The sequence below is a fragment of the Pseudovibrio sp. Tun.PSC04-5.I4 genome, assembly GCF_900104145.1.
In the GTDB taxonomy this organism is placed as follows: Bacteria; Pseudomonadota; Alphaproteobacteria; order Rhizobiales; family Stappiaceae; genus Pseudovibrio.
On record NZ_FNLB01000006.1, the window covers coordinates 3,069,216 to 3,126,575 of the forward strand.

Genomic DNA, 57,360 nt, shown 5'->3' on the forward strand with positions numbered 1-57,360 from the left:
TATTGGAAGAGAGAAAGACCTATTGAACTTCGTCCTGTTGATCTGACGCAGTTTTTTGCGCGGAAAAAGCTGGAACCTGTCCAGCATGTTTGGGTTCGCGCTGCTTCGAAGTTGCCGGATGATCCGCGCATTCACCAATGTGTTCTGGCCTATGCCTCAGACATGACTTTGCTGGATACGGCGCTGTTCCCGCATGGCATTAACGTGTTCATGCCAAAACTGCAGGTCGCGAGTTTGGATCACGCCATGTGGTTCCACAGTGATTTCCGGTTTGATGAGTGGCTGCTTTATACGCAGGATAGTCCGCGCTCAGCTGGTGGTCGCGGCTTTAGCCGTGGCAGTTTGTATACGCGAGACGGCGTGCTCATCGCTTCTGCTGTGCAGGAAGGTCTGATGAGAATGAGAGAGCGTCCGGTTCCGGGTAAAGGCTAGAGTAAATCGCGCCAGCTCTTTGCGATCTTAGAGCGCTTCGCATTAAACGCGATGCGCTCTAATCTTTGTTCATCAGGTCAGATTACTTTTGTTTCTGTCCAGCCAGCGCTGCATTTATGAGCGTCAGAGCCTCTGAAGAGGCCCAGTCAGCTGGGCCAAACATTGTTCCAATCTCACAGCCATCTTCGCCAATCATGATTGTGCTTGGCAGGCCGGGTGCTTTGCCTTTGGAGCGCAGATTGTTGAATGTATCCATGGTGTGGTCTGAATAGTATGCCAAGTCCGTTACGCCGATCTCCTTCAGGAAATTAAGCGGTTTTGGATTGTTTTCACCACGATCCATATTCACAGCAACAACATTGAAATCTTCGCTGCCAGCTTCACGCTGCAACCTATCAAGGTCAGGCATCTCTTTTCGGCATGGAGCGCACCATGTAGCCCAGAGGTTGAGAAGCTTGGTGCCTTTCAGGTCTGCCATACTAACTGAATTGCCTTCAGCATCATCGAATTTTAGCTCTGTCAGCTTCAAAGGCTTCTCTGCAGGCAGAAACGAGGCCATTTCGCCTGTGGTCAAACCCTTGAGATTTTTTGCTGTATTCATTGAAGAAGAGCAGGCGAGGGCTTGAGGAGCCTCACTTTTTTGAGAATTCAACGCCCAAACCGTTCCGGTTACAACCACAATTCCTGCGAATGCAGCAATAAGCCCTTTTCCGAGGCTAAACTTTCTTGTAACTGTCAACTTCTTCATTTTAAACCCAAATCATAATGAGGCTAGACATGAGCAACCGCATGTGGGGGGGCCGTTTTGCGGAAGGGCCAGACGCAATCATGGAAGAGATCAACGCTTCCATTGATTTTGATCGCAAGCTCTACCGACAAGACATAGCCGGATCCAAGGCTCATGTTAGCATGTTGGCTGCACAGGGCATCGTTAGCGGAGAAGATGCCGAAAAGATAGCTCAGGGTCTAGACACAATTCTGTCAGAGATCGAAGGGGGGACGTTCACCTTCTCTCGTGCGCTAGAAGATATTCATATGAATATCGAATCGCGGCTTGCAGAATTGATCGGTCCGACCGCTGGTCGTCTTCATACAGCTCGGTCCCGTAACGATCAGGTTGCCACAGATTTCCGCCTTTGGGTACGCGACTCTTTGGACGATCTTGAAGGGCAGGTCACAGATCTGATGCTGGCGCTTGCAGAGAAAGCTGAGGAACATGCTGCGGTTGTGATGCCCGGCTTTACACATTTGCAAACGGCTCAGCCGGTGACATTTGGTCATCACCTGATGGCATATGTTGAAATGTTCTCTCGTGACCGCTCTCGTTTGAATGACGCACGCGTGCGTATGAATGAGAGCCCGCTTGGCTGTGCTGCGCTTGCTGGCACGTCTTTCCCGATTGACCGTGAGATGACAGCTGCTGCGCTTGGCTTTGACCGCCCGACCGCGAACTCTCTGGATGGTGTTGCGGATCGTGATTTTGCCATTGAGGCGCTGGCTGATGCATCCATCTGCGCGATGCACTTATCTCGCCTTGCCGAAGAAATCGTGATCTGGTGCTCCTCTCAGTTTGATTTCATCAAGCTTTCCGACAAATTTTCGACCGGCTCTTCCATCATGCCGCAGAAAAAGAACCCGGATGCTGCCGAGCTTGTTCGTGCGAAGACAGGTCGTATCTACGGTGCTCTAACCTCTCTTCTCGTGATGATGAAGGGCTTGCCGCTGACCTATTCCAAGGACATGCAGGAAGATAAAGAGCAGGCGTTTGATGCGCTGGCGAACCTTTCCCTCGCGCTTGCTGCGATGACCGGCATGATGCGCGATCTTGAGCCAAACGTGAAAGTGCTGAAGAAAGCTGCTGGTTCTGGTTACTCCACAGCGACGGATCTGGCTGACTGGTGTGTGCGTGCTGTTGGTATGCCTTTCCGTGATGCGCACCATGTGACTGGCGCACTTGTTAAGATGGCTGTCGACAAGGGTGTTGATCTTCACCGCCTGACGCTTGCTGAGATGCAAAGCGTTGAGCCGAACATCACAGATGATGTCTATAGCGTTCTTTCCGTTGATAAATCCGTCCGTAGTCGCGTTTCTTACGGCGGTACCAGCCCTGTGAATGTGCGCAAACAGGCGCGTCGTTGGCTGAAACAGCTGGAACGTGAACAGAAGACGGAAAAGTAAGTCTGTTCCTCGGATGATCTTGCAGTCACTGGTGTTCCAGTGCAGAAATGATGCAGAGAATCGGCCCAAGTGCGTCGTGCTTGGGCTGCATGGACCATAATACCTATGTTTGGTTAGATCATCCAATTCTGGAGCAGACAAGAATGAGCTTGCAAGGCATGACAGACATTACAAAAAGCCGTAGTTCCAAACTTCTGATTGGCCTCACCATTATCGCTCTTGGTTTGAGCGTTTCCGCGTGTGGGCGGAAAGGAAATTTGGATTCACCACGTCAAGCTCAGGCGGATGCTGATGGCACTCCAGCCCTTAACGATGCACCTGTTCCGCAAATTCCGGGTGACAAAGACGAGAGTTTGTTCCTGGATCCGTTGATCGGTGCGGACAGTGAAGATGACGACTTCAATTTTTAGACTGGTTTTTGCAGCCTGACCGGCTGAAACCGGCGCAGAGGACTTACATTGCATTACTTTGATTTTAAACAGGGCGTGCTTCACGCTGAAGATGTTGCGCTGCCTGAAATAGCAGCAGAAGTTGGTACTCCATTTTACTGTTATTCCCGCGCAACATTTGAACGCCACTTCAAGGTTTTTGATAGTGCGTTTGATGGGCTAGATCATCTGACTTGCTACGCAATGAAAGCGAATTCCAATATTGCCATTTTGATGGTGTTGGCAAAGCTCGGCGCTGGGGCTGATGTTGTTTCTGAAGGGGAACTTCGTCGTGCGTTGAAGGCGGGTATTCCTGCAAACAAGATTGTATTTTCTGGTGTTGGCAAAACGCGTCAGGAAATGAGGTTTGCGCTTGAAGCGGGTATAATGTGCTTCAACGTGGAATCCGAACCTGAGCTGAAGCGTTTGTCTCAGGTTGCTTCTGAAATGGGTAAGGTCGCGCCAATTTCTTTGCGCATCAACCCGGATGTTGATGCAAAAACTCACGCTAAAATTTCTACCGGTAAGGCCGAGAATAAGTTTGGTATTGCTTGGGATCGGGCGCGCGCTGTTTATAATGAAGCTGCGAAATTGCCAGGCCTCAAAATTGCCGGCATGGATATGCATATCGGGTCGCAGATCACGCATCTTGAGCCATTTGACAGCGCGATTACCCGCCTTGGTGAACTGATCTTGCTGCTGCGCGAAGATGGTATCGAAATTGAACATCTTGATGTTGGTGGTGGTTTGGGTATTCCTTACGGTAGCGGTATTGAAGCGCCTTTGCCAACGGAATACGCTGCAATTGTTTGCAAACATATTGAGCGTCTTGGGGTGAAGCTCATCACTGAACCGGGTCGTTTGATTGCAGGAAATGCGGGTATTCTCGTTACCGAAACGATTTACCGTAAAGAAGGTGAAGCCAAGAACTTCGTCATTGTTGATGCAGCGATGAACGATCTGATCCGTCCAACCCTTTATGAAGCGCACCATGATATTGGCGCTGTGAGCGAAGAGCGCCACAACGGTGAGACCATGATGGGAGATATTGTTGGCCCGGTTTGCGAGACTGGTGATTACCTTGCTCGTGACCGCGAAATTCCGCGGTTTGAGGAAGGGGATCTGCTGGCCATTTATTCCTGTGGTGCTTATGGCGCGACCCAATCTGGCACCTACAACACCCGTTTGTTGGTGCCCGAAGTTTTGGTTGATGGTGACAAGTTTGCGATCATCCGCCAGCGTCCAAGCTATGATGAGTTACTGAATCAAGACGTGGTGCCTAACTGGGTTGAAAAGGCTTAACCCTATATAGAAGCCCCTTAGGTTTGCCAGATTGTCGATATACGTTAATCGCCGTATGCTAAAAAGAAAAAGCAGGCGGCGATTAGCGAGGCTTTTGTGACGCATCAGAATGAGAATGGCGGCAATAAAAATCTAAAAGGTGTCGTAGCTTCACAAAGTGAGCTGCGAGAGCATAAAAAGAGTCATGGCGACCCCGCTGGTTTTTCGCTGGTTTGGCAGTCCCTGTTTTCTCAGAAATTACAGTACCGATTGAGACGCTTGGCTTTTAAGGCACGGCTGTTCCTGTATTGGGAGCAACTCTGGCCAGCCATCCAAATTCCCCTCATTGTTGCAACGTTCTATGTCGCAGTCAGCTTTTTGGGTCTTTGGCAGTTTTTCGGTTTTGGTGGCTCTGCTTTTGGATCCATCCTCTTCCTCGCGGTTTTTATATGGAGTTGCTACCCGCTCTTGTGGCTGAGGGTGCCAAGTGAGGCGGAAGGGCTTCACCGGGTTGAGGTTGCTAGCGGATTACCTCACAGGCCTTTGCTCTCCTATAAGGATGAGCAAGCGACGGGTATGGAGGACGAGCAGGCGCTTGCCTTGTGGTCTGCCTTTCAAAAGCGGTTGCGAGAGCGCTTAAAAAACCTTCGTGTTGGCAGTATTCAATCGCGTGCGTTTGTGAAAGACCCTTATGGTCTGCGCGTTCTTGCGGCGATGTTGCTTGTTGTTGGTTACTCCGTTTCGGATGCGAACCGATGGTCTAGTTTGCTTTCCCCTTTTCAGCTGCAGTCCAGCGGCGCAGCGTTGCCTGCGCGGATTGATGCCTGGGTAACCCCCCCAGCTTATACGGGCGAAGCGCCTGTTTTTCTAAGCGGGGATGCCAACCAGTTGCGTGATAGCCAGGATGCGTTGTCCATTGCAAACGGCAGTGAGGTGCTGGTTCGGGCGCAGGGAACAGGCAGTTTCTCGGTTGTTTATTTCTCCTCGCGTGGTCAGGTCGTTTTGGAACCGGAGCGGGTGCAATCTCGCGCGGGTGATATGGCAAAAGAGGCTCAAACAACTGAGTGGCGGTTTCCCTTAAAGGCCAGCGGGCGACTTCAAATCCTGCAAAATGATAATCCGAAGTATTCGTGGAAGATCGCGATTAAACCCGATTTACCACCGCGCATTCGCTTGTTTGATGATCCTGAGGAGCAGTTATCCGGCAGCTTAAAGCTGACGTATCTGGTTCAAGATGATTACCGCGTTGTTTCTGCCGAAGCTGTTATGGACAAGGTTCGCCGTGGGGACGGGAATGAGAAGAACGGTCGTTCATTGGTTGAGGCGCCTCGATTTAACCTGAGCCTCCCGCCCAAAGATGCGAAGATGGCTGTGGGGCAGACCTTTCAGGATTTGACGGCGCATCCATGGGCAGGTTCCGAAGTTGCTTTGGTCCTTGTTGCGAGAGATGAGGCCGAGCAGGAAGGGCGCTCCCAGCCGGTTTACATCAAACTCCCAGAACGGAAATTCAACAAACCACTGGCACGGGCCATTGTAGAGCAGCGTCGCAATTTGGCGATGAATGCGGAGCAACTGCCGCAAGTGATTGATGCGCTGGATATGCTGATGATCGTGCCCGAACGGTTTATCAACGATGCCGGCTCTTATTTGCCGCTGCGCATGGCTTACAACGAGCTGACCATTTCTAACTCCGATGAAGAACTGACGGCGATGCTTGATGTGCTTTGGAACGTGGCGCTGACCATTGAAGATGGTGGCCTCTCTGCTGCAGAGCGAGCTTTGAGAGAAGCGCAAGAGGCGTTGCGCCGCGCGTTGGAGGAAGGGGCGTCCGAACAGGAAATTGCAGCGCTGATGGGCGATTTGCGCAAGGCGTTGGATGAATATCTCAAATCTATGGCACAGCAGATGAGGGAAAATCCGCAACAACTTGGCCAGATGCCGATGGATGAGAACTCCCAGCGGATCACGCCTCGCGATTTGGATGACATGCTACGGCGTATGGAAGAGCTTGCAAAAACGGGTTCCTTGGAAGCTGCACGAGAGCTTTTGGCGCAAATGCAGCAGATGCTGGAGAATATGCAGCAAGCTCAGAAACAGCCTCCGCCAAGTGAGCAACAGCGCCAGATGATGCAGGCTTTGGAAGAACTTGGTGAGATGATCGAACAACAGCGGAATCTCATGGATGAGACGCACAAGTTTGATCCAAATGCTCAGCAGCAACGTCCTAACCGTAGGAATGGCGATCAGGATAAAAAGCAAAACGGTGGTGAAGGAAGCAAAGAGCAAGCTCAGCAGGCTTTCCGTCAATTGCAAAAAGAACAGCGTGACCTCTCCGATAAATTGCAGAAGCTTCTGGATGGCATGGCCAACAATGGGGCCAAGCAAAATAAGGATCTGGATAGTGCAGGCAACTCAATGGATGAAGCTGGAGACGCGCTGGGAGCCCGGCAAGCGGGTGAAGCGGTCACTGATCAAGGTCAGGCCGTGGAATCCATGCGCAAGGGTGCGCAAGCGCTGGCAGAGCAGCTCGCAGGGCAGGGTGGTGGCCGTGGTCAGGCGACAAACTCACCGCTGAACGAGGATCCACTTGGCCGTATGCGGCGTGTGGAAGGGCCGGAGTTTGGCAGTCAGGTGAAAGTGCCGGATGAGATCGAAGTCCAGCGAGCCCGCAAAATTATAGAGGAACTGCGCAGACGTCTTTCAGACCCGGACCGTCCGCAACTGGAGCTGGACTATCTGGAACGGCTGATGAAGCGGTATTAGGGGGTGTGGGCGATGAAGTGGGAATGTAGCAAGCTGCACTAGAGGAGGTCGTCGAACCACTCTTCAGCCGACTGCAGGATTAGCCCAACAGAGTTATACTTCTATTGAAAGTTCTTGCTTCAACCACGCAAGGTAATCTTGGATCACCACCTCGTCACGTTTGCAATAAGACCACTTTTGGTGTTTTTGAACTGAAATAAACCCTGCTCGCTTTAAGATATCCAAATGCCGACTTGCAGTGGGCTGGGCCACGCCCAATGCTTCTGCAATTAGAGACATGCACACCCCAAATTTCACCGGATCCGCAGACCACTGTTCTGCAAAGTGTTGTTCAGTTTCGGCCAGAAGTCTCAGAATACGCATTCGAGTTTCACTTGCCATCGCTTTGATTTGAGTTGACCGATCCATATTACCAATCATATTGTCATTTAGCTAACTATCAATGTGAGTCGTATCTATGCTGAAACTATCATCTGAGTCAATTATTGAGGGTAACATTGTTAAGTGGGGGACAATTGGGGTTGGCCCGCCTTTGGTTGCCATCCACGGTACACCGTTTTCTTCGCAAGTATGGCGCAGGATTGTCCCCCAGCTTGCGGACCGGCGAACTGTCTATTTCTTTGATCTGTTGGGTTATGGGCAATCTGAGATGCGAGAGGGTCAAGACGTTTCTCTGGGGATGCAGAACAAGGTTATGGTAGCCTTGTTTAAGGAATGGGGTTTTGATCGACCTGACGTTTTGGCACATGATTTCGGCGGAGCCACCGCCCTTCGAGCCTATTACCTCGACGGACTGCGTTACGCCTCCCTAACGATTTTCGATGCTGTTGCCTTAGTTCCTTGGGGGTCGCCTTTCGTACAGCACGTACGAAAGCACGAAGAAGGATTCTCTGGCATGCCCGACTACATGCACCGTGCGCTTTTGAAGGCCTATTTGCAGACAGCTGTGCATAATCCCTTGTCCGATGAAGCGATGGATCTCTATTGTGCTCCATGGCTTGGGCCTGTTGGTCAGCCAGCTTTCTATCGCCAGATTGCGCAAATGGACCAAAAGTTCACCGAGGAAATTCAGGCATCATATAGTACTTTGGATTGCCCGGTTACAGTACTATGGGGTGAAAATGACACATGGATCCCTTATGAGAAAGGGGAGAGCTTAGCTGCGTTGATTTCAGATCGCCCATGTGTTCCGGTTCCATGTTCCGGACATCTTGTTCAAGAGGATAGACCGGAAGCCATCATAGCAGCAGTTCTGAACCAAATTACGGAAGCTTGATGGCCGCTTGGTCTTTGTTGCCGTCATCTGAGATGTTGGACCCGACTGTTTTTGGAAAATGTCCTCCAAAAACACAAAACGCGATCGCTCGATAGGAGTGATCGCGTTCAAAATTCTTATGGATGTGCCAAAGACTTAAGCGACGGCAGTTTTCTCTGAGTTTTCGTCGGCAAGCGCAGCTGAGACTGCCTTGCGGATTTCAACCAGTGAAAACGGCTTGGTTAGAACGTCTTTTACGCATTTGCCGACTTCCTCAGACCGTTCACGCTGATCAGCGTACCCAGTCATGAGGAGAATTGGCAGGCCGGGGTAGCGTTGGCTGCTTTGCATCGCAAGCTCAATCCCGTCCATCTCTGGCATTTTGATGTCAGAGAGGAGAAGGTCGAACTTGCCTTGCTGTTGAAGCAAAACCAGAGCGGCTTCGGCGCCATCTTCCACGGCTGTTACTTTGTGCCCGTCCAGCTCCAATGCGCGTTTTACAAAGGCGCGGACTGCATCATCGTCTTCCGTTAGAAGTATGTGAGCCATCGTAGCTCCCCTTTTTACGCGTCACCTTCCTGCGGCACGTAGCCGATGAATGGCAACTGTCTCCATGCATGCCCCATGTCCATGCCATAGCCAACAACGAATTTGTCTGGGCATTCAAACCCAGTGTAGTCCGATTGAATGTCAGCCATCCGGTGGCCCGGTTTGTCCAGGAGTGCAGCTACCCGAACAGACTTCGCGCCACGCTTGGCAATCATATCGCTTGCAAACCTAAGAGTGCGCCCGGATTCAAGAATGTCATCTACCAAAATGACGTCTCTTCCGGTCACATCGCTTTCGATATCGCGGAGGACTTTTACCTCACCTGACGACACCGTCCCTCTTCCATAACTCGAAAGGTGTAAAAATTCCATTTCCGGAGCGGAACCTGCTCTGTGTAATGCACGGGCAAGGTCAGCTGCAAAAATGAAGCTTCCTTTCAGCACCGCAACAACTAGTAGGTCGTGTGGATTGTCCTGTGAGATCGCTTTTGCGATTGCGTCTACACGCACCGCAATTGCTTCTTCATCAAACAGCACGCGGATTTCCGGAATACCGGTCATCTAATGCTCGCTCTTTTTTTCTGGCGCTCTACGAAACGCAATTGAATGTCGGCGGCTCGCTCTGGCGGATTATTTAGCCGAGCTCTGAACCGGGTTCTATCACCTGGTGCAAGCCTGTCTTCTCGTGGCTCAACTACCCAGGCGTGTATTTCCTGTGTGTCCTGAGAGCGCAATGCCAGCTTTATGGCCGGAATCAACGTCTCATTCCCTGTAATGTTTTCTACAGTTCCTTCCACGACCAGAACGACAGACCCGTCGTCTACTTCTCGGAAGGTTCTTATGTCTTTAAATACAAGACCACGCAGGTTAACGGTCATACCAGCCAACTGGTAAAGACCAGCCAAATCGGGGAACATTCTTACCGCTTGTTCACGGTATTGTACTGCTGCAAAACAGAGGACAATGGACGCAGCAAGAAGGCTCGATCCCAGCAGGCCTTTCGCGCTTATAACACCTGATTTGCGGGATGACTTGGATTTTTTTCCGGATCGTCGTTCGCGCCTTTTTGAGGATGCATCAGAGCCTTTGTCCGCATCTTGGCTCTTCTTCTTATCTGAAGCGGGCTCTTCAGCGGATTTATAGGCATCGTGTGTGCTGGTTGATGACTTTTTTTCCGCGGAGTCACCATCGTAAATATCTGAATTATCTATATTTTTTGATGCGCGGGGCGCTAAATCGTCTTCAGAAAATGCTTCGTGCTTTGAAGCAGCTATACTGGGATCAGTCAGCTCTTTTTCGTCAAAGCTTTTAGAAAAATCAGGTTCTCTCTGCACGTTTTGGTAGGTTGAATTGCTGTGTACTTCTGGCTGCAGATCCGGATCTTCAGAAGATTTTTTCTCGTCTTCCTGAGTGACCTGCCAGATATTCTCACAGCTTGCGCACTTTACTTTTCGGCCTGTACTACCGATTTTGTCGGCTGGGATCTCGTAGGCTGTCTTACATTGCGGGCAAATAATTTTCATCGAGCGTGATCCTAGAGCCTCCAGATAAGCGTAAGGCGTTTTGGAGTATCCAATTTGTCTGATTCTGACTAGCTCATAACATGGAAGCTTCAAGTCAGTTTGAATGTCTAGACTTAAATCTCTAAGGGCAAGAGGACATCTATATACTTAATGAAGTGTTAATTTATTCAGGGGATATCCAGTGGGGTGAACTGCTTAAATTTATGAGAGTAAGTGCAGTAGAAATTTGAATGCGGGAAAGATATTTTTTAGAGTGATTTGCACGAGTTTAGCCTCAATGTTCTGATAGGTTAAAACTTAACATCTGGTAGGGGAATTTTCGGTGATACGCTTTGAGAATGTGGGACTTCGGTATGGAATGGGCCCCGAAGTGCTTCGGGATTTAACCTTTTCCATTGAGCCGCAGTCCTTTCAGTTTCTCACCGGCCCTTCCGGTGCTGGCAAGACGAGCTTACTGCGTTTGCTTTTCCTCTCCATGAGACCAACACGCGGACTTATTTCTGTCTTCGGCAAGGACACGACGAGGATTGCCAAAAATGAGTTGCCGTCTATGCGCCGTCGGATCGGTGTGGTTTTTCAAGACTTCCGCTTGCTGGATCACCTCACAACCTATGAGAATGTGGCGCTTCCGCACCGTGTTGCTGGTAAGTATGAGGCTGAATACCGCCCGGATGTGGAAGATCTGTTGAAATGGGTGGGGCTTGGTGAGCGGATGCATGTGCTTCCTCCTGTTCTTTCTGGTGGGGAGAAGCAGCGTGCTGCAATTGCCCGTGCGTTGATTACACGCCCTGAAGTTTTGCTGGCAGATGAGCCCACAGGTAATGTGGACCCTCCACTGGCGCGCCGTTTGCTGCGTTTGTTTATTGAGCTGAACCGGCTGGGGACATCTGTTGTGATCGCAACGCATGACTTTCATTTGCTGGAACAGGTTGAAGCTCGACATCTGGTTCTCAACGATGGGCGGTTGGCTGTACATGACTGATCATCAGCAAAGAACAGAACCGCCTATGACGGCGTCAGGTTCTCCGAGTGGCGGACAAACCAAGAGTGCAGGAGCAAAGAAGGCTCCGGTGCGCGGCAAGCCTTCTCGGCCCACTGGAAAGCCAAAGAATCCCAAAGCGGCAAGACCGAAAAAATCTCTAAAGTTAAGACGATTACGCAAATCAGCGCCGATTGTGCCGCCTCAGGCGATCTCTGGTCAGGCGCTGATGCTTGTTGTTGCCATTATGAGTTTTTTGGCCTGCCTTACGGTTGGCTTTGTTTCTATCGTCAATGATGCTGCCAATGACTGGACCAGTGAGCTTGTCAGGGAAGTGACTGTTCAGATCCGCCCGGTAGATGGCGTTAATATGCTGCAGGAGATTGACCGAACGCTGGCGCTGGTTCGTGAGTTTCCCGGAATAGGGGATGCGCGCGCACTTTCTGATGAAGAAACCAAGGAACTGCTTCAACCTTGGCTTGGCGCGGGTTTGGTGCTGGAAGACCTTCCTATCCCCCGTTTGGTACTGGTGCAGATCAGTGATCCGGAACTGTTGAACCTTGCTGAAATGAAAGCACAGATTGAGCAGGATATTCGTGCTGCCTCTGTTGATGACCACCGTGTGTGGAACCGTCAACTTTCTGCTATGGCCAATACTGCGGTTTTTGTCGGGTTTGGCATTTTGGTCCTTGTTCTGTTTTCCATGGTACTTTCGGTTATCTTTGCGACGCAGGCAGCCATGTCTGGAAACAAGGATGTGGTTGAGGTTTTGCACTTTGTTGGTGCGGAGGTCAGCTTTATTGCCTCCGAGTTTCAGCGGCACTTTCTGTTGCTCGGCCTCAAAGGAGGCGTAATTGGCGGTGCTATTGCCTCGATCAGTTTTCTACTTATCGGATTCTTCGGTGGTTCAGATGAGATTTCCGTAGGAGGAAATCAGGTTCAAGCGTTGTTTGGTTCGGTGAATGTAAGTGCTGTCGGATACCTGGGAATTATTGCCGTTGTGGGGCTGGTAGCTGTTTTGACAGCCTTGACCTCGCGCCTTGCCGTGCATAGACACCTTGCAAACATGGGTTAGAAAACTGATTTTTTCATTTTTCTGAAAATCTGGTATGTAAGTGGAAAGAACATACCTCGCCTTGTGGCGGTGATCCTATACGTCACAATATGGAGTTATTGTTGATTACTCGCGAAACAACAGCAAATGCTGAAGCTTCAAGAGAGCAAGAGGCGATGGTTGGTTGCATGAAAAAACGTGTGGGCATCAGGTTGTTTGTTGTGCGCAGCGCTCGAACTTTTTCGCTCCTGGTCTTGTTCGGATGTGTGGCCTTTGTGGCCGGCTTTCTTTGGTTTGTGGAAGTTCTGCAGCCCGCGGTTCAAACTGTGACGCCTAAACATGCTGATGGCATTGTCGTTCTCACCGGTGGCCGTGACCGAATTTCGCAAAGCTTGGACCTTCTTGAAGTTGGAAGCGCAAAGCGGCTTTTGATTTCTGGCGTTCATCCTGCGACCAGCGCAAAACAGATTGCGCGATTGAACTCAAAGCGCATGTGGTTGTTTGATTGCTGTGTCGATTTGGACCGAAAAGCTCTAAATACGATCGGCAATGCAGAGGAAACAGCCAATTGGGTGCGAGAAAATGATTTTAATTCTCTGCTTGTCGTAACCAGCGCCTACCACATGCCTAGAGCACTGGCAGAACTACAAGTTCGCCTGCCTAAAGTTGAGCTTTATCCTAACCCTGTCTACCATAAAGAGCTGGATTTGGAGCGGTGGTACGAAAGTTCTTCAACAACAACGCTTCTCCTGCGTGAATATGTGAAGTATATCGTCGTTCGGCTGCGGGTTGAGCTGGGTATCGGATTTCCTGTAAATCGGTCCTCTTGAATTCGTGAGATGAAATTTTATTTGCCTTGGCAGAGTGCCATGCGGAAATGGTTGTGAAGGTCCTATGCTCCTCCTGCGTTCTATCCTCTTTAATGTGCTTTTTTACACCAGCACTTTGTTCATCACGATCAGTTGCTCGTTCCTGTTCTTGCTTCCTGTTCGGTATTGTTGGTGGCTTCTGCCAATGTGGAGCCGTGTAGAAAAATTTCTTCTGCACTGGGTTGGCGGAGTCAAATCCGAAATTACTGGTTTGGAAAACCTGCCAAAATCTGGCTGCATTATCGTTTCCAAGCATCAGTCCGCTTGGGAAACCTTTGCGCTTTCCGAATATTATCGCCAGCCAACCTTTATTATGAAGCGTGAGCTTCGCTATGTTCCGTTTTTCGGCTGGTACCTGATGAAATTTCGTCAGATCCCGGTTGATCGTGGCAAAAAAGGTAAAGCACTCTCTGCGATGGGTAAGAGAGCGGCTCAGGCAATCGCTGAAGGCCGTAACATTATCATCTACCCAGAAGGGACGCGCCGTGCCGCTGGAGCTGAACCGCAATACAAATATGGTATCGTGCATCTCTACAAGACGCTGAATTGTCCTGTTGTTCCTATTGCGCTGAACTCAGGTGTTTACTGGCCTCGCCATCGATTTTTCCGTTTTCCGGGCACGATCAAAGCAGAGATCCTCAAGCCGATTGAGCCTGGATTGAAGCCTGAAGAGTTCTTCCGACTTTTGAAAGATCAAATCGAGACAGCTTCTGACCGTCTTCTTGATGAATCAGAAAAAGCGACACCGGATAACATCATCATCAAAGAAGCTCGTGGATTGCAGGCAGAATATAAGAAAAAATAAAGAATTTACGTGGAAATCAGGTGTTCCAAAGGAAGTAAGTCGCGTTTGCCTTAAAGGCGGCTTCTTTTTTTGGCAATGATTTGGCTCAGGTTGTAAGTTGTTCATAGTTTGTTCTATAAAGTAATATGGTAAATAGCAGGAGAAATCAGGAGAGTGCGTTGCAGTACTCATTGTTCGATGATCACTTGCCGAGTGGGAGGCCCCCCCGTGTCTCGGAGGAGCTGGGAGTTGGTAGCCAGTTTAAGTACTGGTCTGGCACATCTGGCCAAAGATACCTGTTTTCTCGGATTTTGCCTGAAGAGGTGAAAGACTATGCAGAAAATCTGGTTCTGATCATGGACACGCGAAGCGCAGTAGTTATTTGGCTCGGGTTTGTTGGAATACAAATCGAAAAGAACCCAATGCCTGCTGTTAAGTCTTCGCATGAGGCTTATGTGCACCTGCTTGCAGAAGACAGTGAAGAGCGGGATCGCGCTCAAAATGATCTGCGAACAGGCATATTCTCCTACATCAAGCCTGAGAGTGAATAGGCACAGGACTTTTAGTTTGAAAGTTCTTTTGCCAGCCATTCGACGCTCTGGTCTTTAATTCCCATCTCTTTCATGTGCGCATGAGTATTTAAAACATACTCTGGATTCGCACCGGACTGACCCACGGCCCCCTTTACAATCTCCAATTGTTGCGCAAGAGGTAGTGCACCTGCGTATTGCTCGTGAGTCCTATCAGCGACGAAGGTAACGGCTCTAACTTTTGTGCCTTCATCGTCCAGTAAGCGGAGACGTCTGTGCGTTTCTTTGTAAACCATTGTCTGCTGTTCGCGCTCACGAAGGTATTGCAGTGTTTTTTCTGCTTGTTCGGGCGCGATTTTAAATGCCATGCCAATACAAGCTCCGCCTTTATCCAGCCCAAATACGAGGCCAGGATTGTCCTGAGTTCCGCGGTGAACCCATGAATAAACGCAGAGAGATCTATGCACGCCATGCAAAATTGCCGGCACAGCTTGCTCAAAAGAAAACCCTGGCCGCCAAATTAGTGAGCCGTAGCCAAATATCCATAAATTTCGCATAACTATTTTCTCGTAGACTTTGTAGATATACCTCGCCTATCAGGCTCGTAATCAGCATGCAACTCACAAGCAGCATGAGAGCGTAACGGAGAACATATGACTGAAACAAAGGTAGCTCGACCCCCAAAGAAGTCGGCGTATTTCGTTTTGGCGACTTTGGTCGTCCTTATAATCGGTGGGTGGTCTGTATACTGGGCGGTGGGACGCGGTGTTGTTTCTGACGTCATTCGGAATGGAGTAAAGGTCGCTGAAGCCAAAGGCGGAAGCCTTGAGTGTGGTAATCAGGAGCTGGGGGGATACCCCTTCCGGTTTGAATTGACGTGTACGCCTTTCCGCATGGATAAAGATGGAGAGTGGTACTTTTTCAAAGAGTTACGCGGTGTTGCGCTTGCCTATAATCCTACACATGTGATTTTTGAGGCGGATGGCCCAGCTGAGGCGAACTTTGGTCAGCAAGGGCCTGCGTACTCTGCCAATTGGAAAACGGCTCAGGCCAGTGTTGTTGCTGAAAGCAATAAACCGGCGCAGATTGATGCCGTTTTCAAGGAACCAAAGCTGACTTACACCATTGGTGATCAGTCTGTTGAGATGACCGCGGATTTGACCGAAGCGCATTTGCGCCGGGTTGAAGGCGATGACAATGCTCTCGATTTTGCGGTGCTCGTGAATGGGCTTTCTGCGGGCCAGATATCTAGTGCTGTCCCAATCGATATCAGCCTTGTGATGCAATTGCCTGAGGGCGCACAGCTGCTAGATGGCAAAGTTCGCACTATTGCTGATTTGTTGGTTGATGAAGAGCTAAAGGTCAACGTCTCATCACTGCAGCTGAAAAGCGGCGAGTTTTCCATCAATACGGGTGGTGATTTGGTGTTTGACCGTCAGGGACGGTTGAGCGGTACATTGCCGTTGGTGATCACCGGCATTCATCAGCTGGAAGAAGCCTTGAAGCCGTTCTTCCCTCCGGGATCAAAGACGCTTCAGACATTACAGAAAACGGCTCTGAGTATTGGTCGTGGAAGTGCTGTGAATGGTGTGCCGACTTTGAAGATCCCTGTGACAATTGAAAATGGCCGGGCGCGTATTGCGTTCTTTGACCTTGGGCCAGTGCCAAAGTTGATCCTAAAAGAAAGCGGCTCCTAGGAACCGCTTTCAGAAATTGCTTTAAACGAGTGCCAGGCGGTCAATCAGGACAATGAAACTGTCTTTATCGCCTGGTTCAGCCAAATTCTCGAACAAGCTGTTGTCGACTTTGTTCTTGTTTGGAACCAACCAACGCACGTGAACCCAATCACGTTCCTTGCCGATTTTTGAGACCTCTTCCACCAGTGTGCGGCCAATGCCTTTGTGGCGGTGTTCCTGTATGACGTAGATATCGTCCAGCTGGCCAATTCTCAGGCCGGAGATCAGGTCTGGAATGTCGAAGAACGCTGCAAATCCTACAAGCTCTTCTCCTTCCAAAGCACCAATAATTTCAATGGATTTATCATCCAGCAGGCGCTCTGCAAAAATTTCGTCAGGACGGCGTGGTGCACCCCGTTTGAGGGCCTGCGCATTCTCTGCAATGAGAGGGGCCAAATTCGGTGCATCAGCGGGTTTTAAGGCTCTAAAAGAAAGACTAGTCATTACACCTCTTCCCCTTCCTTGGTTAGATTTTGGGTTACAGAGTGACCCCAAAATCTCCTTAAAATCAAGGTGTGAAAGTCTTATGATGCTTTGAATTTTGTGGGAGGTTTTATCGGCAGAGTTCTGTATTGCGAAATTACTTGCGAGTTCCTTCGCTTATTTTCGCTCCAAGGTGTGATACCAAATATTGAGGAAACCGGGCCTATCTGTTGAGGATTCGTACTTAAACTAAATTATGGCCCTGTAGTGCCTCAATGCCTTTCCGTGTAAGCGTCGATTTCTAACGCAACAGATGGGCATAAAATGAGAGCTCCTAATCGTTCAACTGCTACCATTATTGGCTTTACCGCTGTTTTGATGTGGGCCCTCCTTGGTCCATTGGGAGCGTTGTCTGGCGACGTGCCGCCGTTTTTGCTCAATGCGTTATGTTTTGGCATCTCAGCCACATTGGCGATGGGGCGTATTGCGACCACTTCCAAAGGGTTTGCCGTACTCCGTCAGCCGATTAGGGTCTGGGTGTTTGGTACCGCTGGTGTCTTTGGCTATCACGCATTCTATTTTATCGGGCTGCGTAACGCGCCTCCGGTAGAAGCTAACCTGCTGAATTATCTTTGGCCGGTGCTGATTGTTTTGTTCTCAGCTTTGTTGCCGGGAGAAAAGCTGAAGTGGAACCATCTGGTTGGTGTTGGATTGGGTCTGTTCGGGGCTGGTTTGCTGGTTGCGGGCGGTGGAGGTCTTTCTTTTGGCGGTGGCAACACCATTGGCTATCTCTCAGCGCTTGCTGCTGCTCTCACATGGTCCAGTTACTCTGTGTTGTCTCGCCGCTTAGGCAATGTGCCGACTGAGGCTGTGGCTGGGTTTTGTTTGGTGACGGCAATTCTGTCAGTTGTGTTCCATCTGGTTTTCGAGGAAACAATCTGGCCGCAAAATACCGTGCAGTGGTCTGCAATCGTTGGAATGGGATTGCTGCCGCTCGGGCTCTCCTTCTTCACTTGGGACATCGGCATGAAGTTTGGTGATATTCAGGTGCTGGGTGCCTCTGCCTATGCAGCACCGTTGCTTTCCACCGGCCTGCTTATTCTGTTCGGGTTTGGTACTCTGACAACGACCGTTATGCTGGCCTGTGCTCTGATCTTCATAGGGGCTGTTATTGCAGCCAAAGACCTACTGTTTGGCCGTTTAAAACCGGCAATTAGCACGAATGGTGAGTAGTTAAGAGGGAAGTGGCGTTCTAAACTCCTCCTGTTTTGCAACGCAACAGGAATTGCCATGTCTATGCCAGAACAAGTTCAGACCATCAGACCTCGCCGAAGTGCGCTTTATATGCCCGGTTCAAATGCACGTGCATTGGAGAAGGCCAAGGGGTTGGATGTGGATGTTTTGCTTCTGGATTTAGAAGACGCTGTTGCGCCAGATGCGAAAGAGATGGCACGGGGTCAAGTTTGTGAGGCTGTTGCCGCTGGTGGTTATGGGCATCGTGAGCTTGTTATTCGCATCAATGGGTTAAAGACCCCGTGGGGCGATGAGGATTTGAAGGCTGCCCTTGCCGCTCAACCTGCCGCTGTGCTTTTGCCCAAGGTGGAATGCTTTGCAGATATCAAGCCTGTTGCGGATTACATGGCAAAGCAAGGTGTGCCGGAGAACCTCCGTATCTGGGCGATGCTGGAAACACCACGGGCAATTTTGAATGCCTCCGAAATCGCAGAGGCGGCGAAAGATCCGCACAATCGTCTGGATGTGTTTATCATCGGCACGAACGACTTGAGCAAGGAAAGCGGTGCGAAGATCTTACCAGGTCGTGCTGTGTTGATGCCGTGGCTGATGACCTTCCTCGCGACAGCCCGTGTGGGCGGTGCTGATATTCTGGATGGCGTTTACAACAACTTCTCTGATCTGGAAGGCTTTGCGGCTGAGTGTGAGCAGGGGGCTGAGATGGGCCTGAATGGCAAGACGCTTATTCACCCGAAACAGTTGGAAGCTTGCAATACAGCGTTTGCGCCAAGTACCGAAGATGTTGTGTGGGCAAAGAAGATGATTGCTGCGTTTGAGCGGCCTGAAAACAGTGACAAAGGTGCTGTGCAGGTGGATGGCAAGATGGTGGAACGTTTGCACGCTGAAATTGGCAAACGCACTGTTGCCATTGCCGAGGCGATTGCAGACGCGCAGATTTGATTGAGGCGGCCTATCTGGCCTCTGGTATCTGTGTTAATTGGCAGGTAGTTTCCGCCAACTCATCAAAATTGCTAGGAAGAAAAAATGCGTCTTTACCGCCTCATCACTGAACCGGATTCCTCCAAGTTTTGTCACCGCGTGACCGAAGCTTTGAACAAAGGTTGGGAACTGCAGGGCTCACCAACCATGACTTATGATGCTACTCAGGGTCTCACTATTTGTGGTCAGGCTGTCGTCAAGCATGTTGATGGTGAAAAATACACACCAGAGACAAAACTCGGCGCTTGGTAATCTGAAATTTATGAGGCCCGCGAGACTTTAAGTCCTCGCGGGTTTTCTGTTTCCATCATACGGTAAAGTACGACCTCGAAATACCACTGCAAGTCCTGTAGGGCTAAAATAAAAATTCGAGGTTTCTCAGGTGCTTTCCATCTTTGGCAATGCGGTGCTGCCTGTTTTTGCAGTGGTGGTGATGGGCTATGCCTTTGGCTGGCTTAAACTCTTCGGTAAATCCGAAGCGAGTACTATAAACAAAACCGTCTTTTATGTTTTCCTGCCAGCCCTCTTGTTTAAGCTCGTGGCTCAAGCCTCCTTTGATAAATTTGAACCTCTCTACGTCCTTGGGTATTTGGGCGCTGAGTTGGTTGTCTATTTGCTCACGATCTGGCTTTCATATGGCATATTCAAACGCTGTATGAGGGAGAGCTTGCTGTTGGGGATGGCAGCTGCTTATTGCAACCACACTTTCTTCATTCTTCCGATTGCTGAGGTTTTGTACGGTCAGGACGCCTTGTTGCCAGTGACCGCTGTCATCGTCATTGATAACCTTCTCATTCTCGGTGGAACTGTTCTGGCCCTGGAGTTGATGGGGAAGAATGGGACAGGTTCAACCTTTCAAAACTTTTGTGCCACGTTTTACACCAACCCAAACATGATCGCGCTTGCTCTTGGTTTGGTAGTGAGCTTGAGCGGGTTCTCAATTGATAATGGCATCGGCTTTTATGCGGGCTTTGTTGGTTCTGCGGCAGCGCCAGCTTCGTTGTTCGCGCTGGGACTAGTGCTAAACGGACAGCCGTTTAAGCTGGCTGAGCCGCTTGTTGTGAGCGTGACAGCGCTCAAGCTGCTGGTCGTGCCGGCAATTGGCTGGGTTTTGTTTGAGATGGTTTTTGCTTTGCCTGATTATTGGGTAGGTCCGGGTATGCTTGTAGCCGCCGGACCAAGTGGTGTACTGGCGTTTGTTATTGGTGTGCAATACGGTGTGCCAGAAAAATTGCTGTCTCAGGTGATTTTGGTGACAACCTTCTTTAGCGTTGTGACAGTGACAGCAGTCGCCGCACTGACTGCTTAAGTTGAGAGCATTGCTTCCAGAACACCGCGATAAATGGCACGTACACGGTCGTAATGATCTGGTGAAGCCTGCCAGAAATTCGTCAGGCCCGGTCCTGCATTGAGTTCCAGTACATTCGCATCTCCGCCGTCCTGAGAAATGTCTTCGCACAGGATATCTACGCCCGCATACCTCAAGCCACAGGCCTTAGCGGCTTTGATGGCGAGGCTTTTGTAGTGCGGTGAGGCACTATCCGTCACATCAACTGCTTCTCCTCCGGTTGAGAGGTTTGCGTTGGACAGAAGAGGCAGGGTGGCATTCTCTGGCAACACAGAGTTGTGGCTGTAACCTGCCTCCTGAATGGCCTTGAGGATGCGAGGATCGTCCTGTTCTATCTTATAACCCCCACTGCGTGTTGTGAGTGTTTTGACCTTCCTGTCCAGCAGCTTTGAGAGTGTATCAGAGCCATTGCCGATGATAGACAGGGGGCGCCGTTCTATGGCCACCAGCACTTTGTCATTCAGTACAATCACTCTGTAATCTCGACCTGCAACAGCTTGTTGGATGAGCATTCGGTCATGGTGCTCAAGAGCTTTGGCGAGGTTTTGTTGTAGCTCTGTTGGGCCGCTGATCTTTTGAACGCCAATACCTTGTGTGCCTTCATTAGGTTTGATGAAGAGCGGATAGCCGAACTGCTCCGCCAAAGTTTTAGCGTTGATTTGTGAATTCAATTTATCCGCAACATGAGGGCTGGCTGTGCTGAGCTGTTTTATCGCTTTGTCTGAATGGATGAGTTTGAATTGCGGCGTTGGCAGGCCTGCATCCAGCAATAAGCACCCGCAGAATTCTTTGTCTCGCGCGGCTTCTCCTGCTGAATAGCTGTTTAATGCAAACGCACCACCTTTGATTGGAAAGCGGGTTCCGTGGGCAGTTTCAATGTAACCAAAATAGAAGAACTCACTATCCAAGGACAGCTTAACATTCTTCTCTTGGCACATTTGAGCGAGGAGGCGAGGGGCCAACGGTAAGTTGGGTTGGTCTGCAGAGACCGGTGTAAACAGCATTCAAACGACCCTTTGCCGCACATAAAGAAGAGGAGCGCCTAAGCACTCCTCTCACATACAGCATATTCTGGAAACTGGCTTTAGTTGTTGTTTCGGTTCTGGCGAGAATTCGCGATGTAATCGATCTTGAAAAGATCAGGGTTTGTCTTGCCATTTTCTGTCACGTCGTAGATGGCAACGGATGTGTCGTAGCCTTGCGCATCACGAACAGTCCATTGCTTTAGCTTGTAATTTCTCGCATCGAAAATCAGCGTCAAACGGCCTGATGTGAAGCGTGTTTTGTCGTCGATGGTGATCGTAATGAGATCCGGTTCGACCAAAACTTCGCTTACATTGGCGTCCTTCTTCAGGTCTATCTGGTCAGCAAGGAGGAAGCGCAGCGGGGTTTGGGAAAGCGGCCAGATATCCTGCGTTTGCAGCTTACGGTCTTTCACGGAAACCATGTTGCCGTCGGCGATGATATCCAGAGTTGATGGCTTATTGTAATAGAAGCGCACTTTACCGGGGCGGCTGATGAAGAACTGACCTTCAACGCGTCCACCGGTTGGTCCGAACTGTACGAACTTACCGTGCATGTTACGGACAGTGTTGAAGTACTTGCTTACGGCATCAACAGCTTGAACATTGGAAAGGGCAACTGGTTGCGGCTGAGCTGTTTGAGCTGCGGATGGTCCAGCTGTTAAAGGTGCAGATCCAATGAAAAGCGCTGCCGCAAGAGCGAAGCTTCTGCCAATCGTACCAAAAGAGATCGCGGGCGATGCAATCATTTATAAAACTCCGCTGTCAAAACCTGTTCAACCGTAAGGCGAGTTGATTAACTCTTCTATAAATCGGCTCATGGTTCTTTGAGAACCTTTGTTGGAACGCTACGATTACCATAAGGCGAAGATGGGGCACATGCCCCAAATTTCACAATTAAAGCAGTTTGTATCAAATCCGGTTTAGCAAACCGATTCAACTCCTATTTACTGCGATTTCCGCCTTGAAATTACGCCTTAAAACTCTTCATTGCCTTCCGGAAGCAGGATTTCGCGTTTCCCGGCATGGTTCGCCGGGCTGATCATGCCTTCCTGCTCCATCCGCTCAATGAGAGATGCTGCGCGGTTGTAGCCAATGGAGAGGCGGCGCTGAATGTAGGAGGTGGATGCTTTGCGATCTCTTGCGACAATTGCAACAGCTTGATCAAACAGATCATTTGTTGCGTTGCCAGAGCCTTGTGTCAAAGCGTCGTAACCACCTTCGGATTCCGTTTCCTCAGTCACATCAGAGAGATAGGTTGGTGTTCCTTGCTCTTTGAGGTGTGCAACAATGTCTTCGACTTCCTCGTCGGCAACGAAAGGTCCGTGGACACGCTGGGTTCTGCCACCGGACGCCATGTAAAGCATGTCACCCATGCCGAGCAGCTGTTCTGCGCCCATTTCGCCTAGGATTGTGCGGCTGTCGATCTTGGAGGTGACCTGGAACGAGATACGCGTCGGGAAGTTTGCTTTAATGGTACCGGTGATGACGTCCACTGATGGGCGCTGTGTTGCCATGATAATGTGGATACCAGCTGCACGGGCCATCTGTGCCAGACGCTGAATTGCGCCCTCGATGTCCTTACCTGCAACCATCATCAGATCTGCCATTTCATCGACGACAACGACGATGTATGGCATTTTTTCCATTGGAAGTTCTTCTTCTTCGAAGATCGGTTCTCCGGTATTTTTGTCAAAGCCTGTTTGGACGGTGCGGGTAAAGCGCTCGCCCTTTTTCATGGCCTGCCCAATACGGGTGTTGTAGCCGTCGATGTTGCGCACGCCCGTCTTGGACATTTTCTTATAACGATCTTCCATCTCACGGACGGTCCATTTTAAAGCAACAACTGCTTTGTTTGGATCCGTCACCACAGGTGTGAGAAGGTGAGGAATGCCGTCATAGATGGACAGTTCCAGCATCTTTGGATCGATCATGATCATTTTGCACTGCTCAGGGCTAAGCCTGTAAAGCAGGGAAAGGATCATGGTGTTTACGGAAACAGATTTACCGGAACCTGTTGTACCAGCCACGAGGAGGTGAGGCATACGGGCGAGGTCGGCAATGACGGCTTCGCCATTAATGGTTTTACCAAGTGCCATTGCTAGTTTGGCTTTAGATCCGTGGAAATCAGCGGAATCCAGCAGCTCGCGGAGATAAACGGTCTCACGTTTGGCGTTTGGTAGCTCGATACCGATGGCGTTTTTGCCTGGAATAACCGCGACACGGGCGGAGATTGCGCTCATGGAACGGGCAATGTCATCAGCAAGGCCGATCACGCGGGAAGATTTGATGCCCGGTGCAGGTTCCAATTCGTAAAGCGTTACAACAGGGCCGGGACGGACGGCGATGATTTCACCGCGTACACCGAAATCACCAAGAACGCCTTCCAATATGCGCGCGTTTTGCTCCAGAGCGTCTTTGCTCAGGCGTTGCTTTCCATCCTGTTTTGGCTCTGAGAGCAAATCAATGGATGGGAGCTCAAACGGTGGCTGTTTGACGATTGCCTTGGTTTTGCGTTCCTGCGCGAATGGGCGAGGGACTGACCGGCCCGGAGCTGGTCTTTGTGCTTGCTGGGCTGCTGTGGCCTGCGCTTTAGCTGCCGGGCTTGCGATACCAATCGGCGCATGCGGTGTTCCAGCAAGATTATCCTGCTGAAGGCCATCGTCTTCATAGTGCTCCTCTGGCTCTACATTGTAGCTTTGGTCCGCATGGTTCTGAGGTTCTGCGTGGTCTGGTGCCCATTGCTCATCAGGGTAATGTTCGCCCTGTTGCTGAACGTATTGGTCGGCTTCATAAGCTGGTTCAAGCTGGGCGTCCGTTGGAGCTGACTGCATACTGGGTTCATAATAAACGCCAAGACCGTCATCTTCTTGAGGCATCAATTTAGCAGCAACCTTGCGGCGTAGGTTGGCAATCAGACCCGTTTTTGGTTGAGGCTCTTCGTCTTCAACATCATCTTCTTCCCAGTGTTGATCTGGTTGAGCTTCGTACTGCTCGTCCTCATAGTGCTCTTGCTGTGGCTGTTGAAGTTCTTGCTCTTGAGGTGTGGCGATGTACTTGTCTTCCTGCCAGTTCTGCTCAGTCACCAGTTTCCGTTTGAAAATAGTGCGCTGAATAGCGCTGGTTGCCATGAGCTTCCAATGGCTCAATGCGCCAATAACTGCATAATACCGGCTGTTTTCACCCTCAAAGTCATCATCCGCGTCTTCGTCGAATGGAAGCGCTTCGTGAGGTGTGTATTCATCCTCAACCTGCTCTTCAGGTTCAAACTCTTGCGGTACAGACTCCTTGCCGATCAAGCCTGACGCATAGGCCAGCAAACCAATAGCCGGCAGACCAAGACCGACGACGCCCGCCAGTGTTCTCAATCCGGTTGAAAGCTCAGGAAGAATTGTAGCAGGAAGGGCAAAAATCCAGTCACCCAGAAAACCGCCAAGACCCGTTGGAAGTGGCCAGCTTGGCGTCAACGGGATAGCTGCGAGACCACCAGCAAACAGAAGCGTCCCCACAATCCATGTGAGGAACCGTTTGCGGGTGACGCCGGTTGTGTATTTCAAGGACAGGCGCCAGCCCCAGATGAAGATTGGGACCAGAAACACAGCTGTTGCCAAACCGATTGTTTGCATTAGGACATCTGCAACAATAGCGCCGGTTCGACCCAATGCATTATTGATGTCTCCGTCGGTCACGTGGCTCAAACTTGGGTCAGTGATCGACCAAGTTGCGAGAGCTGCCGCCAGACAGACACCGACAATGAGGATCGCAGCGCCTCCAACGACGATCATGTTACTTTTTATAAAGCGCTTAATCGGGCTTTCTGTATCTGCGAGAGATACAGAGTGTCCATTGGGTCGTTGCATTGCAGCAGCCTGACGCATTCTTTTACTCCAAAGAGTCTAGTATTCTTCGGAAAGCTTCCTTGCTCACTTCCAAAGATTCAACAAGGGCAAGACGAATGTATTTGTCGCCGGGATTGGTGCCATCCGGCATATCAGCAGCGATGTAAGCTCCCGGCAGGACTTTCAACCCAACTTCACGCCACAGCTTTTCAGTTACTTCTGTGCCAGAGCCCCAGCGGGAGACGTCCAACCACAAGAAGAAGCTGCCATCTTTGCGAACGGAACCAAAGAGTGGTGAAAGGATTTCTTCTGCAGCATCGTACTTCTCATTGTAGAGACGACGGTTTTCGACCACATGCTCTTCTACACCGAACGCACGCACAGCCAGAGCCTGAATTGGTAATGGGACTTGCGGAGCGGCGACATTGCGGAAATCTGCAAAGAACTGGATGAAATCCGGGTCACCTGCAGCAAAGCCACACCGTGCGCCGGGTAGATTGGAGCGCTTGGAAAGAGAGTTGAACGCAACGACATTTTTCAGCGTTCCGTCAAGTGCTTCAGCCGCTTCCAAAATACCTGTTGGCGGTGTTTTGCGGTAAATCTCCGAATAACATTCGTCAGCGAACACCATGAAATTGTGCTTGCGTGCTAGTTTGATCAGCTGTTGCAAATATTCTATCGGGGCCACAGTGCCTTGTGGGTTTGCCGGAGATGCGAAGTAGAATGCAACGGTGCGATCCAGAAGTTCAGGATCGATTGCGTCCAGGTCAGGCAGAACACCATCCGCTGGTTCTGGTAGCAAAATTTCATCTGCCCCCGCAATGTGAGCACCAGCACCGTAGGATTGGTAGAATGGGTTTGGAAGAATAGCCGCAGGTTTCGCGCCAGTCTTTTGCAGATAGTCGCGGGCTGAAATGCAACCGAAGACAAGGCCTTCGCGAGATCCATTGAGCGGAATAACGCTCTTGTCCGGATCAAAGGCATCTGACAGACCAAATCTGCCTTTTAGCCATGTACCGACTGCAGCGCGGAATTCGTCAGTGCCACGAATTGCAGGGTACTTGCGGAAACCCGCCTGATTTTCATCAAGAACTTCAATAACAAAGCTCGGTGGCTCATGACGCGGTTCACCGATTGTCATGGTGATTGGATCGAGGCCCGGTTCAATGCCAGCAAGCTGCTGATTCAGCCGCTGAAACGGGTTCCCTCCGGATGGCTTTTTTTCAAGTTCATTAGTGGACACAATAATTCTCACAGGAATGGTTTTCAAAAAATGCTCTGGGCATCGAAATTCTAAGGTTTTTTGGTAAATTGCCTATTAACCAATTTACTGTGCGCTAAGCTGATTAGGTGTTTCTTCGGGTGTTTGTCATCCGATTTTTTAGAAGTGTCGGTTTTAATCTGCCCTAGGAGTTATATTTAAACTTAGGCCGGGATTTGTCGAAATGGCACAAACCACAGAAAATATTGAACCAGATCATATACATCTGGACTCCTATTTTGCGTTGTTGTTTTCCAAAACCAAGGGCGTGAAGCGGATCAGTCTTGCTGAGCTCAGAAATTATGAGTTTGAGAAGGGCGACTTTTATTGGGCGTATCTTCAAAGAATTGCGGCGCGAAATCAGGATTTTCTGGAAGCGGCCGGTCTGGATTCCTGTGACATTGAAGAATTGCTGGCGCGCGAGGTTCGTCCACATTGTCATGTCCGGGCTAAGGGGGCGTTTATTGCGATCAATGCCTTTAATGAATTACCTGAAAAAGAAAGTGGAGACATGGAGTGTGTCCATGTCTGGATTGACGCGACAAAAATTATTTGTATCTGGCACGAGTCTCTAGATGTTTTTACTAGTCTTGTTGAAAGTTTTAAGGCCCGCGTGCCGCCCGAAAGTCCAGCAGCTTTTTGGGCGCGGCTTGTGCTGGCCATTGCTGAGCGTGCGGAAGACATGGTGGAGGCGCTGCGCGACCGGATTGATCACTTGGAAGATGTGGTTCTGGAAACTGGTGATCATCCGTGGGAGAGCGAGCTTGCTCAGGTTCGTCGGTTAGCGACCATTATTCGCCGCAGTATGTTGGTGCATCTGGATACTTTGCGGAATTTTGAAATTGAAGACTTTAGCTGGGTTGATCGGGTCAATAAACGGCGTGTGAGAGAAGCAGGAGACCGGGCGCTCCGTATCGCAGAGGAGATGGATGCAATACGGGAAAGGGCGGAAATTATTCATGATCAGATCATGTTTAAACGAACTCAGGCCACCAACCGTTATATGCTGATGCTCGCTGCCATTGCTGCGGTGTTTCTTCCGCTTAGTTTTGTGACGGGGCTTTTGGGTATCAACGTTGGTGGAATACCTGGAAGCAACGACCCAATCGCTTTCACAGTGGTCACCGCAATTTTGGTGGGTGCAGGAGTCGGGCTTTTCGTGATCATCAGATGGTTTAAAATCTTCTGAGCGTTAAAAGTCGCTGGTGATGCCTTTAACTTCCCAATCGTTGTAACGGGCGGGATCCAATCCACCACGACCATTTAACTCTGTCGGCCTTGCATCTTGCGCCGCGTCCATTTCGGTGCGGCGGGCTTCTGCTTCCATCAATGCACGCTGCGCTGCGGGTGGCAGGTCTTCGAAGTTCCGCTTCTTTGGTTTTTCATCAACTTGCTCAGAGGTGGTAACCTCCTGTGCTTTGAAGTTCTCGACGGCAGATTTATTCTCTGTATCCATTTTCTTCACCGATAGCTGATGCTGCTTTTGTGCGGCTAAGCTTGTTTTTGCTTTTTGGAGCTACCACTTATGCAGGTAGTGGTCGTTTCATAATAGTCACGTAAGATTAGATATAAGCGTGAGCACTTGTATTTTGCAATGGGTCCTGTGTCCATTGGTGAGACGCTGGCAAGTTTTGTCGTTTTGAGTGAATAGATTGGAGATGAGAAACAATGAACTATGTACGGACGGGCATGCTGCTTGCGGCGATGACTGCTTTGTTTATGGGCATTGGCTTCTTGATTGGCGGCCAGACCGGCATGGTGATCGCTTTGCTGATCGCTGGCGGAATGAATGTCTTCTCCTATTGGAACTCAGACCGCATGGTCCTTGCCATGCACCATGCGAAGGAAGTGGATGAGCGTCAGGCTCCCGAGCTTTATAGTATGGTTCGCACTATGGCAGCGCGGGCAGAATTGCCAATGCCTAAGGTTTATGTGATCAACAACCCGCAACCCAACGCTTTTGCTACGGGCCGTAATCCGGAAAATGCTGCTGTTGCGGCAACAACTGGCTTGCTTGATGCCTTGAGCAAAGAAGAAGTTGCAGGCGTTATGGCGCATGAATTGGCGCACGTGAAAAACCGTGACACGCTGATTATGACCATTACAGCGACAATAGCCGGTGCGATTTCGATGCTGGCAAACTTCATGTTTTTCTTTGGTGGAAGTCGTAATAATCCGCTCGGGTTTCTTGGAAACATCCTGATGATGATCCTTGCGCCTCTGGCGGCTTCACTGGTTCAGATGGCTATTTCTAGAACACGTGAGTATGCAGCAGATCGTATGGGCGCTCAAATTTGTGGGAACCCGTTGTGGTTGGCCTCAGCACTGCAAAAGATTGCCGGTGGCGCTGCGCGTGTTGTGAATGAAGATGCGGAGCAAAACCCTGCAACGGCACATATGTTTATTATCAATCCGTTGTCTGGTCAGAACATGGATAAGTTGTTCTCAACACACCCGAATACAGAGAACCGGGTTGCAGCTCTTCGTCAGATGGCGGTTGAGGGTGGATTTACGGAGAGCAGAACAAGTTCAAGAGGCGATCATTTTGGTGTTCGCGATACGCCACAAGCTCAGCGTGAAACTCAACGGCCAAGTGGTCCATGGGGGGCTGCTGGAAGAACAGGAACTCGCGGCGGCTCTCATTCCTCAGGCTCAAAAGAGCCTCGTAAGCCGAAAGGGCCTTGGGGTTAATGCGGTAAAACACTCACATTTGCTGAGTTAATTGGCCGGTGTTTACCAGAATAATTTTTCTTAGTTCCAAAATTGTCTTTGCAATAATGAAGGTTCTGTGGTTACCCATCAGGATTGATTGCCCCGTATGCGGTTGTAACTGGCAGTAAACAGCCAAATTTTCTACTACATGCGGATGAAAACGATCAGGATTATTTCCTGATTTATGTAGCAAAAATGCTACTCAAATAGAATGGTTGGCGCCTGAGTTAATGGCGACACTCTCTGAAATACACGGGTCAAGTATGAGCGCAGAGCGTAATAACACATCCTCCCAGAACAGAAACTCCGAGTTCAAAGGGAGAAAACGTTCTGACGCATCAAGGCACCGCGACAATGACGGCAATGCGTACGAAGCGGACAATGCTGAAGGCGGCTTCCACGATCCGGGATATGCATCCCGTAAAGCTGCGACGGACTTGCTTGGCAAGGTACTGACCAAACGTATGCCTTTGGATGGCGAGCTTGATCTCAACAATGGCCATCCAGGATATAAACGTCTTGAACTGAATGATCGTGCGCTGGTGCGGGCAATTCTTGGCACAGCCCTGCGCCGTCGTGGGCAGATTCAGGATGTGATTGATAATTTCCTTGATCGTCCAATCCCTGAAAAAACTGGCCGTGTGCAGGATATCCTGCATGTGGCGATGGCGCAGCTGTTCTTTATGTCTGTGCCAGATCACGCTGCTGTTTCTCTTGCTGTTACGCTTGCTGGCCGTGATAGCCGGGCAAAACCCTACAAGAACCTCGTGAATGCAGTGTTGCGCCGTGCAACCCGCGAGGGCGCTGCGCTCATTGCTGAGCAGGATGCTGAGAAGTTGAATGCGCCGGAGTGGATGTTTACGCGCTGGTGTGAAGTTTACGGCGAAGACGTTGCCCGCGGAATGTCCGCTGCTCACATGCAAGAGCCTTATCTGGATCTCAGCGTTTCTGCTGACCGTGATGAGTGGGCGGAGAAGCTGGGCGGGGAAGTTCAACTTGGTTACTCCGTGCGTTTGGTGCCAGATGGGGCTATTGATAAACTGGCTGGCTTTGAAGAAGGCAAGTGGTGGGTTCAGGATGCTGCAGCAGCCGTTCCAGCTCGTTTGCTGGGTGATATCAAAGGCAAAACTGTTGCTGATTTGTGTGCTGCACCAGGTGGTAAAACCATGCAGCTTGCTGCTGCCGGTGCAGATGTAACAGCCATCGATATTTCTGCTCGCCGTTTGCAGCGCCTCACCCAAAACCTTCAGCGTGTTGGGCTTGAAGCGGAAACGGTCGTTTCTGATCTTCGCGAATATGTGCCAGTTGGTCTGTTTGATGCGATCCTTCTGGATGCGCCTTGTTCTGCAACAGGCACCATTCGCCGACACCCTGATGTTGCGTGGCTAAAGCGTGATGAGGATGTTCTCAAACTCGCCGAGTTGCAATATGGGCTTTTGGAAAAAGCCCTTGGCTGGCTGAAACCGGGCGGCACACTCGTCTATTGCACCTGTTCATTGGAGCAGGAAGAGGGCGAATTGCAGATCCAGCAGCTGCTGTTGGAACACCCTGAGGTTCAACGCGTTCCTGTAGAAGCTGAGGAACTTGGCGGACTTGCTGAGGCAATAAACTCTCAAGGCGACTTCCGTGCGATGCCGGGGCAGAACAGTTCTTCTGGCAAAACTTCTGGTGGTCTGGATGGATTTTATGCAGCCCGTTTGCGCCTCTCTTAAAAAGAGGTGGTATAATGTCGTTGGCTATTTGCGCAAAGTGGGCATGGTTAACGAGATTTAAACGGCTTAGGCGCAAACCATTCATTAAGTTTCATCAGTGGAGATCACGAGAGGCATGACGTTCGCGGTGATGTCCGAGAGGCTGAGAATACTTAGCCTTTTGTCACAGAATATGGCGCAAACCGGTCTGAATTGGGCTCAAGGGGGATCGTTTTTCCGCCTGTTCTCTTTTGGGAGCGCGCCATCACGCTTACTCATTGCTCCTCAGGATTTGCGTACTGCAGATGCCACCAACGCCGCTGATATTTACGCGGGGCGATTCTTATTCGCCGGGCATCTGGTTGAGGTTGGTGGGCAATCTCCGTTTGATGTTGAGCCACCAAACCTACCATGGGCCAAAGCTTTACACGGGTTTTCGTGGTTACGTCATCTTCGTGCAGCAGAAACCAACATGGCGCAACAAAATGCGCGTGCGCTGGTTGAGGACTGGATCAAGACGTGTGGCCGCTGGCACGATGATGGCTGGATGCAGGAAGTTGTTGCGCGCCGGGTGTTGAGCTGGATGGCGCAATCTCCGTTATTGCTTGAGGGTTGTGAAGCTGATTTTTACCGCAGCTTTATGCGCTCGCTTTATCGGCAGGTGCGCTTCCTCCGCCGGACGATGAACAAAGCGCCTGACGGCTTGCCTCGGTTAACTGTTGCAATGGCGATTGCTTGTGCGACTGTCTCCATGGATGGGCAAGGGCGGCACGTTAAACTGGCTCTTAAAAAGCTTGATCAAGAACTTAAGCGTCAGATTTTGCCTGATGGCGGACATATTTCGCGACATCCAGGTGCGATCATTGAGATCCTCGTTGACCTTCTGCCGATCCGACAGGCTCTTGTCATGCAGGGACAAACTGTGTCTCCGGTCATGATGGAATCGATTGATCGGATGATGCCGATGATCCGGTTCTTTCGGCATGGTGATGGCTCCTTTGCGCATTTTAACGGCATGGCATCCACTCCAGGTGACGTTGTTGCGACTATCCTTGCGTATGATGACGCACGTGGAACGCCACCGTTAAAGGCTCCCCATTCCGGGTATCAACGTTTGACCGGTGGTGACAGCCTTGTGATGATGGATGTTGGGACACCGCCACCAACGCGGTATTCTAACAGTACTCATGCTGGTTGCTTGTCCTTCGAATTTTCTTCCAAGAGAAACCGTGTGATCGTGAACTGTGGTGTTTCCACACGCGAGCAATTGGCTTGGAAGATGGTCGCGCGGTCTACTGCAGCGCATTCGACAGCAGGCATTGGTGATGCATCGTCTTGCCGTTTCCTTACCTCATCGCGGTTTGACAAGGTGCTTGGGAATCCGGTTCTTTTTGGTCCCAAAGACGTGCCTGTTGAGCGGTTGGATACGGACCTGTCTGATCGCGTGATAGCGAGCCATGATGGATATGTCGATCGGTACAATATCATCCATGAGCGTGACCTGACGCTTTCACGTGATGGTACGGTTTTAGATGGGATTGATCGCTTTAAACCTCTGACTGATTTGGTTGAGGAAGAAGCTGTTACTATTCGCTTCCATCTGCACCCGCAGGTGAAATGCTCCATGTTGACGTCTGGCGATATTGCTATTTTGCAATGTGCGGATGGAGAAGCATGGGAGTTTACGGCTGACGGATTTGAGTTCTCTATCGAGGAATCAATTTATCTCTCAGACGTCTTCGGTCATCGGCAAACACAGCAAATTGTTATAGGACTTGCCGTTAAAGAGAGCCAAAGCGTGACTTGGATGTTGCGGAAGACCGCTTCTGGCAAAGTAGGGCGGAAGACCTAACGTCACTGCTCGTCAGCGATTTTAAGTCGCTGTAAACTGCTCCTAAAGGTTACCCGGCAAACGTCTTTGCATCCATATTAAATGGGTTCCCACGGCTGTTAATAAGTGTTATTTGGCGGGCGTCTAATCCCGTTCATTTCCTCATCTAGAGAATAAGGCTTTTCCCCTATGGCCGTTGTCTCCAAAGGCGTTCCGATACCTGATCTTGTATCGGTTAAGCGTGCGCTTCTTTCTGTTTCCGATAAGACTGGTCTTGTAGAATTTGCCAAGGCTCTGTGTGAGCGTGGTGTTGAGCTTGTCTCAACCGGTGGAACTCGCAAGACCATTGCGGAGGCTGGCCTCACAGTTAAAGATATTTCTGAGGTAACTGGTTTCCCTGAAATTATGGATGGCCGTGTGAAAACACTTCATCCAATGGTGCACGGTGGTTTGTTGAGCATTCGCGATGATGCTGAACATGTTGCTGCAATGAATGAGCACGGTATTACTGGTATCGATCTGCTCTGCGTGAACCTTTATCCCTTTGAAGAAACAGTCGCTTCTGGCGCTGATTACGCCAACGGTGTTGAGAATATTGACATTGGCGGCCCTGCGATGACGCGTGCTGCTGCGAAGAACCATGCTTATGTGACGACTGTGGTTGATCCTTCTGATTATGAAGAAGTGATCGCTGCATTGGATGCAAATGCTGGTCAATCTCCAATTGCATTGCGTAAAAAGCTGGCTCAAAAGGCGTTTGCTCGTACTGCTGCCTATGATGCTGCTGTTTCCAATTGGATGGCCGCTCAAATTGGTGAAAGCGCTCCAGACTACCGCGCAATTGGTGGTCAGCTGAGCGAAGTGATGCGCTACGGCGAAAACCCGCATCAGGCCGCTGGTTTCTATGTCACCGGAGAGAAGCGTCCGGGCGTGGCGACTGCGCGTCAGGTGCAGGGCAAGCAGCTTTCTTACAACAACATCAACGATACGGATGCTGCGTTTGAGCTGGTGTCTGAGTTTGATCCGGCCCGCACCGCTGCTGTTGCTATTATCAAGCACGCAAACCCATGCGGTGTTTCTGAAGCGGCGACACTGAAGGAAGCCTACGTGAAGGCTTTGGCGTGTGATCCGGTTTCTGCTTTCGGTGGTATTGTTGCGCTGAACGGTACGTTGGATGCAGATGCCGCTGCTGAGATCACGAAGGTCTTCACTGAGGTGATTATTGCTCCTGATGCGACTGAAGAAGCGATTGCACTGGTTGCGAAGAAAAAGAACCTGCGTTTGCTTTTGACCGGTGGTCTTTCTGATCCACGTGCCGAAGGCTTGTTTGTGAAAACTGTGTCCGGCGGCATGTTGGTCCAGAACCGCGATAATGGTGTGGTTGATGACCTTGAGCTTAAGGTTGTGACCAAACGCGCGCCAAGCGAGCAGGAACTTAGCGATCTGAAAATGGCGTTCCGTGTTGGCAAACACGTGAAGTCCAATGCGATTGTTTACGTAAAAGACGGCGCGACGGTTGGTGTTGGTGCTGGCCAGATGAGCCGTATTGACAGTGCTCGTATTGCTGCGCGTAAAGCTGAAGATGCTGCGGAAGCGGCTGGCTTGGCTGAGCCGCTCACCAAAGGCTGTGTTGTTGCTTCCGATGCGTTCTTCCCGTTCGCTGATGGTTTGCTTTCTGCAGCTGAAGCTGGTGCAACCGCTGTTATTCAGCCGGGTGGTTCCATGCGTGATGACGAAGTGATCAAAGCTGCTGATGACGCAGGACTGGCGATGGTCTTCACTGGAATGCGCCACTTCCGCCACTAAGTATTTACTTGAGACTTAAAACTCAGAGCCTTCGCAGGTCATGCTTGCGAAGGCTTTTTTATTGGGTCACTGGTTTTATGCATTCCTGCAATTCAATCCTTAAATGCCCGAGGTAATATGGAAGGGAATAACAATAGGCGTTTAAGCGCCAATAATTGCGCACGGTGTAAATGCAGCGGGAATCTTTCAAACTAAAATCGTATTTGGCCTCTGATAAATGGGTTGAGTTTGTAGCCGACTATTTTGTTTGGTTTATCGCCGGGTACTTCATTCTCCAAACAACCATAAGATATTTTGCATCCCCCGTTCTGGGTCTTGATGAAGCTGAGCAGATTATTGCCAGTCAGACTTTTCAGCTTGGCTATGGTCCGCAACCACCGCTGTATACGTGGCTTACTATTTTGTTCTTTTCTGTTTTCGGAAAAGGGTTGTTTGCGACTGCTTTTCTGAAAAACCTCCTTCTGTTTTTGGGCTATTTAGCTGTTTGGCTCAGTGCCAGAAAAGCGGCGGACAAAACGCTTGCTGCAATTGGGACCGCCTCGCTTATATTTCTTCCGCAGATCTCCTGGGAATCTCAGCGAGCGCTCAGCCATTCGGTTTTGATGTTCGCGTGTTCTGCATGGACGCTCTATATCTTCGTGCTTTGCATAGAGAAGCCAAATTGGTGGCGTGCCCTTGCGTTTGGTGAGATTGTCGCGTTGGGGGCAATGTCAAAATACAACTACTTTTTCTTGCTGGCAGCGCTGCTGGTGTCTGCGGGTTTGATCCCGAAGGCGCGAAAATTCCTCTTGTCTAAATATGCGATCTGTTCTGCATTGATTGTTGTTGTGTTGCTCATTCCTCCTGCGTTTTGGATGTTTGAAAATCAGGATCTTATTTACTCACGGGTTCATAAGTTTGGACTAGAGAAAACAGAGCGGCATTTTGCAACGGGACTGGTGTCTCTGGCTGCAGCTGTCACACAGTTCGTCGCTGTTGCCGTGGTGCTTTATGCCGGTGCTTGGATTAGCCGTTTTTACTGGAGTGGTGATGAGCAGGTAGATCAGTATGTGAACGAGCCTATACGTTTGCTGATAACGCTGATTGTTGTCTTCGGGCTTACTATTACAGCCGTGTCGGTTTTTGCCAGTGGAGCTACCGTTGTTAAAGACAGGTGGCTGCAACCCGTCTTATTCCTTGCACCACTGGCTGCTGCTCTTTGGATCTTTTCCGAGGTTTCCATGCGGCAGACGAAAATGCTTTTCGGCAGCGCGGGGGCGTTGGCCGTATTGATCTGTGTTCTAATCCCGCTGAACTTTGTGTTTGGGAACTTCAAGAAACCGAGTGCTCATTCTCTGCCATCTTTGGCAATTGTAGATACGCTCTCTCAATATGGCGTCAGAAGCGTTTTAACGACTTCCCATAGTTTGGCGGGAAACGTTGGTGACCTTAGGCCTGAGTGGTCTATCAGCATACCTGAGTACTCTGGGCTGGGAATAGTCTATCCGATGCCCATTGCCGTGTTGTGGAAAGGGCACTCTCAAGACGTTCCTGCTAATCTCGCTGCACTCTATGAGAAATTGGAGGGAGTGCCTTTGCCGCGTGCTGAGGTCCATAGGGAAGCTACGCCTTATCTCAATTGGTCAGAATACCCTTTTGATTACAGTTTCATTGTCATTGGTGGCAAAAGTCAGAGTGCAGAGGCCAGTCGTTAAAGAGCGGGTAAGGTCGCTGTTCAGCTTTTATTTGAATAACGAGTTCAGAGAAATTGGACTGCTGTTGGAAAGAAAAATTTAGGCGCTTTTGTGAGTTCTTTCCAAATCGCACTGATTGCCTTGTTTCAACAACACAAAATCCAGATTAGCTCCCTAAGCTCAATTCAGGTTTTGTTTTGGCTAGGAGCTTTTTATGTGTTGGATGTGTAATGACAAGTCAGAGTTGATTGGCTCTCCGCAACGGCGTCAGTTTTTGAAGACGGCGGGTGTGTTTGGGGCTGCTTTGGCTACGGGTGGGGTTTCTGCTCTTTCTTCTGCTACAGCGCAGGAGCCTCCTATTCCCAAAAACGACATTGGTGGTGATGAAGCTCTTAAGCGCCTTGTGGAGGGCAATAAGCGGTACACCAACGGTGATATTACGCCTGCCGATTTTTCCAGTACGCGGGCGGCCTTAGCGGGTGGGCAAAACCCTTTTGCTGCTATCCTTGGGTGTTCGGATTCCCGTGTTGCTCCCGAGCTTGCTTTTGATACTGGACGAGGGGACTTGTTTGTTGTTCGTGTTGCTGGAAATGTGGTGACGCAGGAAGGCATCGCCAGTCTGGAGTATTGTGTGGAAGTGCTTGGCACTGAGCTTATTATGGTGTTGGGTCATGATAAGTGCGGCGCTGTTAAGGCTGCTATTTCCTCCGTTCAAAGTGGTAATCAATTCCCGGGTCACATTCAAAACCTCGTGGAGTTGTTGAAGCCTCCGGTTCAAAAAGGGCTGGCCGAGAAGGGCAATGTGCTGGTCAATGCGATCAAGGCGAATGTTGAATGGGGTGTGCAGGGCTTGCAGCAAGCTTCGCCTATTCTGGATAAGCGCTTCAAGGCTGGCACGCTTAAAATCGTTGGTGGCATTTACGATCTTGATAGTGGTGCTGTGAAACTGGTGGGCTAACCCCGAGAGCCGAGAATTCCCATGGTTGTTCCTATTTTCAGAGTTGCCAAGGTTGATGATGTTTCTGCACTGCTGGCGCTTGAGGCGCATTATATGGCGGAGCTGGAGCCGAAAAACTTTGAGCGGTGGAGGGCTGCAAAGGCGACCCACCGCAAGCGGATCGAGATGATGTTGATCCGCACTTTTGTGGCTGAAATGGCTGATGAGATTGTTGGCTACTGCTATTGGGGGCTGCACAAGGAAAAGGCCCATATCTTCAACATGTATGTCCATGCCGATTTCCGTCGGTATGGGCTGGCCAAGTGCCTTCTTGAAAGGACCGAAGAGGATATCCTCAAGAAGGGGTTTAGCCTTTGGACGTTTTGCCCGCTTAGCACGCAGCCTGCGAAGGTGTTTATTGAGCAGCTTGGCTATCAGCTTCAGCGTGATGATGGGGAACACATGCATATGGTGAAGGAGCGTGCTGGTTGAGTTGCCATGACTAAGCATTGAACAAGCACGATAAACACCGCAGGGCGCGCCGTGCAGTGTGGAAGCCGTTAACCCGAGAAACGGGATGGCAAGGCGAGCAGGCGGTGCCTGCGCATTTGGTTTTAATGAGTCTTCGGCAGCGGCTGGTCACCTTGCCTGGACACTTTGGTGTGAAGCACTCGACTCTCATCCCGCAAGACGCGTTGCCCAGTTTCCCGAGGCCGCTAGACGCCAAACAGTTTGATCCCTACCCCTCAGGCCATGCGGTCTCGCCCAAGGTTCGCTTCACCGGACTCCCCAAAAGATACGTTACCTCTTTTGGCTCGCCCCGTCCTGCCCACGACTGGTGACGGACGGCCCGCCACAGCCCGTGTTCGTGAGCACTGGTTAAGAATAGGGTAGGCGCTTGGGGAGGGGGATAAGATTTTGTGACGCCTCTGAGGCGAGAAGACTACGGCCTCTGAGTAACAAGATTGGCCAGCTCGATTACCAACGCTTCGGCAATCAGATGCTAGCCTGCGGAAAGGGGTGGCCCTCCGCAGGCCAGCAGGACACCCATTGAGGGTGGAGCAAGGTGTTAGAGGCCCGCCCTCGGGTGCCGATTATCAGGAAGCTGTTGAGATGTTAATTGGCTGCGGATGAGCGACCCGCTTCAAAGTTCCGCAGGTTTTTTGCAGGTCTTCCAGGCGGTCATTAAAGGCGTTATGCAGAGTGAACAAAGCATCGCGTTCGCTGCTGGTCTGCATCCTCTCACTCAGCACAATTTGCTGAATGTAGCTGAGGTTTTGCAGATCTGAGACAGCGACGAGAACTTCGTCAATTTCGTTTTGGAGAGTGTTTGTGGCGCCACAGGCGCATGCTGGGTCGGTCATTTTCAAAGCCTCGTTGTTGGCTGTTGAAGGACCACACGACAACGGGCTTTCTACGCCCCGCTGGCGAGCGGGAGGGTAGAAACCTGACAACGACAGGCGGGTTTATTCCCCTCCGAAGAGAGTATTGTATTCACCGCCCTCCCACTCATAGCAAAAGGATTGCGCACTTAGAAAAAGGCACAAAAAATCCGCCAGTTAACGGGAGCGGTTACCGCGTTGAGAGGTTTCTACGCCTCACTTATGAATGTGGAATGAAACGGTGCCTTTGTCAAACTGACAGTTTTGACGAGGGTGTGGATGGAGGGGGCTTTGCACATGGTATGAGTGAGTTGGGCTAAATGCCGCCGTATGTCAATGCTGAGTCAAATTTCCCCACATGTGCTGGACGGAAAGTCCTCAGTTTGAGTATTTGGTGACCAGCCTTGTCTGTGGGTCTAACTCTCCTTTTTGGGTGGCCTGCCGCGTCGTTTTGGTGGTGGAGGTGGAGCTATTGAAGCGTTAGCCCGTACGTGCTCTGGCATGAGGTCCGCATGGCTGCGCAACCGATAACTAGCACCTTCGATCTGGATGACGACGGCATGATGCAAAAGCCGATCGAGAAGGGCTGTGGCAATAACGCGATCACCAAAGATCTCCCCCCATTCCGCAAAGCCACGGTTTGAGGTGAGGATCATGGATCCCTTTTCATATTTGGCATTGACGAGCTGGAAGAACAAGTTTGCTCCCCCATTGGTAATTGGCAGATAACCGATTTCATCGACGATTAGCAGTGAAGTTCGTGCAAAGAAGCGTAGTTTCTCAGTCAACCGCCCTTCTTTTTCAGCTTTTGCCAAGGCTTCGATGAGGTGAGCTAAAGCAATGCGATACACCCGTTTACCCGCTTTAACGGCTGCAACCCCAAGAGCAGTTGCCAGATGGCTCTTTCCTGTACCAGGTGGACCGAGAAAGTGTACCACTTCATTGCGAGTGATGAACTCCAGTTCGGCTAGAGCCATGATGCGATCCCTGTCCAGCGAGGGCTGGAAGGTAAAGTCGAAGCTTTCCAGTGTTTTTATCGGAGTAAGCCGCGCTGTCGTCAGGGCGACGCCGATACGGCGGCCCTCGCGTGTTGAATATTCTTCATTGAGCAGAGAATCCAGGGCCTCCAGTGCCGTGAGTTCCCCTTGTTCCAATTGGCTCAGCGTGTGGTCGAGCACCTCTAAAGCCCGCGGCATTTTTAAGCCTACCAGTGAAGACTGAATGCGTTTACTGAGCGAACTCATGGCTTACCTCCAGTACTGGCAAGTCGTTGGCCTACCGCTTCATAGAACTCCAGTGGGCGTTGGTTTACACCGCTGTGTTTGGTTGGCTCCGCAGCCAGACGACGGCGCTGTGTTGCCCGTGGAGGAGCCTTGCGATGGCATGGATCAACCCGGCGCTGGTTCTTTCCCTCCATGACCGGATGGGTGGCGATGAGCTGACCGTTTTCATAGATGCGCACCTCTTGCGGGTGATGCTGGACTTCGACCATCCGTTTCTTAACGGTGTCCGGCACTGAATAAAGATTACCTCCAACGGAGACCATGCCATCACGCGTGACCCGCCGCTCCACCAGTAAAACAGCATCATAAGGGTGCGCTGGCAAAGGGATCAGAGCGGGCTGTTCCTCTCCAAAGACCTCGCCCACCACACGGTTGGTGGTGGCATGAACACGGGCATTGGCAATTTCCTTGCACCAGCGTGTGAACTGGGCATTAAGATCGTCCAGATCGCGGAACGTACGACCAAGGAAGAAATCCTGCCGGATGTAACGAAATGGCCGCTCCACCTTGCCCTTGGTTTTGGCCCGGTAGGGCTGGCAGGCATCCGGCTGAGCGCCATAATGGTCCAGAAGAGCGACAAGAGCAGGATTAAAAAGAACAGTGCCATCTGGCTCCTCTCCCAGAACGGCTGTCTTCATGCGATCATACAGGACTTCCAGTGTCGCTCCGCCGAAGACCTCAAAGGCCGCGATATGACAACGCAGGACTGTCTCTAGTTTTTGATTGGCACAATAGCGCCCCCACAAAAACCGTGAATTACTCAGCACCATTGAAAACAAAAAGACTTTTCGCACCACATCTGGTTCACTGGTGAACTCCACCTGAAACTCAGCAAAATCTACCTGTGCCTGCTGGCCTGGTGCTGTCTCAAAGCGCCGTTCAAATGCATGCGGAGGAGCTGGACGGATCAGGCGAAGATATTCCGTTACAGTGGAGTAACCGCCCTTAAACCCCAGTGTCTTCAGCTCACGAAGCAAGCGCCGGGCAGATAGACCGGGAAACCGCTCCAGTCGCTCAAGTAAATAGCCTTTGTATTCCTCCAGTACACGCCCGTCACGCTGGCGGGGGCCGTAGACAGGAGCTTCAAGGCCTTGGTGTAAGTATTTGCTGACCGTCTTTCTATCCAGCCCGGCTTTGCGCGCTATGGCACTTACAGACAGTCCCTGCTGCTTCAAATTATGGATCATTACGATCTTCCCTAGATTGACCACTCCTCCACACCCCTTCTTTCCAACAGGAACGTAGAGGAGAGTTTGGCCAACTTTTGTTTGAAGGGGCATGCCCCTTCAAACAAAAGTCAAAGCTGAAAAAGTGGGGAATTTTCAACCAGCGCTTTTGGGGAGAATACATCCAGCACTGACACCGTATCCATCTGAAGATGGGAACACTCTCCACCCCACTCAAACGTCATCCAATATTTCTCCTAGGCCGTCATCCCGCACTTGATGCGGGACCTAGAGCCACACCCACCAACACCTGCGCCCTCGACTCTGGTTCCCGGCTCGGGGGCCGGGATGACGGGGGTGGAGTGAGCTAATATTCAGCCAGATTTTGGAACACTTTGTTTATTGAATTTTTTAGCTGCAATTTGAAGTTGTTAATATTAATATCTCAATTAATATAAATGCTCTAGGGAGCTACACATGAGCTTCGAAGATGACCTAAGTGCTCTTTTTTCTCATAACCCATCTGGTCCATTTCTCTTTGTCGGATCTGGGTTTTCTCGGCGATATATCGGCCTAGAGACTTGGGAAACATTATTAGAACGGTTTTGCGTGGGGGGGACGCCATTTGCGTATTACAAAAGTTCAGCAGATGGGAAACTTCCCAAAGCTGCGAGTTTATTAAGTAAAGACTTTCATGAGCTTTGGTGGAAAGACCCGAGTTTTTCGGAAAGTCGGGAGAAGCTCTCTGAAAAAGTAACTGACAAAACGTCTCCACTGAGACTTGAGATTTCACAATATGTGAAATCCCGAGATATCATCCTGCCAGCTTCTGAAAATTTGGAGCAAGAGATAGAGCTGCTCAAAGGGTGCAATGTTGATGGTGTAATAACGACGAATTGGGATCTGCTGCTGGAGAATTTGTTTCCGAAATACAAGGTCTACATTGGTCAAGGCGAACTGCTTTTTTCTAATCCGCTTAATATTGGTGAGATTTATAAGATTCACGGTTGTAGTACTAGGCCAGAAAGTCTCGTTCTAACTGCAGAAGATTATTCTGACTTTAATGATAGAAATACCTATCTTGCTTCAAAATTGATAACTATATTTGTCGAGCATCCAATTGTATTTATCGGTTACCGGGTTGGTGATGATAATATTCAGGAGATACTTAGGTCTATTGCGGGTTGTATTGGCAATGATAAAATTCATGAACTTCGGAACAACTTAATCTTCCTTGACAGAAATGAGCCAAGTACTGGGCCAACGATTGAAAAATCTGAACTTGTGTTTGGTGGCACTCATGTACCGTTTAAGGTCATTAAATCTTCGAATTTTGCTCCAGTTTATGAAGCTATTCGGGCATGTGAAAGAAAGCTACCTGCGCACGTTCTTCGCTTTTGTAAAGAACGCGTATTTGACTTAGTCCAGTCTTCAGAAGCGAGCGAAAAGCTAGCTGTGATGGAATACGAGGAAATTGAAGACTCCCCAGATGTTGAAGTTGTTTTCGGCATTGGTATTCGCAAGAAACTTGGTGAAGTCGGTTACAAAAAAATAAAAGTTGATGATGTATGCGAAGATGTCTTACTAGACAAAAAGCGCTACGATCCAGAAATGTTGGTTCGTAATACTATTCCAGAAATTCTAAAGTCAGCCAAATATGTTCCAGTCTTTAAGTATTTACGCGCTTTACAGATTACAAGCACTGAAGAGTATCACCAACTTGGGGTCAATATTAAAGATTTTGCCCAAAGGGTAACAGGGGATTTATTCCGGAGAAATTGTGGTCACGACACGAAGAATTTTGGAGGAATGACTTTCCGCGAGTTTTTTGAGGTCGCTAGCGATAATGATATCTTATTTAGGCTGCCATTAGTAGGTGGTGAAGATATTGATGTGCTCGAGCAAGAATTGCGTAGGAGGTTGCCCGAGCTTGATAGTGGTGTGAACATTTCTCAATTTCGTAAGGTGATCTGTTTCTTGGATTGGAAAAAATACGGTTTTTATGTTGAAGAACGAGTTATTGAAGCCGCTTAAAACCCACAGTGCTTGGCGGCCAAGGCCCTGACCTCACATTATGGCTGCTCTGGATCCCGGATCTGCGCTTTGCTTGTCCGGGAAGACGGAAGTGCGTGGGGTGAGGCGTGGAGTACTTCTCAGGTGTCATCCCGCACTTGATGCGGGACCCAGTGATCTTTTATCCCTCATAACGCTTTATTTATTTCGTGACGTTGCAGCAGTTTGTGGTTCGCGGAATACTTAGGTAGGGCGTTTATTATGATGAGTATGAGCCGGCTGTTGAGACTGTTGCTTGTAGCACCAGACGACGAGTTAAATTTAGTTTGAGTTGGATGGGCTTGAGAGTTTGGCTCTGGGTCCCGCATCAAGTGCGGGATGACGGTTGATCGTGAATTTCCGGAGTCAGTGAAGCCGTGCTCCTGTCCCCGTGAAATTTTGCCCTTCATATCGCTCTAGTAATTTTGTGTTGTTGTGGCCGTTCGTGGTTCGCAGCACAGTGGGGTATGGCGTTTTATGTCTACATTCTTGCGAGTAAGAGGAATGGGACGCTCTATACGGGCGTGACCAATAATTTGGCACGCCGTGTTTATGAGCATCGGGAGAAGGTGACGGTTTCCTTTACGGCTCGCTATGGCGTTTCCATGCTTGTTTATTACGAGGAGTATGAGCGGGTTGTTGAGGCGATTGCGCGTGAGAAGGTGGTTAAGCGCTGGAGGCGGGCGTGGAAACTGGATTTGATTGAAGGGCTTAATCCGACTTGGCGGGATTTGTATTTGGAGCTGGCTTGAGGGCTTGGCGCTGGGTTCGGGATTTCGCGTTGCTTATCCATGTGGGGTGGTGGAGTGGAGATGCTGGTGTGTGTGGCTCTGGGTCCCGCATCGCGCTTCGCTTGTGCGGGATGACGGCGGGGGGAGTTTGTGCGGGTGAAGTGAGGGGGGAGTTTGTGTGGGATGTCGGCGGGGGAGTTTGTGCGTGATGGCGGCAGGGGAGTTTGTGTGGGATGGCGGTGAGGGAGCGTTAGGTGATCGATGGGTGAAGATAAGCTAAGAAACAACGGGCCCCGTGAAGGGCCCGTTGTTGTTTCGTGTAGCTGTTTGAGAAGCTTAGCTGTTTACGAGGTTGCGGAGCACGTAGTGTAGGATGCCGCCGGCTTTGATGTATTCCAGCTCGTCTTCTGTATCGATGCGGCAGAGCACTTCGATGGCTTTCTTGGTGCCGTTGGCGAATTCAACCTGAATGTCGACAGTCTGGCGTGGCTTAAGGTCTGCAACGCCTGTGATTGTCACTTTTTCAGTGCCGTCGATGCCGTGGGACTGCCAGCTTTCGCCTTCTTTGAAGGTGAATGGAAGAACGCCCATGCCAACAAGGTTGGAGCGGTGAATACGCTCAAAGGACTGTGCGATTACAGCGCGAACGCCGAGAAGCTTCGTGCCTTTTGCTGCCCAATCACGAGAAGAGCCGGTGCCGTATTCTTTACCAGCAAATACAACAAGCGGAGTGTCTGCTTCTTTGTATTCCATACAAGCATCGTAGATCCATGCCTGTTTGCCGTCCTTCATGGTAACGCCGCCTTCAACACCAGAAACCATCTGGTTCTTAATGCGGATGTTAGCGAAGGTGCCGCGCATCATAACTTCGTGGTTGCCACGACGGGAGCCGTAGGAGTTGAAGTCTTTCGGCTCAACACCATTTGCTGCCAGATACTCGCCTGCTGGGCTTGCTGCTTTAATCGCGCCCGCTGGGGAGATGTGGTCAGTTGTGATGCTGTCGAGGAACAGACCCATGACTGCTGCACCATGAACATCGGTGAGCGGCTTAGGCTCCATGGTCATGCCTTCGAAGTAAGGCGGGTTTTGCACGTAGGTAGAAGCGTCTGGCCAGCCGTAGGTCATGCCGCCTTCAACCTTGATGCCCTGCCAGTGCTCGTCGCCTTTGAACACATCGCCGTAACGCTCTTCAAACATCTCTTGCGTGATGGACGTGCGGATCAGGTCTGTGATCTCTTCGGTGGTTGGCCAGATGTCTTTCAGGTAAACTGGGTTACCATCCTGATCGTCGCCAAGAGAGTCAGTCGCAACGTTGATATTCAGGGACCCTGCGATTGCGTAGGCAACAACCAATGGCGGAGATGCCAGGTAGTTTGCACGAACGTCCGGGTTCACACGGCCTTCGAAGTTACGGTTACCAGACAGAACGGAACACGCGACGAGGTCGTTGTCGTTGATGGACTTAGTGATCTCAGGAGCAAGCGGGCCGGAGTTGCCGATACATGTTGTACAGCCGTAACCGGTGAGGTTGAAGCCGAGTGCATCAAGGTCTTTCTGGACCTCAGCTTTTTCAAGGTAATCAGTTACAACCTGAGAGCCGGGAGCCAGTGAGGTTTTCACCCAAGGCTTTACTTTGAGGCCTTTTGCGAGTGCCTTACGTGCCACAAGACCAGCACCGATCAACACAGATGGGTTGGAGGTGTTGGTGCAAGAGGTGATCGCAGCAATCACAACATCGCCATTGCCGAGGTCGTGGTCACGGCCTTCAACAGCAAAGCGGGTTGCTTCTTCGCCAGCTTTTTTGAACTCATCCGCCATGGTTTTAACAAAGCCGGTGGCTGCGTCGGACAGGGAGATACGGTCCTGAGGGCGCTTTGGTCCGGCGATGGATGGAACAACGGTGGAGATGTCCAGCTCAAGAGTGGCAGTGAAGGCTGGCTCAGCAGAGGAGCTATCGCGGAACATGCCCTGAGCCTTGGAGTAGGCTTCAACCAGCGCAATACGCTCAGCATCACGGCCAGTGGCCTTGAGGTACTTGAGGGTGTCGCCATCAACCGGGAAGAAGCCACAAGTTGCGCCGTATTCTGGCGCCATGTTAGCGATGGTTGCTTCATCTTCCAGAGACAGATTGTCGAGGCCCGGGCCGAAGAATTCTACGAACTTGCCAACAACGCCCTGTTTGCGGAGCATTTCAACAACGGTCAGAACCAAATCGGTTGCGGTGATGCCGTTTGCCAGTTGGCCGTTGAGCTTGAAGCCAACAACTTCCGGGATCAGCATGGAGATTGGCTGGCCGAGCATTGCAGCTTCAGCTTCAATTCCGCCAACACCCCAACCGAGAACTGCAAGGCCGTTCACCATGGTTGTGTGGGAGTCGGTGCCTACAAGCGTATCCGGGTAGGCTACGGTTTCGCCGTTTTCTTCCTTGGTCCAGACAGTCTGTGCAAGGTACTCAAGGTTGACCTGGTGACAGATGCCAGTTCCTGGAGGAACAGCGCGGAAGTTATCAAACGCAGACTGACCCCAGCGCAGGAATTCGTAACGCTCACCGTTGCGCTCATATTCACGCTCAACGTTGAGTGCGAAAGCAGAGGTGGTGCCGAAGTAGTCAACCATGACTGAGTGATCGATAACGAGATCAACAGGAACCAGCGGGTTTACTTTTTGCGGGTCGCCGCCGAGGTTCACCGCAGCATCGCGCATAGCAGCGAGATCAACAACAGCTGGAACGCCGGTGAAGTCCTGCATCAGCACGCGTGCCGGGCGGTAAGCGATTTCATGGGTGGACTTGCGTGTGCCGAGCCATTCAGCGATTGCCAGAATGTCTTCTTTGGTGACCGTGCGACCATCTTCAAAGCGCAGCAGGTTTTCCAGAACAACTTTCAGGGAATTCGGCAGTTTGGAAACGCCGGTGAGGCCGTTCTTCTCTGCTTCTGGAATGGAAAAGTAAGTGTAGGTCTTATCGCCGACTTGCAGCGTTTGCTTGGCCTTAAAACTGTCTAGAGACTGTGACATTCGGCGATCTCCTAATTGCGCGTTTACAGCTGGTAAAACGCGAAGCTTTGATCTCTGGATTTGCCTTAGTGGCATAAGGCAATTGACGAACCCTTGATGAGTTCAGATCTGGCCAATTTCCACTAAAAAGCGCTTTGCGTGCTCTGTTGATGTTCATCAGCTCTTAGTTGTTGTCCCTAATAGCGTTATTCCGCGGATCGATCCAGATGCAGTCCCTTGGGTAAGCCCAAAAAATGAGGTTCTGATCTGAAAGAAACTTAAAAATACGCGAAAAATAGAGAGCAAATTGGCTTCTTATGAGTTTACATATACAAGTGTATACAATATGTCCATCACCTTTTGGATATTGGCCTATGATTTTTGCCAAGGTTTGTAGCAGGTGATTCAGGCGTGGGTGAGCTTAGAATTGTCGTTGGGCTATTCTTTCGAGTGTGTTCTAGATCAAAGCTAAACTGCTTTTTGGTTTGTAGTAATACACATTCGCAGGCTATAGCTTTGCGTAAAGGTGAGTTAGAGGCGCATGTGTCTAAACAATTGAAGTTAATCTGCCAAAATTTGGCTTGTGATCGTGGTGGACGCAGAGTTCTGAGCCACGTGGATTTTGAAGTCAGCTCCAGCGAAGCTTTGATTGTGCAAGGACCGAACGGGGTAGGGAAGTCCTCTCTGCTGCGTGTTGTGGCCGGACTTGTCGCCAAAGCCCATGGAACGATCGAGCTGGATGGCGGTACGGCTGAGCGTTCTGTTGCAGAACATTCGCACTATTTCGGCCATCTTGATGCGTTGAAGCCGGTTCAAACCGTTCTTGAGAATCTCAGCTTCTGGCGCAGCTTTTTCGAGCCAGCCGATTTTAGTGAGAATAAAGCGCGCGAAAGCATGAGTGAGATGGAAGCGCTTGAGACCCTCGGTATCGCGCATACCTCCAGCTTGCCTGCTGGCTATCTTTCTGCGGGGCAGCGTCGTCGCCTTTCTTTGGCGCGCCTGCTTGTGGTGCCTCGTCCTATCTGGCTGCTGGATGAGCCAACGTCCGCGCTGGATAAAGCCTCAGAAGAAGTTCTACTCGGGTTGATTGCGGATCACATTCACGCAGGTGGTCTTGTTATGGCGGCAACGCATTTACCTTTGAACCTCCCGAACACCAAGTTTTTGCAGCTTTCTGCAGTGACCACAGAGAGTGAGCATATGTTTGCTGAGGCGGATCCTTACTTTGACCAGGACGAGCAGGGTGAGGACTGATCATGGGTTGGATGAAAAGCTTATTTATCCGCGAGTATCAGTTAGCTAACCGCGTTGGTGGTGGTGCTCTGATTGGTGTTCTGTTCTTCCTCGCGGTGGTGACGATTTTCCCATTCGGCGTTGGCCCGGATATGGTTTTACTGGCGCGAATTGGGGCTGCGATCCTTTGGATCGGTGCATTGTTGGCGACCCTGTTGGGGCTGGATCGTTTGTTTCAGGCTGATCGTGAAGACGGCACTCTGGAACTGTTGATTATGTCGGGCCGGTCTTTGGAACTTGTGGTTCTTATCAAGTGTGTTGCACACTGGACCGCAACGGGTCTTCCGCTCGTGCTTGCAACGCCTGTTTTGTCGCTCTTTGTTGGGCTCGATTTTCAGGCGATTGTTTCGGTTACGCTAACGTTGTTGGTCGGCGCTCCTGCACTGACGCTGCTTGGTGCGGTCGGGGCGGGTGTTACCGTCTCTATGCGGCGGGGCGGAGTGTTGCTTTCCATTCTGGTTATTCCGCTGGCAATTCCGATCCTCATTTTCGGTGTGAGTGCGGCGACGGCAGCATCTATGGATACTAATAACTTTCTGGTTCCGTTCCTGTTCTTGTGTGCCTTAACGTTGTTTGGATTGGTTGTCGGGCCGCTTGCAGCAGCAGCAGCGCTACGTATTTCCGGTGATTAACTTAAAGGGATCTGAGTTGGTAGAAAAAATCTACTCAGCTAAATCTTTGTAAATTAGCGAAAAAACCGTGCAATCTCGCGGATGTGATGTCGCGAATTGCGTATAATCAAAGACTGTGATGGGTCCGTGACACTATGTACACATTGATGCCCCGTCATTCTCAGTTTAGAACGGCTCTATGACCTTATACGATCTTGCAAACCCAACCCGGTTCCTGAAGCTTGTGAAAGCTGTGCTTCCATGGCTTATCGTAGCGACGGTCACTGCTCTGGCAGTTGGCTTGTACTTCGCGTTTTTCGTGGCTCCTGAGGATTATCAGCAAGGCCAGACTGTTCGAATTATGTTCGTGCATGTGCCTGCTGCCCAGCTTGCTATGATGTGTTATGCGATGATGGCGCTTTCCTCCGTTGGTTCATTGGTCTGGAAACATCCGCTAGCTGATGTCTCAGCGAAAGCCTCTGCTCCGATTGGTGCTGCTTTTACCTTCCTTGCTTTGTTCTCCGGCGCTGTCTGGGGCAAGCCAATGTGGGGCACATTCTGGGTTTGGGATGCGCGCCTGACTTCCTTCCTTGTGCTGCTGATTATGTACCTTGGTATTATCGCGCTGTGGAAGGCGATTGAGGATCCGATCAAAGCTGCGAAGGTCAACGCTATCATCACGCTGGTTGGCGTGATCAACGTGGTCATCATCAAGTTCTCTGTTGAGTGGTGGAACACGCTGCACCAGCCGTCGAGCCTTATTCGTGCTAATGGTCCTGCAATTCACTCCTCCATTCTTATACCGCTCGGATTGATGGCTCTGGCCTTCATCCTCCTGTTTTTGACACTGCATTTGATGAGCATGCGTAACGAGATTATGCGCCGTCGTATCAGAGCAATGCGGATGCGTGCAGCATCTGTTGCGCCAGCAGTTTCCAGCAGTTCTATTTCTGGTACTGCACCAGCGGGTGGGAGGTAAGTCGCTATGGAATTTATGGATTTCGGTCGTCACGCGGGTTACGTCTTTGCTGCCTACGGTATGGCTGCGGTGGTTATTGCTGCACTTATCGTCTGGGTACGTACAGATAAAACCCGGCTTGAAGGCGAGATGCATGCCTTGGAAGCAAGTGGCATTCGTCGTCGTTCAGCAAGGCGCGCAGCACCTGCTGTTAGCCAAGTGGTCTCCGCCGAAAACAAAGATGATAGTGGGAAATAAGCATAATGGAATCCGGAATGGATGAAGAAAAGAAGTCAGGCGTTTCTCCGCTATTCCTTCTTCCGCTGATTATTGTTGTCGTGCTTGCCATTTTGTTTGCAGCAATGATGTTTTCAGATCGTGACCCAAAGCAGTTGCCTTCAGCTTTGATTGATAAGCCCGCTCCCGAGTTTAATCTTGGTCCGGTTGTTGGGCTTATGGAAAACGGAAAGCAAGTTCCGGGATTCCAGCGTAGCGATCTGGTGGGTAAGGTTAGTGTTGTAAACGTGTTTGCCTCTTGGTGTGCGCCATGTCGCGTTGAGCACAAGTATCTGATGGATCTTGCCAAGGATGATCGCTTCCAGATTGCAGGCCTGAATTACAAAGACACTAACGAGAAAGCGCGCCGGTTCCTTGGTGAACTGGGTAATCCTTACGATCGCGTTGGCTTTGATGGTGGACGCGCGGGTATCGAATGGGGCGTTTACGGTGTGCCGGAAACATTCATCATCGATGAAAAAGCGCAAATCCGCTATAAGTTTATTGGACCATTGAGTGAAGCAACATACCGCGATGTCTTCCTTCCTGAACTTGAAAAAGTGTTGAATAAAAAGTAAGTAAATTCCCATATTAAGGGCTGCGCGACCGAATTTTCAGGGGCTCACTGGGAAGTGATTCCACAGTTATCTGGTTTTTGTTTAGGTTAAGCCTGCTTCAGCGATGACTTAAATAATTACGAAGGACCGATATGCGGTGGTTTTCCTCAAATAGTCTGACAGGTCTTCTTTTCGCAACGGGGATAGGCTTTGCGTCTACCCTGTCTGCCCAGGCTGGCTACCCGAAAGCTGTGATTGAACTGTTTACCAGTCAGGGTTGTTCTTCTTGCCCTCCTGCTGACCGTTTTATTGATGAGCTGAGTTCCACTCAGAAGGATGTAATCACGCTTTCCTATCACGTTGATTACTGGGACTATATTGGTTGGAAAGACACGCTGGGATCACCAGTGTTTACTCAGCGCCAGAGGGACTATGCCAAAAGCCGCGGTGATGCTCAGATCTACACACCTCAAGTGGTGGTCAATGGTCAGGGGCATATGGTTGGAAGCAACAGGGCTGATGTAACGAGTGCCATCCGCGCGTCTACGGGAATGAGTGTTCAGGTAGATGCAAATTTGGATGGGAACGCGTTGGAAGTGCATATTGCTGGCTCAGCAACAACTCCCGGTGAGAAAGCAGATGTGTACCTCCTCGGCATCGAGAAAAAAGCCGTAGTTGAAATCCAGCGCGGTGAAAACGCAGGTACAACGCAAACTTACAGGAATGTGGTCCGGAGCATTATGCCGATCGGCATGTGGTCTGGGTCCGCTGAGGTGTTTCGTCTTCCGCGGACTGCGCTGAAGATGTTTGACTCCAATAACTGGGCGGTTCTTGTGCAGACCAACTCTGGTGAGATGCCGGGTAAAATCATTGGCGCTGCTTTCTACGACAAGTAAAAGCCACCAAAAAATCGCAAATGATTTTCATTCGCAACTAGAATTAGCGATTAGGCATAAAAACTTCCTATTCGGGTGCGCTCCCGTGTTTAATATGCCAATGAAACCTGATAAATGACGCAGACTTTCAAAGAAGTCGTCGAGTTTGAATTAAGGTGGACGTGGTACATGGACCAGAGCATGCGCTTTGCGCTGGGCAGCATCATCATTGGCATATTGGTATTTACGCTGAAATACTTTGCCTTTGTGTTGACTGGCTCTATCGCGTTTTACTCCGATGCCCTTGAAACTTCTATCAATATTGCCAGTGCGTGTGCGGCTGCCGGAGCTTTGTATCTGGCACGAAAACCAGCCGATCAAAACCATCCTTACGGGCACTATAAGGTTGAGTATTTCGCCGCCGTTTTGGAAGGCGTTCTGATTGTCTTGGCTGCGATCCTTATTCTGCGCAAAGTCTACACGGGATTGACAGAGCCGTATGAGCTGACCGTTAGCTTTGAAGGTATTGGGCTAAACTTCCTGTCATCGGTTATCAACTGCGTTTGGGCTATGGCCTTGATGCGCATTGGCCGGTTGCATAGATCGCCCGCGCTTCAAGCAGATGCGCGGCACATTATGACGGATGTGTATACCTCTGTTGGGGTTCTGGTTGGTATTGCGCTTGTGTGGGCAACGGGTTGGCAGATGTTTGACCCGATCCTCGCTGGCATTGTTGCAGTGAACATCATGTTCTCCGGTTGGAAGCTTATGCGGGAATCCGTTGGTGGATTGATGGATGAAGCGGCCCCAGAAGAAGAGCAGGTTGCTATTCGCGCTCTGATTTCCGAGTACGGCGATGGGGCTTTGGAAGCGCATGACCTTAGAACGCGTCACGCTGGTCATGTGACCTTTGTCGACTTTCACCTCGTTGTGCCGGGTGAAATGAGTGTGCTGGATGCGCATGCGATTTGTGATCGCATTGAAGAAGGCATTGCCGCAAAGATGCCGGGTGCGCGGGTTACGATTCACGTTGAACCGGAAAATCACGCTAAACACTCAGGAATTGTTGTTTTATAAGAGCTTAGAGGCTTGCGTGGTTACGTGCGTAGTTTTACGTTATTTATGTAAATTCTGCGTTCTTTAGGTTAAGCGTCTCGCAGCGCCTTCTCTGGAACGGATCCCTCCAGTCAGAGATGCATATGCGCACTAAACATTTTTTCGATCATCTTATTCTCCTCATTGGTGTGGCTGTTATTGTCGGTCCCGTGGCTATTACGTTGTTTTCTTCAACGCATTCCGGCGCGACACTCGGGAAGGATGGGCTTCAGTTCCTTCCGGGTCCATATGCTGCGGAGGTGTATGGCGCGGTGCTGTTTGAAGGACGGGGATTTTCCAAGAGTGTGACAGGATTGAGTATGGCGCTGAATTCGCTCTACCTCGCCTTGGGATTTGCGTTGGCTAAGGTGACGGTGTCTCTGTTGGCTGCCTATGCTCTTGTGTTCTTCCGTGTTCGCTTTGGTACGTTTTTCTTTTGGGTGATCTTGTGCAGCCTGCTGCTGCCTTTAGAATCCCGGTTTTTGCCGACCTATGCGGTGATCAGCAAGCTGGGTTTGGTGAACACCTATCCGGGTTTGATGCTGCCCTTGTTGGCCTCTGCTGTTGGAACGTTCTTCTTCCGCCAGTTTTTTTTGGGAATTCCAGTCGAATTGTCCGAGGCGGCGCGAATTGATGGAGCTGGTCCGATCAAGTTCCTGAAGGATGTTCTGGTGCCTTCTTCAGCTCCTATGATTGCCGCGCTTGGGCTGCTTATGTTTGTGCAAGGATGGAACCAGTATCTATGGCCGATTATGGTATCGAGTGAGGAATCTCGAATGACGCTGGTGCAGGGGCTTAGTTTGATCGGGCGAACTGGTCCGCAAGGCTTAGCGCTTGCAGTATTGGCGATGTTGCCGCCAATTTTACTCGTGATCTTTTGTCAAAAAGCGTTTGTGAAAGGCCTGACAGATGGTCGTCATTGAACCTTCTGGGAGCCTGCCTTTTGAAGCAGAAGGGTCCTTAACTCATTCTATATCGAGTTTGCTGTCATGAGTTGAATAGGGCTATATCTATGATGAAGTCCGGCAGCTTGCCGGGCCTTCTGCTTTTATAGGTTTGAGCCAGAGTGCATTGCCAAGATAGGTTAGGATGCGGCGCTGAAGTAATCTTCCCGAAGAAGAGCTGTGCCGTCGGGTTGCATGACCCAAAGCTCCTTCGTGATTGTTCCGCTGGCTTTGTTCATTTTCCATTCGGAAGACAAAACGGCTGAGGTTTCACCTGCCGCAACGATTTTGGGATTGATGTACTCAATCTCTGCAAAGCCTTCCCGAATGAGCATCTTCCAGAATTCCAGAATTTCAGCGCGGCCTTGGTAGGTTCCAAATGGCTTAGCCTCCATAATAGCGTTGGCCTCATAGCAGTTTGCGCAACCCTCAGCATCACCCGCATTAAATGCGGACTGCCACTTCTGGCTTGCTTCTTTTACTGCTGCTCCGACGTCAGTCTTCATTGTCCAGCTCCAGACCCTGGGCGCTTGCGCCCCTTTGTTTGGATGCAGAATGAAGAGCGAGTCTTGATTTGATATGGACGTGTTTTGCATTCCTGAAACTACCACCTATGAATGGTGAAGTCCGTCTTTCAAATGTGGTGGGCGCATTTGAACCGACTAGTAAGACGGGGTATCAGCTTTCTTAAGCTTTTGCATTGCTTTGATTTTATAGTGTTTCCGTTGTTTACTGATCCATCTGTCACGATGTTCCAGATAGAGCTGGTAAAGATGCTGGTCGAAATCTCTGGGGCTATAAACAAAGTTACCTGCCTCAGTGAAGCTGGTGAGTTCTCCCACGTATATTTTCTCATTATCTGAATACAGATCGACCCGAATAAAACTGAAACCTTTGGAAAGTATGCGAGCAATCTCTAGCATTCGATCAAGGGTTTTAGGTTTGTCAGGTTTTATGTCTGGGCTACCGGGATAAAGCAGTTGCGCTTTGATCGGTTCCCACTCCGGTGTAAATATATCCTGGTAGTGAGTTCCAAAGCGATCAGTATCTTTCCAGATCATAACTGGTTCGCCGAAGAAGCATGTGATCTTGTAATCTGGAAGAGGGTGATTGTTGTTGTCGCAAAGCATTTCTTCAACAAAGTATCTTGGCTCGATATTACGATAGACCCACTCTACTGCTTCATTATGCCGATATTCCATCCAGCACTCTGTCTCCTCATCAATTTCGGCAAGGTCTTCTGCCGAGAAAACAAGATGCAGGCAACCGCTTGCGTGATTTGGTTTCAGCACAAACGGCACTGGATACTCGTGGAGTTTAAGCTCCTCAAAATGCTCACAAACATCAATGAGATCTGGCAAATATCCGTCGCCCAATTTTTCTTCTACATATCCTCGGAGTGCCAGTTTATCGCAGACAATCGCGCGGGCTTCATTATCCGGGAAAGCCATGGTTTTGAGAACTAAATCCCGGTAATCCTGAGGCTGCAAAATATTTGGCGTTATGCCGGATTTCTTTAGGGGCTTTTTTTGAAACAGAAAAGGCGTTGGCCAGATTGAACTAAGAAATTTGTTTTTCCTACTTCTAATTTTTTGTTCGAAATATGAAAGCATCGATAAATCCTCACAAACCTGTTCTCCATTTTTTAGAGCGTGTTGTGGGAATTTGGCATTCTGAAAAATCGCGGTGAAGTGCAAAAAGGCCCAGCAAGGAATGCCGGGCCTTCGTGTCTTATGAGTGTTTTTTGTTGATCTAAAAACTAGAGACGCTGCGAACCAGCTCCGAATTCTGGATATGCTTCGACACCTACTTCTGCTTTATCAAGGCCGAGGGCTTCTTGTTCTTCGCTGGCGCGAATGCCAATCGTCATTTTCATAAGCAGCCAAATTGCGCTTGAGGCTACAAAGACGAAGGCGCCGATGGAAACAATGCCGAGGAGCTGGATGCTGTAGGATGCATCTGAGTTGGTGAATGGAACCATGAAAGTTCCCCAGATGCCTGCGAGGAGGTGAACCGGGATTGCACCAACAACATCATCGATTTTCATTTTGTCGATGAGTGGCACGGCAAACACGACAATTGCGCCGCCAACAGAACCAATGAGCAAGGCTTGTGGCACAGTCGGGGCCAGTGGCTCAGCCGTGATGGAGACCAGACCGGCCAGTGCGCCGTTGAGGGCCATGGTCAAATCAACTTTTTTGTAGAGCAGCTGAGTGAGGACGATTGCGGTTAAAACACCTGCGACTGCTGACATATTTGTATTGGCGAAAATGCGGGAGACGTCTGTGATATCGCTGATCGTACCCATTGCGAGCTGCGATGCGCCGTTGAAGCCGAACCAGCCGAGCCACAAGATGTAAGTGCCCAGTGCCGCCAATGGCATGGACGAGCCCGGCATAACGTTGACCTGACCATTACGACCATATTTGCCTTTCCGTGCGCCAAGGATATTCGCGCCGGAAAGAGCAGCCCAGCCCCCTACAGAGTGAACAATTGTTGAGCCTGCAAAGTCAGAGAAGCCCAGTTGGTCCAACCAGCCTGCGCCCCATTCCCAGGAGCCGATGGTTGGATAAATCAGACCAGTGAGGGCCACTGTGAAGAGGAGGAAGGGCCACAATCTAACGCGCTCTGCCATTGTGCCGGAAACGATGGAGGCTGTTGTTGCAGCAAATACCATCTGAAAGAACCAGTCTGAGGCTGTTGAGTAGCCGGTATTCAGGGAATCTCCGCCCACCTGATCAAATGAGTAAGTGCCCAATGAGCCTATGAAGCCACCATCAACACCTGTGTACATGAGGTTGTAGCCCGCAACCCAGAACATCAGGCCTGAGATGGAATACAACGAGATGTTTTTCAGACATTGCATGGAAACGTTTTTGGTGCGGACGAGGCCTGCTTCCAGCATGGTGAAGCCGGCTGCCATCCACATGACCATAAAGCCGCCGATGAGGAAGAGCAGGGTGTTGAAGATGTAGGCGGTGTCTGCTGCAAGTGCGTACTTTTCTTCTGCCATAGCCGGGAGTGCTGACAGCGCCAGAAGTGCGGTTGCGCCAACAAGGGTGGTGGAGCGTTTCATGTTCTCTATCCCCATAAGATAATTAAATTGCGTCTGCGTCAGATTCGCCGGTGCGAATGCGGACGACCTGTTCAATGGAGTAAACGAAGATTTTGCCGTCACCGATCTGGCCGGTCTTTGCAGCGGAGCTGATGATCTCGACGACTTTGTCCGCCATGTCGGAAGTCACTGCGACTTCCACCTTTAGTTTGGGGAGGAAGGTGACGGCGTATTCTGTGCCACGATAAATTTCTGTGTGACCCTTTTGGCGTCCGTAGCCTTTGACCTCTGTAACTGTGAGGCCTTGAATGCCAACGCTGGTGAGTGCGTCGCGCACTTCGTCCAGCTTAAAGGGCTTAATAATTGCAATTACAATTTTCATGTCAGATTCCGTTCCCCTTTGTCATCGACTGCGCCGTAAAGAGGGTCTGAAGCCTCTTTGGGACCGGGAAAGCGCCCTGATTTTCAGGTTGTCTTGTAGAATGCCCGGCCGGCACGCTTACCCCTCATATTCAAGGAGCGTGCCAGTTTTCGGGACTACTGATTTTTACGTAATTTTTAATCAAGTCAAAGTTGAAATAGTATAATGATTTCTGTTGGTTGATTGAATCTAGAATTTCAAAAACTTAGTGAAGTTGGCTAATTTTCGAAGGTTATGGGCTGATAATAAAATAGGCAGCTCCTGTAATGAGAGCTGCCTAAAATGTGTTCAAAATAATGTATGGCTAATTTTTAGGCGCTGAAGCCGCCTGCGTCGAGGAAGTCTTGTTCTGCCTGAGTTGTCTCGCGGCTCAATGTCTTGTTGCGATGAGGGAAGCGGCCAAAGCGGCGGATCACATCCATGTGGATCAAGGCGTAATGGTAGGTGTCCTGATCACAATGTTTTTTGAAAAGGTCAACGCTGAGGTCCTGCATATCCATTTCCTCTGAATGCTCAAAGGGCAGGAAGAAGA

The 57,360-nt window shown here is 50.2% G+C and carries 55 protein-coding genes (2 of these 55 running past the window's edge); 34 read left to right on the forward strand and 21 right to left on the reverse strand.

What is annotated here, in order from left to right; translation table 11 throughout:
• Positions 1-432 carry the 3' portion of an acyl-CoA thioesterase II gene (gene tesB, locus BLS62_RS19510; RefSeq protein ID WP_093184239.1) on the forward strand. Its footprint begins 450 nt before the window's first position, so only the last 432 of its 882 coding nucleotides appear in the window; the start codon falls outside the window, past its left edge; it ends in the stop codon at positions 430-432.
• An 82-nt stretch (positions 433-514) separates the two neighbouring features.
• Here tesB and BLS62_RS19515 read toward each other — a convergent pair whose 3' ends face one another.
• A complete protein-coding gene (locus BLS62_RS19515; protein ID WP_093184244.1) occupies positions 515-1,180 on the reverse strand; it encodes a thiol:disulfide interchange protein TlpA in 666 nt (221 codons plus the stop codon).
• Between the two features lie 29 nt (positions 1,181-1,209).
• On the opposite strand from BLS62_RS19515, the gene argH reads away from it, so the two are divergent.
• The 4 genes from argH to BLS62_RS19535 all read left to right on the forward strand — a co-directional run bounded on the left by argH (position 1,210) and on the right by BLS62_RS19535 (position 7,082).
• The gene (argH, locus tag BLS62_RS19520) at positions 1,210-2,610 is read left to right on the forward strand and encodes an argininosuccinate lyase (protein ID WP_093184249.1); all 1,401 of its coding nucleotides are present in this window, start codon (positions 1,210-1,212) and stop codon (positions 2,608-2,610) included.
• A gap of 158 nt (positions 2,611-2,768) precedes the next feature.
• Positions 2,769-3,020, forward strand: coding sequence for a lipoprotein (locus BLS62_RS19525; RefSeq protein WP_208990968.1), 252 nt, complete (start codon positions 2,769-2,771; stop codon positions 3,018-3,020).
• 48 nt (positions 3,021-3,068) lie between these two features.
• Positions 3,069-4,340 (forward strand): diaminopimelate decarboxylase, encoded by a 1,272-nt coding sequence (lysA, locus tag BLS62_RS19530; protein ID WP_093184254.1) that lies wholly within the window; start codon positions 3,069-3,071, stop codon positions 4,338-4,340.
• A 96-nt stretch (positions 4,341-4,436) separates the two neighbouring features.
• Complete coding sequence (locus BLS62_RS19535) at positions 4,437-7,082, forward strand: TIGR02302 family protein (protein ID WP_093184258.1); 2,646 nt, start codon at positions 4,437-4,439, stop codon at positions 7,080-7,082.
• A 93-nt stretch (positions 7,083-7,175) separates the two neighbouring features.
• Here the strand turns inward: BLS62_RS19535 and BLS62_RS19540 are convergent, their stop codons facing one another.
• Positions 7,176-7,445, reverse strand: coding sequence for an ArsR/SmtB family transcription factor (locus tag BLS62_RS19540; protein WP_208990969.1), 270 nt, complete (start codon positions 7,443-7,445; stop codon positions 7,176-7,178).
• 94 nt (positions 7,446-7,539) lie between these two features.
• Between BLS62_RS19540 and BLS62_RS19545 the strand changes: the two genes are divergently transcribed.
• Positions 7,540-8,358: an alpha/beta fold hydrolase gene (locus tag BLS62_RS19545; protein WP_093184267.1), complete on the forward strand. Its 819-nt coding sequence runs from the start codon at positions 7,540-7,542 to the stop codon at positions 8,356-8,358.
• A 135-nt stretch (positions 8,359-8,493) separates the two neighbouring features.
• Here BLS62_RS19545 and BLS62_RS19550 read toward each other — a convergent pair whose 3' ends face one another.
• The 3 genes from BLS62_RS19550 to BLS62_RS19560 are packed head-to-tail and all read right to left on the reverse strand — an operon-like array spanning position 8,494 to position 10,408.
• On the reverse strand, positions 8,494-8,886 hold the full coding sequence (locus BLS62_RS19550) for a response regulator (protein ID WP_093184272.1): 393 nt from the start codon (positions 8,884-8,886) through the stop codon (positions 8,494-8,496).
• 14 nt (positions 8,887-8,900) lie between these two features.
• Positions 8,901-9,446 (reverse strand): hypoxanthine phosphoribosyltransferase, encoded by a 546-nt coding sequence (gene hpt, locus BLS62_RS19555; protein ID WP_093184276.1) that lies wholly within the window; start codon positions 9,444-9,446, stop codon positions 8,901-8,903.
• Positions 9,443-10,408: a zinc-ribbon domain-containing protein gene (locus BLS62_RS19560; RefSeq protein ID WP_093184282.1), complete on the reverse strand. Its 966-nt coding sequence runs from the start codon at positions 10,406-10,408 to the stop codon at positions 9,443-9,445. Before BLS62_RS19560 ends, hpt begins: the two co-directional genes overlap by 4 nt.
• 322 nt (positions 10,409-10,730) lie before the next feature.
• On the opposite strand from BLS62_RS19560, the gene ftsE reads away from it, so the two are divergent.
• The 5 genes from ftsE (at position 10,731) to BLS62_RS19585 (ending at position 14,645) form a co-directional block, all read left to right on the forward strand.
• A complete protein-coding gene (ftsE, locus tag BLS62_RS19565) occupies positions 10,731-11,390 on the forward strand; it encodes a cell division ATP-binding protein FtsE (RefSeq protein WP_093184287.1) in 660 nt (219 codons plus the stop codon).
• Positions 11,383-12,462, forward strand: a complete 1,080-nt coding sequence (locus BLS62_RS19570) for a cell division protein FtsX (protein WP_208990970.1) — start codon at positions 11,383-11,385, stop codon at positions 12,460-12,462. Before ftsE ends, BLS62_RS19570 begins: the two co-directional genes overlap by 8 nt.
• Positions 12,463-12,563: 101 nt before the next feature.
• Entirely contained in the window at positions 12,564-13,271 is a 708-nt protein-coding gene (locus tag BLS62_RS19575; protein ID WP_208990971.1) for a YdcF family protein, read from the forward strand.
• A gap of 64 nt (positions 13,272-13,335) precedes the next feature.
• On the forward strand, positions 13,336-14,115 hold the full coding sequence (locus tag BLS62_RS19580; RefSeq protein WP_093184297.1) for a lysophospholipid acyltransferase family protein: 780 nt from the start codon (positions 13,336-13,338) through the stop codon (positions 14,113-14,115).
• A 158-nt stretch (positions 14,116-14,273) separates the two neighbouring features.
• The gene (locus BLS62_RS19585; RefSeq protein WP_208990972.1) at positions 14,274-14,645 is read left to right on the forward strand and encodes a hypothetical protein; all 372 of its coding nucleotides are present in this window, start codon (positions 14,274-14,276) and stop codon (positions 14,643-14,645) included.
• Between the two features lie 11 nt (positions 14,646-14,656).
• Here BLS62_RS19585 and BLS62_RS19590 read toward each other — a convergent pair whose 3' ends face one another.
• Positions 14,657-15,181 (reverse strand): gamma-glutamylcyclotransferase, encoded by a 525-nt coding sequence (locus tag BLS62_RS19590; RefSeq protein WP_093184301.1) that lies wholly within the window; start codon positions 15,179-15,181, stop codon positions 14,657-14,659.
• Between the two features lie 96 nt (positions 15,182-15,277).
• Here BLS62_RS19590 and BLS62_RS19595 point away from each other — a divergent pair, with 96 nt between their 5' ends.
• Positions 15,278-16,321: a DUF2125 domain-containing protein gene (locus BLS62_RS19595; RefSeq protein WP_093184305.1), complete on the forward strand. Its 1,044-nt coding sequence runs from the start codon at positions 15,278-15,280 to the stop codon at positions 16,319-16,321.
• 21 nt (positions 16,322-16,342) lie between these two features.
• Here BLS62_RS19595 and BLS62_RS19600 read toward each other — a convergent pair whose 3' ends face one another.
• The gene (locus tag BLS62_RS19600; RefSeq protein ID WP_093184310.1) at positions 16,343-16,804 is read right to left on the reverse strand and encodes a GNAT family N-acetyltransferase; all 462 of its coding nucleotides are present in this window, start codon (positions 16,802-16,804) and stop codon (positions 16,343-16,345) included.
• A gap of 303 nt (positions 16,805-17,107) precedes the next feature.
• Here BLS62_RS19600 and BLS62_RS19605 point away from each other — a divergent pair, with 303 nt between their 5' ends.
• The 4 genes from BLS62_RS19605 to BLS62_RS19620 all read left to right on the forward strand — a co-directional run bounded on the left by BLS62_RS19605 (position 17,108) and on the right by BLS62_RS19620 (position 20,324).
• Entirely contained in the window at positions 17,108-18,016 is a 909-nt protein-coding gene (locus BLS62_RS19605) for an aromatic amino acid exporter YddG (protein ID WP_093184314.1), read from the forward strand.
• 57 nt (positions 18,017-18,073) lie between these two features.
• Positions 18,074-18,976: an HpcH/HpaI aldolase/citrate lyase family protein gene (locus tag BLS62_RS19610; RefSeq protein ID WP_093184319.1), complete on the forward strand. Its 903-nt coding sequence runs from the start codon at positions 18,074-18,076 to the stop codon at positions 18,974-18,976.
• An 84-nt stretch (positions 18,977-19,060) separates the two neighbouring features.
• Positions 19,061-19,267: a DUF1737 domain-containing protein gene (locus BLS62_RS19615; protein ID WP_093184323.1), complete on the forward strand. Its 207-nt coding sequence runs from the start codon at positions 19,061-19,063 to the stop codon at positions 19,265-19,267.
• Positions 19,268-19,397: 130 nt separating this feature from the next.
• Complete coding sequence (locus tag BLS62_RS19620) at positions 19,398-20,324, forward strand: AEC family transporter (protein ID WP_093184326.1); 927 nt, start codon at positions 19,398-19,400, stop codon at positions 20,322-20,324.
• Here BLS62_RS19620 and BLS62_RS19625 read toward each other — a convergent pair.
• From BLS62_RS19625 to BLS62_RS19640, 4 genes are all read right to left on the reverse strand, one after another.
• A complete protein-coding gene (locus tag BLS62_RS19625; protein ID WP_093184329.1) occupies positions 20,321-21,367 on the reverse strand; it encodes a cyanophycin synthetase in 1,047 nt (348 codons plus the stop codon). The genes BLS62_RS19620 and BLS62_RS19625 overlap by 4 nt on opposite strands.
• 80 nt (positions 21,368-21,447) lie before the next feature.
• Positions 21,448-22,134 carry an outer-membrane lipoprotein carrier protein LolA gene (locus BLS62_RS19630; RefSeq protein WP_093184333.1) on the reverse strand — a complete coding sequence of 229 codons (687 nt, stop codon included), beginning with the start codon at positions 22,132-22,134 and terminating at the stop codon, positions 21,448-21,450.
• A 228-nt stretch (positions 22,135-22,362) separates the two neighbouring features.
• Positions 22,363-25,263: a DNA translocase FtsK gene (locus BLS62_RS19635; protein WP_093184337.1), complete on the reverse strand. Its 2,901-nt coding sequence runs from the start codon at positions 25,261-25,263 to the stop codon at positions 22,363-22,365.
• A 4-nt stretch (positions 25,264-25,267) separates the two neighbouring features.
• Positions 25,268-26,467, reverse strand: coding sequence for an aminotransferase class I/II-fold pyridoxal phosphate-dependent enzyme (locus BLS62_RS19640; RefSeq protein WP_093184342.1), 1,200 nt, complete (start codon positions 26,465-26,467; stop codon positions 25,268-25,270).
• Between the two features lie 202 nt (positions 26,468-26,669).
• Here BLS62_RS19640 and BLS62_RS19645 point away from each other — a divergent pair, with 202 nt between their 5' ends.
• Positions 26,670-27,674, forward strand: coding sequence for a CorA family divalent cation transporter (locus tag BLS62_RS19645; protein WP_093184347.1), 1,005 nt, complete (start codon positions 26,670-26,672; stop codon positions 27,672-27,674).
• A 3-nt stretch (positions 27,675-27,677) separates the two neighbouring features.
• Here BLS62_RS19645 and BLS62_RS19650 read toward each other — a convergent pair whose 3' ends face one another.
• Positions 27,678-27,941: a DUF1674 domain-containing protein gene (locus BLS62_RS19650; protein ID WP_093184352.1), complete on the reverse strand. Its 264-nt coding sequence runs from the start codon at positions 27,939-27,941 to the stop codon at positions 27,678-27,680.
• 212 nt (positions 27,942-28,153) lie between these two features.
• Here BLS62_RS19650 and htpX point away from each other — a divergent pair, with 212 nt between their 5' ends.
• The 7 genes from htpX to BLS62_RS19685 all read left to right on the forward strand — a co-directional run bounded on the left by htpX (position 28,154) and on the right by BLS62_RS19685 (position 37,627).
• The gene (gene htpX, locus BLS62_RS19655; RefSeq protein ID WP_093184357.1) at positions 28,154-29,176 is read left to right on the forward strand and encodes a zinc metalloprotease HtpX; all 1,023 of its coding nucleotides are present in this window, start codon (positions 28,154-28,156) and stop codon (positions 29,174-29,176) included.
• Between the two features lie 284 nt (positions 29,177-29,460).
• Entirely contained in the window at positions 29,461-30,909 is a 1,449-nt protein-coding gene (gene rsmB, locus BLS62_RS19660; RefSeq protein ID WP_093184362.1) for a 16S rRNA (cytosine(967)-C(5))-methyltransferase RsmB, read from the forward strand.
• A gap of 115 nt (positions 30,910-31,024) precedes the next feature.
• The gene (locus BLS62_RS19665; RefSeq protein WP_208990973.1) at positions 31,025-32,740 is read left to right on the forward strand and encodes a heparinase II/III family protein; all 1,716 of its coding nucleotides are present in this window, start codon (positions 31,025-31,027) and stop codon (positions 32,738-32,740) included.
• A 168-nt stretch (positions 32,741-32,908) separates the two neighbouring features.
• Positions 32,909-34,525 carry a bifunctional phosphoribosylaminoimidazolecarboxamide formyltransferase/IMP cyclohydrolase gene (purH, locus tag BLS62_RS19670; RefSeq protein WP_093184372.1) on the forward strand — a complete coding sequence of 539 codons (1,617 nt, stop codon included), beginning with the start codon at positions 32,909-32,911 and terminating at the stop codon, positions 34,523-34,525.
• Positions 34,526-34,728: 203 nt separating this feature from the next.
• Entirely contained in the window at positions 34,729-36,219 is a 1,491-nt protein-coding gene (locus BLS62_RS19675) for an ArnT family glycosyltransferase (protein ID WP_208990974.1), read from the forward strand.
• A gap of 202 nt (positions 36,220-36,421) precedes the next feature.
• Positions 36,422-37,156, forward strand: a complete 735-nt coding sequence (locus BLS62_RS19680) for a carbonic anhydrase (RefSeq protein ID WP_093184382.1) — start codon at positions 36,422-36,424, stop codon at positions 37,154-37,156.
• A gap of 21 nt (positions 37,157-37,177) precedes the next feature.
• Positions 37,178-37,627, forward strand: a complete 450-nt coding sequence (locus BLS62_RS19685) for a GNAT family N-acetyltransferase (RefSeq protein WP_093184386.1) — start codon at positions 37,178-37,180, stop codon at positions 37,625-37,627.
• A gap of 605 nt (positions 37,628-38,232) precedes the next feature.
• Here the strand turns inward: BLS62_RS19685 and BLS62_RS19690 are convergent.
• From BLS62_RS19690 to istA, 3 genes are all read right to left on the reverse strand, one after another.
• The gene (locus BLS62_RS19690) at positions 38,233-38,499 is read right to left on the reverse strand and encodes a hypothetical protein (RefSeq protein ID WP_093184389.1); all 267 of its coding nucleotides are present in this window, start codon (positions 38,497-38,499) and stop codon (positions 38,233-38,235) included.
• Between the two features lie 434 nt (positions 38,500-38,933).
• Positions 38,934-39,761, reverse strand: a complete 828-nt coding sequence (gene istB / locus BLS62_RS19695; RefSeq protein ID WP_093175407.1) for an IS21-like element helper ATPase IstB — start codon at positions 39,759-39,761, stop codon at positions 38,934-38,936.
• Positions 39,758-41,011, reverse strand: a complete 1,254-nt coding sequence (gene istA, locus BLS62_RS19700) for an IS21 family transposase (protein ID WP_093176930.1) — start codon at positions 41,009-41,011, stop codon at positions 39,758-39,760. Before istA ends, istB begins: the two co-directional genes overlap by 4 nt.
• Positions 41,012-41,443: 432 nt before the next feature.
• Here istA and BLS62_RS19705 point away from each other — a divergent pair, with 432 nt between their 5' ends.
• Both BLS62_RS19705 and BLS62_RS19710 read left to right on the forward strand, forming a co-directional pair.
• Entirely contained in the window at positions 41,444-43,000 is a 1,557-nt protein-coding gene (locus tag BLS62_RS19705) for an SIR2 family protein (RefSeq protein ID WP_093184393.1), read from the forward strand.
• 485 nt (positions 43,001-43,485) lie between these two features.
• Positions 43,486-43,770 (forward strand): GIY-YIG nuclease family protein, encoded by a 285-nt coding sequence (locus BLS62_RS19710; protein WP_093184396.1) that lies wholly within the window; start codon positions 43,486-43,488, stop codon positions 43,768-43,770.
• Between the two features lie 315 nt (positions 43,771-44,085).
• Here BLS62_RS19710 and acnA read toward each other — a convergent pair whose 3' ends face one another.
• Entirely contained in the window at positions 44,086-46,764 is a 2,679-nt protein-coding gene (acnA, locus tag BLS62_RS19715) for an aconitate hydratase AcnA (protein ID WP_093184401.1), read from the reverse strand.
• Between the two features lie 534 nt (positions 46,765-47,298).
• Here acnA and ccmA point away from each other — a divergent pair.
• From ccmA to BLS62_RS19755, 8 genes are all read left to right on the forward strand, one after another.
• Entirely contained in the window at positions 47,299-47,997 is a 699-nt protein-coding gene (gene ccmA, locus BLS62_RS19720) for a heme ABC exporter ATP-binding protein CcmA (RefSeq protein ID WP_093189268.1), read from the forward strand.
• Positions 47,998-47,999: 2 nt separating this feature from the next.
• Positions 48,000-48,668: a heme exporter protein CcmB gene (gene ccmB, locus BLS62_RS19725; RefSeq protein WP_093184406.1), complete on the forward strand. Its 669-nt coding sequence runs from the start codon at positions 48,000-48,002 to the stop codon at positions 48,666-48,668.
• A 178-nt stretch (positions 48,669-48,846) separates the two neighbouring features.
• Positions 48,847-49,626 carry a heme ABC transporter permease gene (locus BLS62_RS19730; RefSeq protein WP_093184409.1) on the forward strand — a complete coding sequence of 260 codons (780 nt, stop codon included), beginning with the start codon at positions 48,847-48,849 and terminating at the stop codon, positions 49,624-49,626.
• 15 nt (positions 49,627-49,641) lie between these two features.
• The gene (gene ccmD, locus BLS62_RS19735) at positions 49,642-49,863 is read left to right on the forward strand and encodes a heme exporter protein CcmD (RefSeq protein WP_208991209.1); all 222 of its coding nucleotides are present in this window, start codon (positions 49,642-49,644) and stop codon (positions 49,861-49,863) included.
• Between the two features lie 17 nt (positions 49,864-49,880).
• Positions 49,881-50,459: a DsbE family thiol:disulfide interchange protein gene (locus BLS62_RS19740; RefSeq protein ID WP_208990975.1), complete on the forward strand. Its 579-nt coding sequence runs from the start codon at positions 49,881-49,883 to the stop codon at positions 50,457-50,459.
• A 131-nt stretch (positions 50,460-50,590) separates the two neighbouring features.
• Positions 50,591-51,334 (forward strand): DUF1223 domain-containing protein, encoded by a 744-nt coding sequence (locus BLS62_RS19745; RefSeq protein WP_093184424.1) that lies wholly within the window; start codon positions 50,591-50,593, stop codon positions 51,332-51,334.
• Between the two features lie 168 nt (positions 51,335-51,502).
• Positions 51,503-52,390, forward strand: coding sequence for a cation diffusion facilitator family transporter (locus BLS62_RS19750; RefSeq protein WP_093189271.1), 888 nt, complete (start codon positions 51,503-51,505; stop codon positions 52,388-52,390).
• A gap of 122 nt (positions 52,391-52,512) precedes the next feature.
• Positions 52,513-53,331: an ABC transporter permease subunit gene (locus BLS62_RS19755; RefSeq protein WP_093184430.1), complete on the forward strand. Its 819-nt coding sequence runs from the start codon at positions 52,513-52,515 to the stop codon at positions 53,329-53,331.
• 161 nt (positions 53,332-53,492) lie between these two features.
• Here the strand turns inward: BLS62_RS19755 and BLS62_RS19760 are convergent, their stop codons facing one another.
• The 5 genes from BLS62_RS19760 to BLS62_RS19780 all read right to left on the reverse strand — a co-directional run.
• Entirely contained in the window at positions 53,493-53,858 is a 366-nt protein-coding gene (locus BLS62_RS19760) for a YybH family protein (protein WP_093184435.1), read from the reverse strand.
• A 156-nt stretch (positions 53,859-54,014) separates the two neighbouring features.
• On the reverse strand, positions 54,015-54,965 hold the full coding sequence (locus tag BLS62_RS19765) for an ATP-grasp fold amidoligase family protein (protein WP_093184441.1): 951 nt from the start codon (positions 54,963-54,965) through the stop codon (positions 54,015-54,017).
• A 146-nt stretch (positions 54,966-55,111) separates the two neighbouring features.
• Positions 55,112-56,428 carry an ammonium transporter gene (locus BLS62_RS19770; protein WP_093184446.1) on the reverse strand — a complete coding sequence of 439 codons (1,317 nt, stop codon included), beginning with the start codon at positions 56,426-56,428 and terminating at the stop codon, positions 55,112-55,114.
• A gap of 22 nt (positions 56,429-56,450) precedes the next feature.
• Positions 56,451-56,789, reverse strand: a complete 339-nt coding sequence (locus tag BLS62_RS19775) for a P-II family nitrogen regulator (RefSeq protein ID WP_093184449.1) — start codon at positions 56,787-56,789, stop codon at positions 56,451-56,453.
• Positions 56,790-57,139: 350 nt separating this feature from the next.
• Positions 57,140-57,360 carry the 3' portion of a DUF924 family protein gene (locus BLS62_RS19780; protein ID WP_093189273.1) on the reverse strand. 343 nt of this gene lie beyond the right edge of the window, so the window shows 221 of its 564 coding nt (coding positions 344-564); the start codon falls outside the window, past its right edge; the stop codon is at positions 57,140-57,142.

Bases quoted from the DNA above. Each gene is read 5' to 3' on its own strand.
- BLS62_RS19515 (WP_093184244.1), bottom strand. From the start codon at position 1,180: ATGAAGAAGTTGACAGTTACAAGAAAGTTTAGCCTCGGAAAAGGGCTT.
- argH (WP_093184249.1), top strand. From the start codon at position 1,210: ATGAGCAACCGCATGTGGGGGGGCCGTTTTGCGGAAGGGCCAGACGCA.
- BLS62_RS19525 (WP_208990968.1), top strand. From the start codon at position 2,769: ATGACAGACATTACAAAAAGCCGTAGTTCCAAACTTCTGATTGGCCTC.
- BLS62_RS19540 (WP_208990969.1), bottom strand. From the start codon at position 7,445: ATGCGTATTCTGAGACTTCTGGCCGAAACTGAACAACACTTTGCAGAA.
- BLS62_RS19545 (WP_093184267.1), top strand. From the start codon at position 7,540: ATGCTGAAACTATCATCTGAGTCAATTATTGAGGGTAACATTGTTAAG.
- BLS62_RS19550 (WP_093184272.1), bottom strand. From the start codon at position 8,886: ATGGCTCACATACTTCTAACGGAAGACGATGATGCAGTCCGCGCCTTT.
- hpt (WP_093184276.1), bottom strand. From the start codon at position 9,446: ATGACCGGTATTCCGGAAATCCGCGTGCTGTTTGATGAAGAAGCAATT.
- BLS62_RS19560 (WP_093184282.1), bottom strand. From the start codon at position 10,408: ATGAAAATTATTTGCCCGCAATGTAAGACAGCCTACGAGATCCCAGCC.
- BLS62_RS19570 (WP_208990970.1), top strand. From the start codon at position 11,383: ATGACTGATCATCAGCAAAGAACAGAACCGCCTATGACGGCGTCAGGT.
- BLS62_RS19580 (WP_093184297.1), top strand. From the start codon at position 13,336: ATGCTCCTCCTGCGTTCTATCCTCTTTAATGTGCTTTTTTACACCAGC.
- BLS62_RS19590 (WP_093184301.1), bottom strand. From the start codon at position 15,181: ATGCGAAATTTATGGATATTTGGCTACGGCTCACTAATTTGGCGGCCA.
- BLS62_RS19595 (WP_093184305.1), top strand. From the start codon at position 15,278: ATGACTGAAACAAAGGTAGCTCGACCCCCAAAGAAGTCGGCGTATTTC.
- BLS62_RS19600 (WP_093184310.1), bottom strand. From the start codon at position 16,804: ATGACTAGTCTTTCTTTTAGAGCCTTAAAACCCGCTGATGCACCGAAT.
- BLS62_RS19605 (WP_093184314.1), top strand. From the start codon at position 17,108: ATGAGAGCTCCTAATCGTTCAACTGCTACCATTATTGGCTTTACCGCT.
- BLS62_RS19610 (WP_093184319.1), top strand. From the start codon at position 18,074: ATGTCTATGCCAGAACAAGTTCAGACCATCAGACCTCGCCGAAGTGCG.
- BLS62_RS19615 (WP_093184323.1), top strand. From the start codon at position 19,061: ATGCGTCTTTACCGCCTCATCACTGAACCGGATTCCTCCAAGTTTTGT.
- BLS62_RS19625 (WP_093184329.1), bottom strand. From the start codon at position 21,367: ATGCTGTTTACACCGGTCTCTGCAGACCAACCCAACTTACCGTTGGCC.
- BLS62_RS19630 (WP_093184333.1), bottom strand. From the start codon at position 22,134: ATGATTGCATCGCCCGCGATCTCTTTTGGTACGATTGGCAGAAGCTTC.
- BLS62_RS19635 (WP_093184337.1), bottom strand. From the start codon at position 25,263: ATGCGTCAGGCTGCTGCAATGCAACGACCCAATGGACACTCTGTATCT.
- BLS62_RS19645 (WP_093184347.1), top strand. From the start codon at position 26,670: ATGGCACAAACCACAGAAAATATTGAACCAGATCATATACATCTGGAC.
- BLS62_RS19650 (WP_093184352.1), bottom strand. From the start codon at position 27,941: ATGGATACAGAGAATAAATCTGCCGTCGAGAACTTCAAAGCACAGGAG.
- htpX (WP_093184357.1), top strand. From the start codon at position 28,154: ATGAACTATGTACGGACGGGCATGCTGCTTGCGGCGATGACTGCTTTG.
- rsmB (WP_093184362.1), top strand. From the start codon at position 29,461: ATGAGCGCAGAGCGTAATAACACATCCTCCCAGAACAGAAACTCCGAG.
- BLS62_RS19665 (WP_208990973.1), top strand. From the start codon at position 31,025: ATGACGTTCGCGGTGATGTCCGAGAGGCTGAGAATACTTAGCCTTTTG.
- purH (WP_093184372.1), top strand. From the start codon at position 32,909: ATGGCCGTTGTCTCCAAAGGCGTTCCGATACCTGATCTTGTATCGGTT.
- BLS62_RS19680 (WP_093184382.1), top strand. From the start codon at position 36,422: ATGTGTAATGACAAGTCAGAGTTGATTGGCTCTCCGCAACGGCGTCAG.
- BLS62_RS19685 (WP_093184386.1), top strand. From the start codon at position 37,178: ATGGTTGTTCCTATTTTCAGAGTTGCCAAGGTTGATGATGTTTCTGCA.
- BLS62_RS19690 (WP_093184389.1), bottom strand. From the start codon at position 38,499: ATGACCGACCCAGCATGCGCCTGTGGCGCCACAAACACTCTCCAAAAC.
- istB (WP_093175407.1), bottom strand. From the start codon at position 39,761: ATGAGTTCGCTCAGTAAACGCATTCAGTCTTCACTGGTAGGCTTAAAA.
- BLS62_RS19705 (WP_093184393.1), top strand. From the start codon at position 41,444: ATGAGCTTCGAAGATGACCTAAGTGCTCTTTTTTCTCATAACCCATCT.
- BLS62_RS19710 (WP_093184396.1), top strand. From the start codon at position 43,486: ATGGCGTTTTATGTCTACATTCTTGCGAGTAAGAGGAATGGGACGCTC.
- acnA (WP_093184401.1), bottom strand. From the start codon at position 46,764: ATGTCACAGTCTCTAGACAGTTTTAAGGCCAAGCAAACGCTGCAAGTC.
- ccmB (WP_093184406.1), top strand. From the start codon at position 48,000: ATGGGTTGGATGAAAAGCTTATTTATCCGCGAGTATCAGTTAGCTAAC.
- BLS62_RS19730 (WP_093184409.1), top strand. From the start codon at position 48,847: ATGACCTTATACGATCTTGCAAACCCAACCCGGTTCCTGAAGCTTGTG.
- ccmD (WP_208991209.1), top strand. From the start codon at position 49,642: ATGGATTTCGGTCGTCACGCGGGTTACGTCTTTGCTGCCTACGGTATG.
- BLS62_RS19740 (WP_208990975.1), top strand. From the start codon at position 49,881: ATGGATGAAGAAAAGAAGTCAGGCGTTTCTCCGCTATTCCTTCTTCCG.
- BLS62_RS19745 (WP_093184424.1), top strand. From the start codon at position 50,591: ATGCGGTGGTTTTCCTCAAATAGTCTGACAGGTCTTCTTTTCGCAACG.
- BLS62_RS19750 (WP_093189271.1), top strand. From the start codon at position 51,503: ATGGACCAGAGCATGCGCTTTGCGCTGGGCAGCATCATCATTGGCATA.
- BLS62_RS19755 (WP_093184430.1), top strand. From the start codon at position 52,513: ATGCGCACTAAACATTTTTTCGATCATCTTATTCTCCTCATTGGTGTG.
- BLS62_RS19760 (WP_093184435.1), bottom strand. From the start codon at position 53,858: ATGAAGACTGACGTCGGAGCAGCAGTAAAAGAAGCAAGCCAGAAGTGG.
- BLS62_RS19765 (WP_093184441.1), bottom strand. From the start codon at position 54,965: ATGCTTTCATATTTCGAACAAAAAATTAGAAGTAGGAAAAACAAATTT.
- BLS62_RS19770 (WP_093184446.1), bottom strand. From the start codon at position 56,428: ATGAAACGCTCCACCACCCTTGTTGGCGCAACCGCACTTCTGGCGCTG.
- BLS62_RS19775 (WP_093184449.1), bottom strand. From the start codon at position 56,789: ATGAAAATTGTAATTGCAATTATTAAGCCCTTTAAGCTGGACGAAGTG.